The sequence below is a fragment of the Ruegeria sp. HKCCE3926 genome (assembly GCF_017872515.1).
Taxonomy (GTDB): Bacteria; Pseudomonadota; Alphaproteobacteria; order Rhodobacterales; family Rhodobacteraceae; genus Ruegeria.
This window is the reverse complement of sequence record NZ_JAEDOU010000004.1, coordinates 281708-338424: the sequence shown is the minus strand read 5'-3', so window position 1 is coordinate 338424 and position 56717 is coordinate 281708. Positions and strand designations below refer to the sequence as shown.

At 55.9% G+C, this 56717-nt stretch carries 55 protein-coding genes and 1 tRNA gene; 35 read left to right on the top strand and 21 right to left on the bottom strand.

All coding sequences use genetic code 11. The features are described 5' to 3' along the window. The first annotated feature begins 285 nt into the window (after nucleotides 1–285). Nucleotides 286–747 carry a hypothetical protein gene (locus I9184_RS13495; protein WP_171638582.1) on the top strand — a complete coding sequence of 154 codons (462 nt, stop codon included), beginning with the start codon at nucleotides 286–288 and terminating at the stop codon, nucleotides 745–747. A gap of 328 nt (nucleotides 748–1075) precedes the next feature. Further along, nucleotides 1076–1909, top strand: a complete 834-nt coding sequence (locus tag I9184_RS13490) for a dienelactone hydrolase family protein (protein ID WP_209834788.1) — start codon at nucleotides 1076–1078, stop codon at nucleotides 1907–1909. A 637-nt stretch (nucleotides 1910–2546) separates the two neighbouring features. Here I9184_RS13490 and I9184_RS13485 read toward each other — a convergent pair. After that, a complete protein-coding gene (locus I9184_RS13485) occupies nucleotides 2547–2774 on the bottom strand; it encodes a hypothetical protein (RefSeq protein WP_171638586.1) in 228 nt (75 codons plus the stop codon). Nucleotides 2775–2987: 213 nt separating this feature from the next. Here I9184_RS13485 and I9184_RS13480 point away from each other — a divergent pair, with 213 nt between their 5' ends. The 4 genes from I9184_RS13480 (at nucleotide 2988) to I9184_RS13465 (ending at nucleotide 9373) form a co-directional block, all read left to right on the top strand. Beyond that, nucleotides 2988–3470, top strand: a complete 483-nt coding sequence (locus tag I9184_RS13480; RefSeq protein ID WP_348539534.1) for a GFA family protein — start codon at nucleotides 2988–2990, stop codon at nucleotides 3468–3470. After that, entirely contained in the window at nucleotides 3467–5161 is a 1695-nt protein-coding gene (locus I9184_RS13475) for an adenylate/guanylate cyclase domain-containing protein (protein ID WP_209834784.1), read from the top strand. The genes I9184_RS13480 and I9184_RS13475 overlap by 4 nt, the downstream gene beginning before the upstream one ends. A gap of 338 nt (nucleotides 5162–5499) precedes the next feature. Continuing rightward, nucleotides 5500–7296, top strand: coding sequence for an adenylate/guanylate cyclase domain-containing protein (locus I9184_RS13470; RefSeq protein ID WP_209834782.1), 1797 nt, complete (start codon nucleotides 5500–5502; stop codon nucleotides 7294–7296). A 367-nt stretch (nucleotides 7297–7663) separates the two neighbouring features. Further along, a complete protein-coding gene (locus tag I9184_RS13465) occupies nucleotides 7664–9373 on the top strand; it encodes an adenylate/guanylate cyclase domain-containing protein (protein WP_209834780.1) in 1710 nt (569 codons plus the stop codon). Between the two features lie 278 nt (nucleotides 9374–9651). Here the strand turns inward: I9184_RS13465 and I9184_RS13460 are convergent, their stop codons facing one another. Genes I9184_RS13460 through I9184_RS13450 form a run of 3 tightly spaced genes read right to left on the bottom strand, consistent with a single transcriptional unit; the run spans nucleotide 9652 to nucleotide 11185 of the window. Beyond that, nucleotides 9652–10296: a LysE family translocator gene (locus tag I9184_RS13460; protein WP_171638568.1), complete on the bottom strand. Its 645-nt coding sequence runs from the start codon at nucleotides 10294–10296 to the stop codon at nucleotides 9652–9654. After that, entirely contained in the window at nucleotides 10293–10796 is a 504-nt protein-coding gene (locus I9184_RS13455) for an anthrone oxygenase family protein (protein ID WP_209834777.1), read from the bottom strand. The genes I9184_RS13460 and I9184_RS13455 overlap by 4 nt, the downstream gene beginning before the upstream one ends. After that, the gene (locus I9184_RS13450) at nucleotides 10796–11185 is read right to left on the bottom strand and encodes a hypothetical protein (protein ID WP_209834776.1); all 390 of its coding nucleotides are present in this window, start codon (nucleotides 11183–11185) and stop codon (nucleotides 10796–10798) included. Before I9184_RS13450 ends, I9184_RS13455 begins: the two co-directional genes overlap by 1 nt. An 86-nt stretch (nucleotides 11186–11271) precedes the next feature. On the opposite strand from I9184_RS13450, the gene I9184_RS13445 reads away from it, so the two are divergent. The 3 genes from I9184_RS13445 to I9184_RS13435 are packed head-to-tail and all read left to right on the top strand — an operon-like array spanning nucleotide 11272 to nucleotide 12671. After that, entirely contained in the window at nucleotides 11272–11868 is a 597-nt protein-coding gene (locus I9184_RS13445) for a TetR/AcrR family transcriptional regulator (protein WP_171638572.1), read from the top strand. A gap of 28 nt (nucleotides 11869–11896) precedes the next feature. Then, entirely contained in the window at nucleotides 11897–12199 is a 303-nt protein-coding gene (locus tag I9184_RS13440; protein ID WP_209834774.1) for a chorismate mutase, read from the top strand. A 43-nt stretch (nucleotides 12200–12242) separates the two neighbouring features. Next, nucleotides 12243–12671 carry a hypothetical protein gene (locus tag I9184_RS13435; RefSeq protein ID WP_171638576.1) on the top strand — a complete coding sequence of 143 codons (429 nt, stop codon included), beginning with the start codon at nucleotides 12243–12245 and terminating at the stop codon, nucleotides 12669–12671. Nucleotides 12672–12869: 198 nt separating this feature from the next. On the opposite strand, the gene I9184_RS13430 is transcribed toward I9184_RS13435, so the two are convergent. Further along, on the bottom strand, nucleotides 12870–12986 hold the full coding sequence (locus I9184_RS13430; RefSeq protein ID WP_348539535.1) for a LuxR C-terminal-related transcriptional regulator: 117 nt from the start codon (nucleotides 12984–12986) through the stop codon (nucleotides 12870–12872). A gap of 1008 nt (nucleotides 12987–13994) precedes the next feature. Here I9184_RS13430 and I9184_RS13425 point away from each other — a divergent pair. Together I9184_RS13425 and I9184_RS13420 are read left to right on the top strand one after the other, a co-directional pair. Next, nucleotides 13995–14372, top strand: a complete 378-nt coding sequence (locus I9184_RS13425; protein ID WP_209834772.1) for a nuclear transport factor 2 family protein — start codon at nucleotides 13995–13997, stop codon at nucleotides 14370–14372. A gap of 88 nt (nucleotides 14373–14460) precedes the next feature. Further along, nucleotides 14461–15306, top strand: a complete 846-nt coding sequence (locus tag I9184_RS13420; protein WP_171724800.1) for a universal stress protein — start codon at nucleotides 14461–14463, stop codon at nucleotides 15304–15306. Between the two features lie 99 nt (nucleotides 15307–15405). On the opposite strand, the gene I9184_RS13415 is transcribed toward I9184_RS13420, so the two are convergent. Beyond that, nucleotides 15406–15951 carry a flavodoxin domain-containing protein gene (locus I9184_RS13415; RefSeq protein ID WP_209834770.1) on the bottom strand — a complete coding sequence of 182 codons (546 nt, stop codon included), beginning with the start codon at nucleotides 15949–15951 and terminating at the stop codon, nucleotides 15406–15408. A gap of 336 nt (nucleotides 15952–16287) precedes the next feature. Continuing rightward, nucleotides 16288–17592: a ferredoxin reductase family protein gene (locus tag I9184_RS13410; RefSeq protein WP_209834768.1), complete on the bottom strand. Its 1305-nt coding sequence runs from the start codon at nucleotides 17590–17592 to the stop codon at nucleotides 16288–16290. A gap of 364 nt (nucleotides 17593–17956) precedes the next feature. Between I9184_RS13410 and I9184_RS13405 the strand changes: the two genes are divergently transcribed. Together I9184_RS13405 and I9184_RS13400 are read left to right on the top strand one after the other, a co-directional pair. Beyond that, nucleotides 17957–18376, top strand: a complete 420-nt coding sequence (locus tag I9184_RS13405; RefSeq protein ID WP_170697089.1) for an Hsp20/alpha crystallin family protein — start codon at nucleotides 17957–17959, stop codon at nucleotides 18374–18376. A 220-nt stretch (nucleotides 18377–18596) separates the two neighbouring features. Further along, nucleotides 18597–20189 carry a trypsin-like peptidase domain-containing protein gene (locus I9184_RS13400; protein ID WP_171724803.1) on the top strand — a complete coding sequence of 531 codons (1593 nt, stop codon included), beginning with the start codon at nucleotides 18597–18599 and terminating at the stop codon, nucleotides 20187–20189. Between the two features lie 233 nt (nucleotides 20190–20422). Here the strand turns inward: I9184_RS13400 and I9184_RS13395 are convergent, their stop codons facing one another. After that, complete coding sequence (locus I9184_RS13395; protein WP_348539533.1) at nucleotides 20423–21745, bottom strand: hypothetical protein; 1323 nt, start codon at nucleotides 21743–21745, stop codon at nucleotides 20423–20425. A 103-nt stretch (nucleotides 21746–21848) separates the two neighbouring features. Then, entirely contained in the window at nucleotides 21849–23069 is a 1221-nt protein-coding gene (locus I9184_RS13390; RefSeq protein WP_171724805.1) for an amino acid permease, read from the bottom strand. Between the two features lie 437 nt (nucleotides 23070–23506). Here I9184_RS13390 and I9184_RS13385 point away from each other — a divergent pair, with 437 nt between their 5' ends. After that, complete coding sequence (locus I9184_RS13385) at nucleotides 23507–25111, top strand: Na/Pi symporter (RefSeq protein ID WP_171724806.1); 1605 nt, start codon at nucleotides 23507–23509, stop codon at nucleotides 25109–25111. Nucleotides 25112–25271: 160 nt separating this feature from the next. Continuing rightward, complete coding sequence (locus tag I9184_RS13380; protein WP_171724807.1) at nucleotides 25272–25679, top strand: c-type cytochrome; 408 nt, start codon at nucleotides 25272–25274, stop codon at nucleotides 25677–25679. Here the strand turns inward: I9184_RS13380 and I9184_RS13375 are convergent, their stop codons facing one another. Further along, entirely contained in the window at nucleotides 25680–26852 is a 1173-nt protein-coding gene (locus I9184_RS13375) for a cation:proton antiporter (RefSeq protein WP_171724808.1), read from the bottom strand. 200 nt (nucleotides 26853–27052) lie between these two features. Between I9184_RS13375 and I9184_RS13370 the strand changes: the two genes are divergently transcribed. Then, nucleotides 27053–27502: a phasin family protein gene (locus I9184_RS13370; protein ID WP_171724809.1), complete on the top strand. Its 450-nt coding sequence runs from the start codon at nucleotides 27053–27055 to the stop codon at nucleotides 27500–27502. A gap of 57 nt (nucleotides 27503–27559) precedes the next feature. Then, nucleotides 27560–27967, top strand: coding sequence for a universal stress protein (locus tag I9184_RS13365; protein ID WP_171724810.1), 408 nt, complete (start codon nucleotides 27560–27562; stop codon nucleotides 27965–27967). Nucleotides 27968–28638: 671 nt separating this feature from the next. Here I9184_RS13365 and I9184_RS13360 read toward each other — a convergent pair. Beyond that, entirely contained in the window at nucleotides 28639–29142 is a 504-nt protein-coding gene (locus I9184_RS13360) for a hypothetical protein (protein ID WP_209834767.1), read from the bottom strand. A gap of 404 nt (nucleotides 29143–29546) precedes the next feature. On the opposite strand from I9184_RS13360, the gene I9184_RS13355 reads away from it, so the two are divergent. Continuing rightward, nucleotides 29547–29636, top strand: a tRNA-Ser gene (locus I9184_RS13355). A 305-nt stretch (nucleotides 29637–29941) separates the two neighbouring features. Here the strand turns inward: I9184_RS13355 and mgtE are convergent. After that, on the bottom strand, nucleotides 29942–31306 hold the full coding sequence (gene mgtE, locus I9184_RS13350; RefSeq protein ID WP_171638637.1) for a magnesium transporter: 1365 nt from the start codon (nucleotides 31304–31306) through the stop codon (nucleotides 29942–29944). 95 nt (nucleotides 31307–31401) lie between these two features. Here mgtE and I9184_RS13345 point away from each other — a divergent pair, with 95 nt between their 5' ends. Genes I9184_RS13345 through I9184_RS13330 form a run of 4 tightly spaced genes read left to right on the top strand, consistent with a single transcriptional unit; the run spans nucleotide 31402 to nucleotide 34128 of the window. After that, nucleotides 31402–31680 (top strand): hypothetical protein, encoded by a 279-nt coding sequence (locus I9184_RS13345; protein ID WP_171724339.1) that lies wholly within the window; start codon nucleotides 31402–31404, stop codon nucleotides 31678–31680. Between the two features lie 5 nt (nucleotides 31681–31685). Further along, complete coding sequence (locus I9184_RS13340) at nucleotides 31686–32186, top strand: RimK/LysX family protein (protein ID WP_171724338.1); 501 nt, start codon at nucleotides 31686–31688, stop codon at nucleotides 32184–32186. After that, entirely contained in the window at nucleotides 32183–33088 is a 906-nt protein-coding gene (gene rimK, locus I9184_RS13335) for a 30S ribosomal protein S6--L-glutamate ligase (protein WP_171638640.1), read from the top strand. Before I9184_RS13340 ends, rimK begins: the two co-directional genes overlap by 4 nt. 5 nt (nucleotides 33089–33093) lie before the next feature. After that, complete coding sequence (locus I9184_RS13330; protein ID WP_171724337.1) at nucleotides 33094–34128, top strand: succinylglutamate desuccinylase/aspartoacylase family protein; 1035 nt, start codon at nucleotides 33094–33096, stop codon at nucleotides 34126–34128. 47 nt (nucleotides 34129–34175) lie between these two features. Here I9184_RS13330 and I9184_RS13325 read toward each other — a convergent pair whose 3' ends face one another. Then, entirely contained in the window at nucleotides 34176–34541 is a 366-nt protein-coding gene (locus I9184_RS13325; RefSeq protein WP_171638642.1) for a hypothetical protein, read from the bottom strand. Between the two features lie 18 nt (nucleotides 34542–34559). Beyond that, complete coding sequence (locus I9184_RS13320; RefSeq protein ID WP_209834765.1) at nucleotides 34560–34808, bottom strand: hypothetical protein; 249 nt, start codon at nucleotides 34806–34808, stop codon at nucleotides 34560–34562. 255 nt (nucleotides 34809–35063) lie between these two features. Here I9184_RS13320 and I9184_RS13315 point away from each other — a divergent pair, with 255 nt between their 5' ends. The 4 genes from I9184_RS13315 to I9184_RS13295 all read left to right on the top strand — a co-directional run bounded on the left by I9184_RS13315 (nucleotide 35064) and on the right by I9184_RS13295 (nucleotide 40592). Further along, nucleotides 35064–35915 (top strand): LysR family transcriptional regulator, encoded by an 852-nt coding sequence (locus tag I9184_RS13315; protein WP_209834763.1) that lies wholly within the window; start codon nucleotides 35064–35066, stop codon nucleotides 35913–35915. Nucleotides 35916–36054: 139 nt separating this feature from the next. After that, nucleotides 36055–36369, top strand: coding sequence for a Rid family hydrolase (locus I9184_RS21130; protein WP_209834761.1), 315 nt, complete (start codon nucleotides 36055–36057; stop codon nucleotides 36367–36369). 847 nt (nucleotides 36370–37216) lie between these two features. Further along, a complete protein-coding gene (locus tag I9184_RS13300) occupies nucleotides 37217–39196 on the top strand; it encodes a hypothetical protein (RefSeq protein WP_209834758.1) in 1980 nt (659 codons plus the stop codon). Between the two features lie 148 nt (nucleotides 39197–39344). Then, entirely contained in the window at nucleotides 39345–40592 is a 1248-nt protein-coding gene (locus I9184_RS13295; RefSeq protein ID WP_209834756.1) for a hypothetical protein, read from the top strand. A gap of 7 nt (nucleotides 40593–40599) precedes the next feature. Here I9184_RS13295 and I9184_RS13290 read toward each other — a convergent pair whose 3' ends face one another. Next, nucleotides 40600–41541 carry a YcaO-like family protein gene (locus I9184_RS13290; RefSeq protein ID WP_209834754.1) on the bottom strand — a complete coding sequence of 314 codons (942 nt, stop codon included), beginning with the start codon at nucleotides 41539–41541 and terminating at the stop codon, nucleotides 40600–40602. Between the two features lie 68 nt (nucleotides 41542–41609). On the opposite strand from I9184_RS13290, the gene I9184_RS13285 reads away from it, so the two are divergent. Next, on the top strand, nucleotides 41610–41921 hold the full coding sequence (locus I9184_RS13285) for a hypothetical protein (RefSeq protein ID WP_152456717.1): 312 nt from the start codon (nucleotides 41610–41612) through the stop codon (nucleotides 41919–41921). Nucleotides 41922–41954: 33 nt separating this feature from the next. After that, a complete protein-coding gene (locus I9184_RS13280; protein ID WP_209834752.1) occupies nucleotides 41955–43574 on the top strand; it encodes a hypothetical protein in 1620 nt (539 codons plus the stop codon). 7 nt (nucleotides 43575–43581) lie between these two features. On the opposite strand, the gene I9184_RS13275 is transcribed toward I9184_RS13280, so the two are convergent. The 5 genes from I9184_RS13275 to I9184_RS13255 are packed head-to-tail and all read right to left on the bottom strand — an operon-like array spanning nucleotide 43582 to nucleotide 47554. Next, nucleotides 43582–43965 carry a carboxymuconolactone decarboxylase family protein gene (locus I9184_RS13275; protein ID WP_152456719.1) on the bottom strand — a complete coding sequence of 128 codons (384 nt, stop codon included), beginning with the start codon at nucleotides 43963–43965 and terminating at the stop codon, nucleotides 43582–43584. A 17-nt stretch (nucleotides 43966–43982) separates the two neighbouring features. Beyond that, a complete protein-coding gene (locus I9184_RS13270) occupies nucleotides 43983–44723 on the bottom strand; it encodes a sulfotransferase family protein (RefSeq protein ID WP_209834750.1) in 741 nt (246 codons plus the stop codon). Nucleotides 44724–44725: 2 nt separating this feature from the next. Beyond that, complete coding sequence (locus I9184_RS13265) at nucleotides 44726–45562, bottom strand: hypothetical protein (RefSeq protein ID WP_171635125.1); 837 nt, start codon at nucleotides 45560–45562, stop codon at nucleotides 44726–44728. Nucleotides 45563–45581: 19 nt separating this feature from the next. Then, nucleotides 45582–46670 carry an aromatic ring-hydroxylating dioxygenase subunit alpha gene (locus I9184_RS13260; RefSeq protein WP_209834749.1) on the bottom strand — a complete coding sequence of 363 codons (1089 nt, stop codon included), beginning with the start codon at nucleotides 46668–46670 and terminating at the stop codon, nucleotides 45582–45584. Next, the gene (locus I9184_RS13255; RefSeq protein ID WP_209834748.1) at nucleotides 46667–47554 is read right to left on the bottom strand and encodes a MurR/RpiR family transcriptional regulator; all 888 of its coding nucleotides are present in this window, start codon (nucleotides 47552–47554) and stop codon (nucleotides 46667–46669) included. The genes I9184_RS13260 and I9184_RS13255 overlap by 4 nt, the downstream gene beginning before the upstream one ends. Before the next feature lie 68 nt (nucleotides 47555–47622). On the opposite strand from I9184_RS13255, the gene I9184_RS13250 reads away from it, so the two are divergent. From I9184_RS13250 to I9184_RS13220, 7 genes are read left to right on the top strand one after another with little or no spacing between them, the layout of a single operon-like run. Continuing rightward, on the top strand, nucleotides 47623–50076 hold the full coding sequence (locus tag I9184_RS13250) for an FAD-dependent oxidoreductase (RefSeq protein WP_209834747.1): 2454 nt from the start codon (nucleotides 47623–47625) through the stop codon (nucleotides 50074–50076). Next, nucleotides 50076–51158, top strand: a complete 1083-nt coding sequence (locus I9184_RS13245) for an alcohol dehydrogenase family protein (RefSeq protein WP_245218118.1) — start codon at nucleotides 50076–50078, stop codon at nucleotides 51156–51158. Before I9184_RS13250 ends, I9184_RS13245 begins: the two co-directional genes overlap by 1 nt. Next, complete coding sequence (locus I9184_RS13240) at nucleotides 51155–51733, top strand: dimethylsulfonioproprionate lyase family protein (RefSeq protein ID WP_209834746.1); 579 nt, start codon at nucleotides 51155–51157, stop codon at nucleotides 51731–51733. The genes I9184_RS13245 and I9184_RS13240 overlap by 4 nt, the downstream gene beginning before the upstream one ends. Then, on the top strand, nucleotides 51730–52032 hold the full coding sequence (locus tag I9184_RS13235) for a hypothetical protein (RefSeq protein ID WP_245218117.1): 303 nt from the start codon (nucleotides 51730–51732) through the stop codon (nucleotides 52030–52032). The genes I9184_RS13240 and I9184_RS13235 overlap by 4 nt, the downstream gene beginning before the upstream one ends. Next, nucleotides 52029–53135, top strand: a complete 1107-nt coding sequence (locus I9184_RS13230) for an enolase C-terminal domain-like protein (protein ID WP_209834745.1) — start codon at nucleotides 52029–52031, stop codon at nucleotides 53133–53135. The genes I9184_RS13235 and I9184_RS13230 overlap by 4 nt, the downstream gene beginning before the upstream one ends. Next, complete coding sequence (locus I9184_RS13225) at nucleotides 53132–54235, top strand: enolase C-terminal domain-like protein (protein WP_209834744.1); 1104 nt, start codon at nucleotides 53132–53134, stop codon at nucleotides 54233–54235. Before I9184_RS13230 ends, I9184_RS13225 begins: the two co-directional genes overlap by 4 nt. A 1-nt stretch (nucleotide 54236) precedes the next feature. Next, a complete protein-coding gene (locus I9184_RS13220; protein WP_209834743.1) occupies nucleotides 54237–55508 on the top strand; it encodes an aminotransferase class III-fold pyridoxal phosphate-dependent enzyme in 1272 nt (423 codons plus the stop codon). Between the two features lie 238 nt (nucleotides 55509–55746). Here I9184_RS13220 and hemC read toward each other — a convergent pair whose 3' ends face one another. Then, a complete protein-coding gene (gene hemC, locus I9184_RS13215) occupies nucleotides 55747–56712 on the bottom strand; it encodes a hydroxymethylbilane synthase (protein WP_171724322.1) in 966 nt (321 codons plus the stop codon). Between the last annotated feature and the right edge of the window lie 5 nt (nucleotides 56713–56717).

Below are 56717 nucleotides of genomic sequence, written 5' to 3'. Positions count from 1 at the left end.
TGACCTCATCTTCCCGGGCAACTCGCAACCGCAGCGAACGCCCCCTTCGGCGGGCTGAACCGCGGATACATCAAGCCATTGCCAATGGCCGATTTGGGCCACCTCGTCGGGCAGATTTACCCGTCAGCTTAACTTTCTGTGTCCGATCTAACGACCGTGAAGGCCCAATCTCGAGATTGTATTAGCGCTTTCCCCACACACTATAAGTGGACGGTCATCAGCATTTTTGCTGATTGTAAATGCTTTGAAGGCCCTTAAGATGAGTGACATTTTTTAGAGAGCCAAATGAGAATCTTATGGATCATCCAGCTTTTGGCGATACTCGGTGTTCCCGCCAGTGCTGACGAGCAACGTATCGAGATCAACAATGTCTACCCTCTGAACCAAGAGAACTTTGATCTTGGTGATCACATTTTTCACCTGACGGACAACACGGGTGGTTTCGAAGTAATTGAAGGTCCAATGGATGACGGGCCCGCCAGATGTTTGGGTTCGGGATTTGGGTTCGAAGACGGCACCAACTCGATCAATGGTATATGCGTATTCGGTGAAGGTGATGATACTTTTATCATGCGATGGAAGGCCGGGGAAAAAGGCGAGGCAAACACTTGGGAAATCGTCTCCGGGACAGGGCGCTACGAAGGAATGACTGGCAGCGGTATCGCGACAACAGACATCGCCTCAGCATACCAAGCGCTGCCCCTGAGGCGAACTCACATTGTCGGAACAGTGGAAATCCCTGACTAAGACGGCTGCGCTTCAGTATCTGCACAGTTTCGATTGGTCTCGAACTTTGTCGGTCTTAAGTGGCTATCGCGGCTTGGTCTAAATCCTTTCGGGATCACTTGCATTATTGCGGCGTACGTCCGCTTGGTCCCCGCGAAATGTGAGTTCGTGTTTCGCCCTCCGGCAACTCAAACCATCATCCTGAAGGATCAAAAGCCGTTGAAGCACTAACAATCAACTTGAACCAGTCAGGTGAGGCTGCTCCGCAAAGTTGAATTCTGCACCAACGCCGTCTCGAAAGAAACCTTTTTGTAATATGGTACGGTCAGACATTAGGTGAGGACCAGATATGCTCGAAAAAGTAACAACTGCATTGTCCATGTTTCTGATTTCGGGACAGGCCATTGCGCTTGATTGCGGCGAAGTAACCAAACCCTGCAGAATAGACACTGGTGAGTACCATATCACCCTTCCAGATGAATGGCGGGGCGGGCCAGTCGTGATACATTTGCATGGCTATGGCGGGTCCGGAGCAAAGGTGCTCAAAAACAAGCAGTTCGTCGAAGCATTCACCGCGCGGGGCTATGCGTTTGTGGCGCCGACCGCACTGCCATGGCAGGAAAGCAAACCCGCTGACTGGTCGGTTCGGGATGGGTGGATCACCTATCCCCGCTCTGATGTCAGGTTTCTCCGTGACGTGCTGGCGGATGTCGCGACCCGCGCAAAAGTGAATCCGAACCAGGTGTTGCTTACAGGGTTCTCACGAGGTGGTTCCATGGTGTGGGAAGTTGCGTGCCTCGCACCAGATCTGGCGCGTGGCTATGCCCCTGCTTCCGGTGGCTTCTGGCTCCCAATGACGCAAGAGTGCCTCGGGCCAGTTCACATGCTTCACACACACGGTTTCACTGACAAAGTTGTGCCGCTTGAGGGCAGATCAATACACAATGAAGAATTCGATGTCACCATTACCCAGGCCGATATCTGGGAAGGTCTTGCGTTGTGGCGCCAAACTAACGAATGCCAACACAACGCGGCGGAAAACGAAGTGAGAGCCAATCTCTGGCGCAAACGGTGGGAATGCGAACACGGTAGTCTTGAACTCTTTTTGCACGACGGCGGACACGGCTACCCAAAAGATTGGGGCACGATGGCGCTCGACTGGTTCGAAGGTTTGGAAAACTGACGAACCACGAAATCACAGCGGTCGTGTCAGCTTAGCTAAAACTAGTCCGGTTGCTCTGAGGCACACCGTGCCGGTTAAACCTTTCTAATACTTAAAGAAAATTTCCCAGATAGCAGCAATGATGACACTGATGCCAGCGGCGAATACCAATGCGATTGCGCTGAAGAACAAACGCGGCTGGCTGGAGCGGCGGATAATCAAAAAATGAACTCTTATCTGGCCTCTAAGCAAACCAACTGCTGCCATCGATATTGCAAAAAATTCGAGTGCCAGCGCACTGGACCCGCCCTATAGCCGTTTCCATTACTCACTCTCAGCCACTGACAGCAGTAACCCGGTTAGGACAAATAGCGCTGCGAAGAGCCACATCAAATACATAAAAATCATCGACCCGATGACCGCACGCCTTGGTCAATCCAGTAATTGACCAAGGCTGCATCCGCAAGCTCACCGAGAGCAGGATGGTCGCTGAAATGATACAGAAACCTCAACACGGCCTCGTTCTGTGCAGGCGTTAACTGGTTGAACTTGGACTTCCTGAACTCGTGCAGCATTTCATTCGATGTGCCTAGGTTGAGTGCCAGCAGAATGCTTTCACCGGCATATTCCGGGCTGTCTGAGTTTTGTAGATTCCAAATCAGATACGCGGGCAAGTAGTACTGAAAGCCGTGGGGGCAGCGTAACCGTGTACGATCATTTGATCGGTCAACTCATGCCATTTGACCCCGCCATAGAATGCAAGAATATCCACGTCATCCAAACATTCGGGGTGAAGAAGTTCATCATCAGCAGGTGGCTCAAGGCCATCAAACGCAGCAATGATCTGTGTTGCAAGAGCTTCCGTTGTTGTCGTTACCTTTGGCATGGTGACATATTAATCTGGCTGAAACCCCGAAATCGAGTGATTGCGATGGACACCGGACAGAGGCTTTTTCAGGACATTGTTCGAAGTTCAGCAGCGGAGACGAAGAAGCTACTTTGGGGCAGCACAATTGGGATGTATGTGTAGAAGTGTATTGAGGAAGCCGGGTGTCCCTAGTGTGTTACAAAGAGCGCCCTTGACCGATTTGGGAAGAAGATGATGAGTGGCGATTCTGAAACCTACCAAGGAATCTGCTATTGTGGCGCATGTAGTGTTTCTGCTGCCGGTAAGCCGATGGTCATGGCATATTGTCATTGCCACTCTTGCAGAAAATGGCATTCGGCGCCTGTCAATGCTTGGTGCCTCTGGTCGGCAGACAATGTCTCATTGTCAGGACCGACGGTTCAATCGGACAAGAATGATGAAAGCCATCGTGTTTCCTGCGGCAAATGCGGGGGGGCGTTGGTAAATATCAAACCCGGAAAGGACATCGTCGCGGTCTACGCAATGTCGCTGGATGAATCTGGGATGAGCTTCGAGCCGGCCTTTCACATCTTCTACGGCGAGCGTGTTTTCGACATGGCCGATGGCCTGCCAAAGTGGAAGACGGTTCCGACATCGTTCGGAGGGGATGGTGTCGCTATGCCCGAACCGGACAAAACCGGTTGGATTTCCTTGAACAGGCGAGCCCAAGGGTGAAGCGCAAACTTACCTCGATCCTGGCGGCTGACATTGTCGGCTTCTCGCGGCTTGTGGAAGCCGCCGAGGAAGCCACGCTGGCGCGTCAGAAACAACTGCGTCTGTCCGTGTTCGACCCCGGCATCGAGCAGGCTGGGGGTAAGATCATCAAGTCGACAGGCGATGGATTTCTGGCCGAATTTTCAAGCGTTGTGGAAGCGGTTCGCTTCGCGATATCTGCACAAGAAGCCGTTCGCGCAGAGGAAGAGTCCGTGCCTCAAGATCGGCAGATCAGTTACCGCATGGGCCTTCACATGGGCGATGTGGTTGTTGATGATGGTGATATCTATGGCGATGGTGTGAATCTTGCGGCTCGGTTAGAAGGCGCAGCCCCGACGGGCGGGATCTGCATCTCTGCTGCTGTCCGTGACCAGATTGTTGGCGTAATGGACGAGCTGTTCGCTGATGTCGGTGAGTTGACACTGAAAAACATCTCGCGCCCGACCCGCGCCTTTGTCTGGCCTCCCGACCAACGTGGTGCACTGAACAGTGCCACCACACCGTCCATCGGGGTTACGTCCAAAAAACCAACGATAGCCCTCGCTGCGTTCGAAGCTCTCGGCAGCAATGACGATGCAAAGATGCTGGCCGAAGCCTGCAATCATACTGTGGAGGCGGCGCTTGCCAATCTGACGGGATTGGATCTGATCGCCCCCGACGCGGACCCGGATCATATCGCCACGGCGGTGTTTCAGGCCTCCGGCAACCAGGTCCGCGCAACACTTAAGCTGCGTGAGACGAGCACGTCAGCAACCTACCTGACCCAGCGGATGAACGGTGATCTTTCCGACCCTTTCGCGGCAGAAGATCTGTTGTCTGGGGAAATCGCAACAACGATCCGATACGGAATTCTGCAGCGAATTGCTGAGCGCGCAGCGGAAACGGAGACAAACGACCCCGAGGCAATGCTGAACCTTGCGGGGCATTACATGATGGGATCGCAGCCCGAAGAATGGGAGGCAGCCGGCCATCTGTTGGACAGGATCCTGACGGTCCAGCCACGCAATTTCATGGCCGTTGGGATGAAGGCGAACACGTTGATTGGCGAATTGGTTTGGGGCTACCGTCCGATAAGCCCGGAGGATATCGAAGCCGCTGACGCCGGGCTGAGCAAGGCGGTGTCGTTGAATGATCAAAGCGACTACGTGCACCTGATCCGGGGGATTTTTCACTACGGTATCACCGGCGATTTGGATGCGGCGGTGCGGTGTGTTGAACGCGGGTTCGAAATCAGTCCGCAGTTCGCCCAGGGGCATATGGTACTGGGCTGGATCCAGAACTTGATGGGCCAACCAGAGCTGGCGCTGAAGTCCATCAAAAAGGGCTCGTTTTCTCTGGCCAAGAACCGGATTTATCACCGCGTCCCACAAGCGTTGGCCCAGACTTATCTGGTTATGGGCGACTTCGAGAAAGCTATCGCCAACGCCAACCGAGCGCTGCAAAATTCGCCGGGACTACCGGTCGCACAATTGTATCTTGCCAGCGCGGCTGGTCAGGCTGGTCTACCTGATCAAGGAGAAAGGGCGCGGGATGCCCTAATTGCGTCAAATCCGGACTTCCGAGTTAGCGGCGTGCGCAGGTTCCATTTTCAGGATCCAACACGTTGGGACGCTATCCTGGATGGGCTTCGCTCGTTGGGGCTGCCCGAATAGAAGCTCGCCCGAGTTTGTGCCACAAGCATTTTAAACTGGATGCGAAGATCGTCTTCCAACTCCACGAGATGCGCGAATGATCATAAACCTAGTTTTGGATTAGCGGGCAGCGAAAGCGCTCAATTCGGAATATCGGCAATTGCTCCGATCAGATTCAGCACTTCATGCGTCTCTCGATTAACCTCATAAACGTAGTCTCCGGTTAGAACGCAAACTCAACTGGCGCGTAGTTCATGCTTGCTTGAAAGCGCCATGGTTGGCACTTTCTCTGGGGAAGCCATTTGTATCTGCGGATCCGTTGACCAAAATGTTTTGGCATGTCGCTCATAGGCGCGGGAATGGAAAAAACACTGGAGATCGAGCACATACTGACATTCGACAGACCAGTTGATGAGGTCTGGACCTTGTTGTCCGACTCACAGCGTATGCACGCCATCAGCAGCGCCGGGTTCTCTCCATATGAAGCTGAAGATGTGGTTACGGCAGATGGATCAATCGAACGCGCAGCGTACAAGAAAATTGGTCTGATTAAGCTTAGATGGCGAGAGAGAATGGGGGAATGGGCTGTCCAAAAGTATTTCAGCCAAACCCGCCTGTTTGAAACTGGTCCCTTTAATGAGCTGACGGTCCATGTCCATTTCGATGAAAACGATGGGAAAACCACCGTCAAAGGTATTTTTCTTGCGCGATGGAGTAGTTTGCTCGGGACCGCTCTTATTCGCCTCGGTGTCCTTCACTGGATGACGCAGCAGCCGGTTAAAGCCATGCGCCAGACCATGGCCGAGTACGAGAACCTGCGTCTGCCGGTCCCGCGGGGCGAGTTGCATAAAGTATCCGGACGGGCCAAGCAACGTTTGGCGGAGGCGATGGAGGAGATCGACCAAGGCCCGTTTGGTCACGGATTGACCGGTGCGCTAAGCAACTTCCTGTTGAAAGCTGATCCGCATTCTTTGCGCCGCATTCGTCCATTGAAACTGGCAAGTGCCTGGGGCGTGCCAGAACAACAAATGATCGAAACTTGCATTGCTGCCCATAAGGCAGGCGTCCTCAGCATGCGGTGGGTCATCCTTTGCCCGCGTTGCCGCGATGGAAAAGCCGATGCAGAAAACCTCGCCGATGTTCCGGACGCGGCGCACTGTTCGTCGTGCAATGTCGATTTTGACCGGGATTTCGTGAACAATGTCGAATTGGTGTTTAGCCCGTCTGCATGGCTCCGGACATTGCCACGCGGAAGCTTTTGCATGATGGCCCCTGCCAATGTGCCACACATCAAGTGGCAGGAAGCAGTTGCGTCGAACCAGGCCCTTGAAAAAGAACTGGCTGTGCCAGCGGGGCAATACCGCATTCGGACGGTTGAGGCAGGTGGTGAAATTGTTGCGGATTACGATGGTACGTCCTGGGTTGGTGTGACGCTGACGGGCGATACTGTTCAAAGTGATCCGACACGGTCTGGTCGCACAATTTCAGTTCGCAATGATGGGTCAGAGCTACGGACAATCGTGGTGGAAAACGCCAAGTTCAGCAAGAACAGGCTGACGATCGGCAGGCTTGCCACTTTGCCAGCTTTCCGCGATTTCTGTCCCGATCAATTACTCGGGGCTAAACAGACGGCGGGGATTGGTCAGGTTGCTATCCTGTTTTCTGATCTTGAGAAGTCTACTGCGCTTTATGAATCCATTGGCGATGCGTCAGCATATGCGCTTGTGGTTTCGCATTTCGAGGTCATGGAAAAGTGCGTGCGAAAACACGGTGGCATCGTGGTGAAAACTATCGGTGATGCAGTTATGGCCGCGTTCTCTGACGGTGAAGCAGCGCTTCAGGCTGCAATTGACGTCCAGCGCGAGATCTCCGAGTTCAATGCACTGAATAACCACCCTGATCTGAAACTCAAGATTGGCATCCACGAGGGGACTTGTGTCGCCATGCGCTCAGACCAGGGACTGGATTTCTTTGGAAGCACAGTAAATCTGGCCGCGCGTCTTCAATCGAAAGCGGAAGGTGGAGAGGTAGTTTTGTCACAGGAATTGGCACAAACAGAATTGCTGGATTCGGTCCGGCAGCGCGAGTTGATATGGGACGAAGCAAGCTTGTCTGGGTTTGACACACCAGTGAAGTTTGTACGGGTGTCGTGTTGAGATATGGCATATCGGTCTGCTAATGCTCCGATTTGCTAGGAGATCTGGTCTTCTGGATATTCAAAGGTCCCTATCCAATCTTGGTAATTTCCGTGACGGTTGCGTCGCCCTAACCGACATTTTCCGCAACGCTTCTCAGAAGTTCGCTTTCGGAAAGTCGCGTCGTAGAAAAATCGGCCCCAAATACAGCAGCTAAGGGCCATTCGTGTCGGGATGAGCGACCTGTCGGGCGAACATGCTGCGAACGATAAAATGGCGACAAGGAGCCCAAAGCGGTTGCGCTTTCCTGATAGGACCTCCTTGCTCTGATTATCTGGCTGACAGTGCTCTCTTTGCAGGCTAGCTTCCAACAAGCGGGGAGAGAACTATGGAAAAGAGGCTTGCTGCGGTGCTAGCGGCTGATGTTGCCGGATACTCGGCGTTGATGGATCAGGATAGGGACGGAACACTCAAAGCGCTCAAGGCTTTCCGAGAGGATCATCTAATACCCGCTTTGGCAGCCCATGATGGGCGACTGATCAAAAGCATGGGCGACGGATGGATTGTTGAGTTTCGCTCTGCATCAGCCGCAACAGAATGCGCGATTGCTGTTCAGATCGCTGACCGACCACAGGAAATCCAAATCCGCATCGGCATACATACCGGCGAAGTCGTTTCGGAAGGTGATGACATATTCGGTGACGGTATCAACATAGCAGCCCGTCTCGAGGCAATAGCGGAACCGGGGCAGATATTGCTTTCTGATACAGCACATAACAGCCTGGACAGGAACGCCGCCGCCTCGTTCTCTGGCGGCCAGCAGACTGAGTTGAAGAACATTGCACGCCCAGTTGGTGTGTGGCATTGGCCTATCGGTTCGGCGGTTACAAGTCCAACTGTCAATTCTGAGAAACCCGGTATTGCTGTGCTGCCGTTTGACAATATGTCGGGCGACCCGGAGCAAGAGTTTTTCGCTGACGGAATAACCGAGGACATCATAACAGAGTTGTCTCGGTTTCGTTGGTTGATGGTCGTGGCGCGAAACTCATCTTTTACGTTTAAAGGTAAGAGCACCGACATTCGCGAAGTCGGGCAGGCGCTCGGCGTGAGATATGTGCTGGAGGGGTCGGTGAGGCGCGCAGGCCAGCGTCTTCGGATAACAGGACAGTTAATTGATGCCGAGAATGGCAGTCATCTTTGGGCCGATCGTTTCGATGGGTTGCTGGACGATGTTTTTGACCTTCAAGATCAGGTCACACAGGAAGTTGTCGCGGCGATCGAACCGTCCGTTCGCCATGCCGAGACGGTCCGCGCTCGGGAAAAACCGACAGAAAACCTCGATGCGTATGAACTTTATCTCCAGGCCCAGTCACATTTTCACCTGTTGACGGACGAAGACAACCGTGAGGCCATTCGCCTTACACGTTTGGCGTTGGAGCGCGATCCTGATTATTCGTCGGCAGCTGGATTGCTTGCGTGGTTGCATATCCAAAGGATGGTGCAGGGGCTGAAACCGATTGACGAAGGGCCAAAGGCTGCCGTCGCCGCAGCGGAACGTGTATTGTTAAGTGATCGCGCGGATGGAATTGCGTTGGCTTACGCCGCACACTCGATCTCGATGCTTGCACAAGACCTGCCGCGCGCGCGCGCAGTTTTCAAACAAGCACTAGCTGAAAATCCGAACGCTGCGATCGTTCACATGCTTGCTGGCATCAATCTGAATTTTCTCGACAGACCCGAAGAAGCTCTGGAACACGCGACACACTCGATCAATCTCAGTCCGAAAGATCCATTACGACACGCAGCATATGTCGGGCAAGCCTCCTCATTTTTCCAACTTGGCCGCTATGGTGAAGCCGTACAAGCCAACCGAAACGCCTTGGCCATTAGGGCGAAATTCGTGATTACGCATCTCATGCTCATCGCATCCTTGGCTCAAAACGGAGACCTGGAGTCAGCAAGGGCTGCGGTAGCTGAACTGAAGGAACTTCGTCCGGATCTCGACATCAAGGAGCAAACGAGACTCCCCATATTCAGCGTTCCCGCATGCTCGGGGCAGTGGCGGGATGGATGGCTGAAAGCAGGCCTCCCAATCTGAGAAAGCAAAACCTGGCATGCGATCTAATCCGGCGGCTTCGTCCGCTTTGCAGTCGTCGGCCCCGCGAAAATGCTGCGAGATCGGTCAATGACCGCTTCGGAGAAGCTGCATTGCGGCGTCGCCTGATCTGACGAATGGCTGGTAAGGGCCGTCCGTGGCCGGGCTGTTGTGCCCCACTGAGGTCAATGCTGCACCGCCTCCCAGGTCGGCAGCGAGCCTCAAGAAACTGGGTGCTTCACATCGCCCGAACGTCAGCAAAGCGTGGATCGAAAAGCGAACTACACATCGCTGCGTCGGACAAATGCCAAGGCGCAGCCAAGGGTGATGAGCAATCCGCCACAGGTCCTGTCGATCCAGAGCGCTCCTCGGTCACTTAAAAGGTGCATTGCCTTTGCGCCCAGCCCTGCATAGGTGGCCATAACCGCGACATCGACTGCGATAAAGACAACAGCCAGTGTTGCATACTGTTGAAACATCGCCTCATTCGGTGTGAGGAACTGCGGAAGGAAAGCTGTGAAGAACAGGTAGCCTTTGGGATTTGTGACAGCGACAAGAAAGCTCTTTCTAAAGACTGCAACTCTGTTGTGAAGCGTTCCCGATCTGTTGTCTTCGGATGGGTTCGCGACCGGTTCCAACTGGCCGGTAGATCGCATCATTTGTACGCCCAACCAGACGAGGTAGCCGACACCGATCCATTTGACGACATTGAACCAAAAAACTGATGCGGCCAGAAGCGCACCGAGCCCCAGACCGGCAGCTGTGATCAGAACGGCATCAGAGATTGCGGCTCCTGCGATGCCGTACCCTGCGGTAGCGATGCCGAACCGTGATCCATTGGACAGGGCGAGGAGAACGGTTGGTCCTGGCGTCAAAACAACAACCAGCGCCAGAAAGGCGAATGTCAAAAGAGAAATTTCCATCATGCGGATTCCAAATTCAGAAAGTAGATGGCAAGGCCGGTCAGGATCAGGCAAACCCCACTCACAATAGTCCTAAGCACGTTCCAGACCTGCCAGGAGGCTGAGTAATCTAGCCAAATTTCACGGGCTGATCCGATGTCAATTGGTACGGCAACCTCCGCCAGGGCTTCGTTCATGGGGACATTCACCGCTGCTGTGATGAGGAAGGCACCGACGATGTAAAAAATGGCGGCCAGACCAAATAACATGGCTGACCTCTTCCTGAGCTGCCAAGCGGCGATGTAGGCCGTTACTCCCAGAATGATCGGGGTCAAAAAGAAAGCCGGGAAGAACACTCCGTTCCGGACCGAGGCGTTCATTGCCTGCATTGCGGCGATGGCTGTTCGCGGGTCTGTCGCGTCCAAGCCCCACACTGTCGAACAGACCCAGGCGTAGAAAAACCCGAAGATGGCACCGATGCTTAGGAGTGAAAGCATCGACATCGGCAAAAGCAACCGAGCCATTAAACCCGCTCCGCCCCGAGTTCCCGGTGTTGGCGCGCCGCTGACGCGACCAAGGCAAAGATGACCAGCGCAGCGAATTGACCGAGCAGTACCGCCGGGTAGATCAGGCCAAATTGAGCATCGAAGTATTTCTGCGGCCCGAAGGAAACCAGGGCCATGAGCGCTGCGAGAACGCTCATGATGCGTCCTGCCCGACTTTCCAGCGGCTGCACGATGATAGCCCCCAAAGCGACAGACATCGCGGCCCCAAGAAACGGAGCAATGCCGAACAAAGGCGTGGCGATGGGCGGGTGGGGCCTGATCCCGGCATATAAGGCGGACAGCATGATTCCCTGCAGAAGGATGAGTGTCGCCAGCGCGGCGATGACATGACGATTAGGTTGTTCCATTTGCTTCTCCAAAGCGTAACGGTGATTACGGTTGCATATTTCCGTAATTATCGTTACGGTTTCTGTCAACATGCTGGAGACTAATTTTGCGTGAAGAGAAGCGATCCCTGCGTCAGCAACAGATCGAGGCGGCTGCATACGAAGTGTTGGAGGCCAAAGGGTACGGAGGAACGTCCATGCAGGGCATTGCCAAGCATGCGCGCGCCTCGAATGAGACGTTGTACAACTGGTACGGGGACAAACAGGGGTTGTTCCGCGCACTTGTCACAAAGAACGCTGAAGAAGTTAAAGCGCATCTGGAATCCGAACTGCAAACCGACAACGACGCACTTTCAATTCTGGGAACGTTGGGTCCGAAGCTTTTGGATTTGCTAACAGGTGATCGCGCTGTTGCCCTTAATCGAGCCGCAGCAGCCGATAGTAGCGGTGAACTCGGCGCGACGCTTTCAAAGGCGGGGCGGGAGGCAGTGTTTCCACTGCTCGAACGGGTGTTGCTGCGTGCCCGGGACGAGGGCGTGCTCAACTTCGAAAATACCAGAGAGGCTGTGGCGCTCTATCTCGACCTGTTGATTGGCGATCAGCAGATCAGGCGCGTCATAGGTCGCCTTCCTCAGCCATCGGAGACCTTTTGCCAAGAGAGGTCCGCGAGGGCTGTAAAGCTCCTCCGCGACCTTCTCGGCTAGACCCAAAACTACCAAAGGAAATCAAAACATGACGACCCTTCTCGCGCCCAATGCCTGCCAGACCATGGCCGATCTCCGCGTCCAAATCGACGCGATCGATACGGACCTGATAGGCCTGCTGGTCAAGCGGAGCCACTATATCGACCGGGCAGTGGATCTGAAGAAGATTGAAGGATTGCCCGCACGCACAACGGATCGGGTTGCTGCGGTGCTGGACAAGGTCAGCACAACCGCGTCGGAACAGGGGCTGGACCCAGACCTCGCGCACAAGCTTTGGGCTGAGCCGATCGAATGGTCGATTCAGCGGGAAATCAAGGAGCTTGGGCAATAATGCCTTTCGGAGACGCCAGCGGCGCAGATGATGGGGCGGACCTATGAAACTCATCCGCGATATCAGGGCCGCTGGGATTTTTCATAAGGCAGTGAAGTCAATGCAAGCAGGTGACTATCAGGGCGTTCTTGACCGCCTGGACGGGTTCCAAGCGCAACCATATTTCTTGGCCAAGGCGGAACTTTTTCGTGCAATGGCGCGGCATCGGCAGGACAGGTTTGCGGAAGCGGTTCACCACTACGACAACTTCCTGACCAACCATCTCGCTGACATGCCGCCAAAGGACCGTGTCTATGTGGAAGAGTACGGGAAATTCTTCAGAAGCCGTGCTCAAGCAAGACTTGATCCGTCAACGCCGTTGTATTTATCACTTGAAGAATTGAGAAAACTTGCAGAAAACGCGCCTTTTCTCACCCGCGCCGAGTTTACTTTTGGTAACTTGGCAGAAGCCGACCTTACCGGACAAATCTGACCTTCAACTTCTTGGCCAAATGGCGTCTCGGTCCGCATTGTGTGAGATCGACGAAGCCCTGAGTTCGTGCTTGCAGCGAATGTCCGGAATGCGGGCTGCGACCGCAGCATCTCGACCAGTCGGCAAATGGCAGGAATGGGCCGTATTCAACAGATTCCGGCAATCGGAATAATTTTGTAGCCTGTCAACTTCCCACGACTAAGTTTGCTTTGATGCCAGGTATCGCGTGGCAGCGGAAAACAACTCGGCCTGTGAACTTACGCCGAGCTTGGAATACGCATTGTGGCGGTGCACTTTGACAGTACCTTCGGTGATCCATCAAGGCAGTACCGTTTGCTCAGAAAGCGCTGGTTGAAACGAGGCGACCCCCTCAAAGGTTGCACACAAACAAAAGAACAGGAAGAGAACAATTTGGTTAGGTTCTGTGTCGAGCCGCTGACCCGAACCGCCTGCGCTATTGGTGGGCTGCGGCGTTTCGGGTCAGCTAAAGTTTGTACAACTTGCGGCCGCGCGAAACACAAAGATCCCCAAAAAAAAGCAGATCAATACACTTAGTCAGCAAGAGCGCAAAATCGGACGTTCCGGGCCGGGATGGGTCTCCCCGTCTCCGTTGCGCCCGGTTTATACTTGCTGCTTTCCCTGGCAAACGATCAAGAAAAGCGGTGACCACGGTACGTTCACGACCGGCCTCCAATTGTGAACTATGGTTCGGGGACTACCCCATCCCGCACCGACGCGGCTCCTTCTGGCCCGGTGCAGAAACGCGACTACGGAACCCACCGGTCGACGGACGTCTTCAGACACTCGTCGAACCGGGGACCGCCGAGACCGTACGCGGTCAAAGCGGGGCAGGTGAGAAGCCTGCGGGGAAGCGGCTGGCCTCCGACAAAAGGCATCGCGCGGATACGAACCTGAAAGCGAAGGGCCTTCTCCCGCAAGACCGGGGGGAAGGAGCGGGGGCCGGATATTGTCTGGCAAGCAAGGGCGAAGATGTGTTTTTGGTAAAAACGGCCGTGGCAATCGCCTCAGCACTTCCTCTTGTATACCATTACATCTCCATGGCAGCTTTAGGTTGCAACCAGCCGCCAATGCACGGTCGCGCTGACTAAAAACCAAATAGCAACTGCGACACTAGCGTGCTGACGCTGTCCGCCTTTCCTGCAGATTGATGCGAATGTGGCGCTGTATTAAGTGTGTTACTTCTGGCTGAGCAGAGTTGAGTACGAATCGGCCTCATTGCATTTCCCCTTGTGCTCATTGATCCTTGTCAAGATTTGAGCGGGCAAGAAGTGGTACAGTCAACGGTAATTCAGGGGGGGGCTCATGGAAGAGTTGATTGAAATCGGAAGATCATTCGTCCAGGCCATGCGTGAGCGCAGGGGCCTTGGAAGTGTTGATGAGATCTATGCCGAAAACGCGCAGTCGATAGAGGCGGTTGTGCCTCCGGTTCGACAATTCCGCGTTACAAAGGGTCGAGAAGCCATCAAGGGAAAAAGAGAGGATTGGTTGGCGTCGCATGAAATCCAAGAACTAGAAGCGGATGGGTCCTACGTCCACCCACCCAACCGCTTTGGAGTACGCTTCAGAGCTGAAGTGCTTCAGAAGGCTACGGGTGAGCGTATGACCCTGCGCGAGATCGCAGTGTATTCGGTGGCGGACGGCAAGATTGTGCTGGAAGAGTTCTTCATGCTGCCGAAGTAAGAAGAGCGATCAACAACATTGTCTCTTCGTTGGTTTAATCCGTGCGCACGGCTCTCGGGCAAATTGAAATTCCGGACGGAGGTCGGGAATGCAACACAGAACAGTGGCATATTACGTAGGAATTGATACTGACGACGCGTCGATTTTGGAATGCGCTGAAACTTCCCGTAACCAGAACAGTCACTTGAATTGCGTGTTGATCGCGGACTTACCCAACCTGCCTTACCTAAAGTATGGATCAAACAGGTTCGTTGAGGCGGGTCTTCCTTCAAACTGGTTGGATGTTCTTAACAGAAAAAATGCCGCCTTGAAGTCCCGCGCCACAGAAGTTGAAGCGCTCCTGGTCGGGCAGGGCGTATCTGCAAATGTAATTGCCTTTATGGGATCTGGAGCAGAGTTGAAGCATCTTGTGGCTGGCCAAGCCAATCGCTCTGATATCGCCTTTCTAGACGCTGAGTTGCGAAAAGATCCCGATTTGTTTCATAAGATCGCCTACGGAGTATTGTTCCATTCGCCGGTAGCCCTGATGATAAACGGAGATCCGTTTGCCCAACGCGACTGCATTTTTTTGGCATGGAATGATAGCCTGCCTGCGTCTAGGGTTGCGCATTTAGCTTTACCCATTCTTCTGGCGGCCAACGAAGTTGTGATTGGGTGTTTTGATTTGCCGTCGCCTGATGACGTAGAAGGTCAAGTGCCCGGAACTGATCTAGCTGGATGGCTTAGCCATCACGGTTGCACCGTGACCGTGTCGCAGTTCCCGTGCGGCGGGAATTCAATTGAACACTGCATTCAGGAACGCGCACGAGAACTGGGGGCCGACCTCGTTGTTATGGGCGCTTACGGGCATTCCCATTTGCGTCAGTCGGTATTTGGGGGAACGACGCAAGCAATGTTGGAGCAGACAAGTTTACCAGTGCTATTCGGACACTGATGAAGAAAACTGGCGATTGTGGCTTGCTGGGATAGGTGGCTCTATGCGTTCATCGGGTAATGCGGGAACAGCCAGTTGTTATTGGGTACTCGCTTGAGGTTAAAGTCGATTTGCCCGACCGGTTCCGCCAAGAAAATCTATCGCAATTGACGTCAGTTCATCCCAGTCAGTAAACTCCCGTACCCCATCTTGTGGATCGATTTTTCGACCAAGCAAGACAACGTGCTTAAGGATCTCCCTCTCAAAATACCCGTAGTTTTCCGGCTTCACGGCGCCTGCGACCAACGCCGTCGCACTTGGTTCAAAACCTGTTCGCATAAGCATTTCGTTGAGATAGTCGCGCGCTTCTTCTCGACCTGACGCGAAAGCAGCTTTTAGACCGATGGAAAGCACGAGAGACTTTCGTTTCCTTAGGGTATCTCTATTTGAGACGACAAAAGCCTCGAATGACTCGGGGTGCCTACGCTCGTGGACAGGGGCCAGAAGAACAACCTTGACCACATCGTCAATCGATACATGGCCGGGCATTTCATCGGTATTGATCAGTTTTGTGTTGAAACCGGCATTCTTCGCGACACCGCTGATGAAGCGCGCAATCTTTTCTGTCTGGCCTTCGATTGTAGCAAAGACGATGAGTACGGTCATTCCGATCCTCCCATAAATCGGTCTGAATAGATTGCTGATTATGAATAAGTCGCGCGCGTTGCCCTTGATCTCCATCAAAGGCGCTAATTGGGAGCGTATCGGAAGAGTTGTGGTACGATTTTGCTGTCCACCCGCAGCATTATTTAAGGAAGTTAGTGACGACCTACACCTCGAAGCAAATCGACCTTTTTGGCTGACAATTTTTGAAACTGGCCTTGGCTCAATGGCTTGTGTTGCTACCTTAAAGAAAAGGCCAAGACAGCGACGAGGATTATTAAACTGATGCACCACACCGTGACCTTCACTTGTTGGCGTGCGGGCAGGTTTCTGAGCAGTCTAATCATAGTCAAACCTTTCAGACAAAATCCGGTGTGACGCGGTGCCCCGCTCAATCAGATGATCTTCGACGGTGTCCATCATAGCAGGGGGGCCGCAAAGAACGAAAAGCCAGCTTTCATATTGCTCAGACGACAAATTGCGGTCCAACAGAGGACCGTCGATTAAGCCTGTCTCTCCGGACCAATCCTTTGGCGGTTCGGATAGAACAAATACTGTGTCTTCTTTGGATAACTCCTGGCGAAAAGCAATCTGCTCCTCCACCCGGTTACCATAGACAAGCTTGAGATCGTGCTGTGTTCCACTCAGTCGAACTTGACGCATAATGCTCAACATGGGCGCGATCCCGACACCACCTGCGATCAGAACAATGCCTTTCTCAGTGCGGTGGCTGATCGAAAGATTCCCGTGCGGGGCATCCAGATAGGCAGTGGTTTGCGGAGCGATCTGTCCAAGACCACATGTGAAATCCCCAAGCTCCTTTATCACGAATGAAACATCGGGGCCTTCGGCTGGTGCCGAACTAATCGAGAATGGGTTCTCCTGCAGCGAAAAAGCACTGTGGCCGACATTTAGCCAGGCAAACTGCCCTGCTTCGAAGGTTAGTCCGCTATGACCATCTGGCTTGATGCGCAACTCCCATTGCCTCGGTGTTAGTCTAGACACAGACGTGACGCGCCACGGCCTTTTCCTCTTACGCAATGGGCGAACGAGATAGACATACAGCAAAGTTCCAACTGCAACACTGGTCAGGGCAAGCCAGATATACGTCAAAAGTGGATGCCCACCGTAGCGCCCAGCAAAGACCGTGTGATGCAACAGCAGGAAGGCAATCACCAAGGCTCCCAGCCCGTGAAAGAGGCGCCATGTCTCGTACTTGAAATCAAGGGATTTACGCGCAATTGCCGAGGCGACCAGAATGAACAGTAAAAAATATGCGCCGATGCCCGATACCAGCGTAGAAAAGTCGGTCGAAATCGTAAGTTGGTTTGTTTCATCCCACGGTCGGCGTCCGCCAGACGGCGTACCCTGATACAGAAGCGGGTGTATCAGCGCAAAGCCGAGTGCTGTACGCGCCATCAACTGATGCACCCGCATGGTTACATCCATACCCAGACCGGAAGAGATGAACCTGAACCGCCCAGACAGCAGGAACTCGACTAAGATTATTGAAAAAGCAAGCATTCCAAGCCCGGACGCGAGCTCTTGATGAAATGATCGCGGTGGCCATCCCAGAGACCAAGAAAAACCCAAGGGTGCCAAGATCAGCAAAACGTAAATCAGCGCCAGATAAGGCCATTTCATACGGTTTTGCTCCACTGTGCTAAAGGTAGGCAACTCGGGCTCATTTAGAATAAACGCTAAGCTGACCTAGGGTTCCGATCAAGACTACTGAGATTGGTGTTAACTCCAGCACGATCTGGCAAGTCTGTTGGACGACGGTTCCCGTTTCTGTTCGTTCAACCGGTGCGAGCGATCTGGCGATGGATGAGGTTGTATGCTTGCGCAAGATCAAGGTCCTTGACCGCCTTTTCTGTCACAATGTTGCGCGCGTGAAATCAGACCAAAGGAGGAGGCTCAAAAAATGCTAGAAGACAAAAAATCCCCGCAACTTTTCACTGGAACGCATCCCCTCTCCGACAACTTTCGGCGTGAAATGGAAACCCTGATGTCGCGTTTTTTCGGGGGAGGATCACCTTTCCTACCAATGGAAACGGCTGCGCAACGCACGGGTTTTCCGTCTCTTGACATGACAGGTGCGATTTCACCGGCAATCGATGTCCAAGAAACGGATTCTGCGATTGTCCTGACGGCTGAATTGCCAGGGCTCGAAGAGGATGATGTGGAAATTGAAATCAAGGATCGCAGGCTAATCCTGCGCGGTCAGAAGAAGATTGCGCATGATGAAACGGGCGATCTACGTGTCAGCGAAAGAAGCTATGGCAGTTTTTCCAGAGCCATGTCGCTGCCAGACACTGTTGAAATCGACAAGATTTCCGCAACATTCGACAAAGGCGTTCTGCATATCGAAATGCCGAAGACTGAGCCTCAGGATCCCAGCCGTAAGATCAAGGTATCGTCGAAATAGACGGTCTGTTGGCTCGATACGGGGCTTGAAAATGCCAAAGCAGAGGGCCGATCATGGATCGGCCTTCTTTGAGCTGCGGCCTGATAGATGTTTTTTGGTTGAATCCGGGCGGACATCGCAAGTGTTTGTATAAATGCGTTTTATGTACATTCGCACCAAGCCATGGGTTTGTTGTTGCAGCGTGGTAGAATGCCCTCACGCGTATGGATAGGGGGTCACAATGCGAAATCCAGAAGCGAGTAGCATTACATCCTCCGGGACTGGTGGTGAAGGTGAGGTGCGGGCATTTCTGGAGAGCCTGACAGGTCCATCGCGCGGAAACGTGAACTGGCTTGTCGATAAAACCCTAACTGTTTCAGTTGACGATGAAAGGGTGCTAAGCCTTCGTCCTAGGGATGACCTGCCTCCCCATAATAACGATGTTGCCACCCTACAATGGGCTGACGAAGGTTACACGGTAACCGCGTCAGCAGGGCGCAATGTGTGGGTAAACGGGCAAAATGCTTCATCGGTGTCTCTTAGGCACGGCGACATGATCGAGTTCGGCGAAAAGGGCCCTATGTCTCGATACAGGTTGTGCGATCACTCATTTCCCGCGCACCATACGGTCGAAGATATCTTTAGTGACGCATATGCCTACGCCCGAGCGAGCCGCCGACCTTTCGCTAAAAAGATGTCTGGTGCCCTGCGTGATAGTGGGCGGCGGCTTGCGTCTCAGACCACGATATTGTTCAGGATCACAGTTCTTGCGACGCTTTTTGTGATCGCGGGGTTTGGGTACCTGCTTTACCAAAACGACCGGCGCTTGGCGGATAGTATCGAACAGGAGTCCCGCAAGATCGAAGCGGTCGCGGTTATGCTCGCTCAGACGCGAAAAGATGCACTTACGCCTGATGACTTGGCTTCGTTGCGTGACGCTTTTGAGAACCAGGTTTTGTCGACTGAGCAGCGTCTTGGAACCTTGGAGCAACGGGCGGGGGCACCCACGCGGGTGATAGCTGCCTCCACTCGATCTGTAGCTTTCCTTCAGGGAGCTTATGGATTGCGCCACGTGGAAAGCGGGAAGATATTACGGCACGTTTTGGGACCTAACGGAGAAAACCTGAAGACCCCGTTTGGCCAGCCTTGGATCGAACCGGACGGGACCGGCGAACCTGCAGAATTTCAGTTCACCGGAACAGGGTTTTTGATTGCTGGGGTGCCATTGATGGCCACCAACCGCCATGTCGCTTTGCCCTGGACCTCGGTGAACCGAGAGAAAGCGCTGAGCGACGCTGGTCTTGAGCCAGAGATGTTGAGGCTGCTGGCCTATTTGCCTGATCAGACGGAACCAATAGAGGCGCGTTTGGTCCGGTTTAGTGAAGCCGCAGACTTGGCGATTTTGGCAGTTGAGCCAAGCCGCGTTCAGGACCTCGGAATTCCGTTGGCGGATGCCACGTCGCGCGTCGGTGAAGAGCTTTATCTGTTGGGATATCCAACGGGTTTGAAAGCTTTGATCGCGCAGGCTGGGCCGGGCTTTCTAGAGGAACTGGAGGCAGAAGGAACGTTGAACTTTTGGTCTATTGCGTCCCGGCTTTCTACTCAAAGCAAGATTCACCCGTTGGCAAGCCGGGGGATAATTGCGAGGACAAGTGGGAACGCCATCGTCTATGACGCTGAGACCACGACCGGTGGAAGCGGGGGGCCAGCATTGAACCGGCGGGGTGAGGTCGTTGCCATCAATGCTGCGATCCTGCCCGAGTTTGGTGGCTCAAACATCGGCGTCCCGGTTTCACATCTCAGAGCACTGCTGGCAGAGCTCGAAAACCTGTGATCATTCGCTCGTTCGGAAGCGCGATTTTTGAACAAAGAACACAGTGGCCAGTGGAACGATCACTGAGATCAGGGCCGCGGAGATCAGCAAGTACCCAAGTTGACTGTAGTCCGCGGTTGAAGTGACCTCACTGGTCTCAGGGTTGGTGATAGCGCGTGTGACGACGTATGTCTGGTTGAGGTACTTGGTGCTAAGGCTGCTGGCCGACAATGCCATGTTTGTGAATGATGCCATCACCGCAAAAAAGTCGCTTTCAACTGAACGGGTGCATTGCGGGCGATCCAAGCCAACATCGGGACCATAGCGATCTGTCCAAGCGGCGATTCAACGGCTGTATCAAGAATGGCAATGAACCTTGCGTCGACAACTCCGCCGGTACGCGCGGCTGTCCATTCATGCACGCCGTAATAGAGGGCAAGGTTGGGCGGGGCTAGAACGCCCGCAGCGATTGTCAGCAATACGACCACATGCGCAATCGAGCGATTGGCCATAAACGGTCGGAGAACAATTAACCCCAGCAGCGCCAGCAGCGAAGTCAACAAAGCCAAGATTGCTAAGAATTGCTCATCGAACTCTAGTTCATCGATTTCAAACCAGGTCAGGCCTGCTCCCGGCAGAGGAACGGCACGGAAAACAAAAATGATTGTCGCTGTCCCAATTAAGGCTTTGGCTTGGGCTGGTTCCAACTCCTTCAGCAGACGCGACATGAGGTAAAGGATCACCGTCAGGGAAACCGCAAAAACGGTCTCTTGTGCGAATGCGAAATCTGCGGTTCCCAGCACGATGCTGAGCACAACGAATGCAAGGCCGCCGAGCAATATGGACCATTTGACTTCGGTGGCTTCATCCGGCGTATGTGGCGGGTGGCCGCGCTTAATAAGCTGACGCTGGATAAAGCTGTGAAGAACGACTCCACTAACGGACAACACCGGGATGGTCAGAGCTATCAGATATACTTGGCCATAAAGCGCAAGGCGTTCGGATTCTTGCAGTTCTTCGGTTCCAGAGAAAATCCAGATGTTTACAGCCGCAACCGCCGCAAACCCGGAAATGATCGAAACTCTGCCCAAGGTCTGCATCGTTGTGTGCTGTGCACGAGTTTCTTCCGGCGAAAATGGTGCGCCGTTCTGGTCAACCTTTGGCACCGCCTCAACCGTCATGGCGTCGGCAACGACGTCCTGAATTGCATAGCCCGAAGGCGCCAAGAGCAAGGCAACAACATACCAGTCTTCCAGCGGCATGAAACTGGACATCTGCGCAGGTGCGGTCACGAGCCCGTACATGGTGAGCAAAGACAACGTGATCAAGGACGCGCCGAACAAGATCAGCAGGGACTTCCAGCGCCAAAACAGGTCCACGACATGACCAAGCGGCATTTTGAGTATCCACGGGATACCAGCCCAAAATGCTAGCCCTGCAACGAAAGAGGCGGATAAATCGAGGTAGTCTTTTAGGAAAAAAGCACCAACGACCGAGGTCAGGCCGGACACGCCGGCCGCAAAATAGACCATCAATGGCGGCAGATAGGACCATTGCAGCTGCTGAACCAGATCCACAAACGTTCTATGCCACCAGGCCGAAAGTTTTGATCCTATGGAAGTTTGGTCAGTCGTCATATGCCATGGCAGCTCGTTGAGGCTTTTGGGTCGTTTTGTCTAGTTAGAGAAATCCAGATCCGAAAAGCAATGCACTGGTGATCACGCCAAGGATCGGTACCACAAGAGGAACGCGGAAGTGCTTGGCGGCCTCGTCCGGCTGCATCTTCAGCAGGATCAGCGAAATGTTGACAAGCACAAAGACGCCCAAAACGATCTGGGATGTGCGCTCTGCCAGAGTACCAATCGGTATAGTTTGAGTAAGCAGTACGATGATCGCCACGACCAGCAAAGTAGCAACTAATGGTGTCTGCGTTGCTTTAGGGACTATCGCCAGAACCTTCGGCAAATGGTCACGGTCAGCTAGTCCGTAGATCACCCGCGAGGCCATAATCATCTGGATCAGTACTCCATTGACTGTCGCCACAATGGCGACCGCGGAAAAGCCCTGTTTAATCACCTCAGGGGCGTTTGAAAACACAAGCGCGAGGGGTGCTGCGGACGTCGAAAGGACATCGATCGGAACAACAAGTAGAACCGTCATTGAGGTTCCTAGATACAACACGGTCGCTAGAATGAGCGTTAGCAAAATCGCTTTTGGGATGGTGCGCACAGGGTCTTTAACCTCTTCCGCGACATTGGCCATGTCCTCGAAGCCAACAAATGCAAAGAAGGCAAGAAGTGATGCAGCGAAAATGCCTTTCCACGCGTCGAGTTCAAGCGGGGGAAGCATCGAACTGATCCCGTATCCCTGCGGATCTTGGATCGACATGCCCCAGCCAATCACAAAAAGAAGACCTGCGATCTCGATGATCGTGATGACAGCCGCAACAAAGACCGATTCAGTGATCCCCCAAAGCGCGATTAGACCCATGATCAAAACAACACTGATAGTCAAAATAGGGATCGCAAAACCGGTCAAAGCGTGAAGGTATGATGCTGCGCCAATTGCAACGGCAGAAGCGGAGATAACGCCCGAGGCTGCCACCGCAAGACCAACGAAAACCGCCACCCAGTTTTTCCGAAATCCCGCCTCAACGTAGGCTGCTTCACCTGCGCTGACAGGAAATCGAGTTGCGAGTTCCGCATACGAAAGCGCGGTGAGTGATACGACGAGCGCAGCTACAACGAACGACAGCGCCGCAAACGGTCCGGCAATGTCTGCTGTTGCACCGACTAAAACGTAAATGCCCGCTCCGACCGTTACCCCAAGGCCATAAAGCGTGAGCAACGGGGTAGTAAGGGCCCGTCTGAGTTTCTGTTCGTTTGGATCAACAGAGTTCATAAGTGATTTCCGCCAACTGCCCATTCCGAACGTCGTCAGTGGCGTCCTTCTCTTTTTGTCTCGATTGGCGCAGCGGCTTAATCCTATGGTCAAAGCCGCACCGAATGCCTTGTGTCTCAACGTCTGGGCGCATTGGGCGCCAATCAACTAACTGGGGGCTCGCCATCACTCCTGCCGAGCCCCCGTGGGTGGAACTTCCACTCCTTCAAAATTCCATTCACCTTTGTGTTTACTTGGGGACAGGACGGTGAACGTAGAATATGTTGAAACATTCGAATTTCACTATGTAATTCATGTTGGTGCTTTGATCTATGTCAATCAACTCGCGGCGTCGGGTCTGCGAGTCTGAATGCAAACCAACTGTCGTTTGTCGTCGGACTTAAATGCAAAGCAAACATGTTAGGCGGTGTGAGATTTAGGGTGGAAAGCAATTCGTGATGTTCTGGAACCTGTTACCAGCCTTGGGCGGCATCGGCCTGTTCCTTGTCGGAATGCTGTTGATGACGGACGGATTGAAGGCTTTGGCAGGGGCGCGACTGCGAGATATTTTGGGCCGGTTCACGTCGACACCGTTTACCGGGGCCGTAACAGGCGCGGTCACGACAGCTGCAATCCAGTCTTCCAGTGCGACCACCGTTGCGGCCGTCGGATTTGTCGCGTCTGGTCTGCTCACGTTTCCCCAAGCGCTTGGGATCATCTTTGGGGCCAATATCGGAACGACCATGACAGGTTGGCTCGTCGCGCTCTTGGGGTTCAGGCTAGACTTGGGGCAAGTGATGTTGCCAGTTGTTTTTATTGGGGCTTTGCTGGCGCTTTCGGGAAGAAAAGCGGTTTCCGGCCTTGGGCTGGCGTTGGCCGGGTTCAGTTTGATTTTCATTGGGATCGAGCAACTCAAGTCCGGGCTTGACGCGTTTCGCGGCGTAGTTACTCCTGCCGATTTTCCGCCAGATACATTGCTAGGCAGGCTGAAGCTTGTATTGATCGGCGTCCTTATCACGATGGTGACGCAGTCTTCGAGTGCTGGTGTTGCAACGGCGTTGGCTGCGTTAAGCGCCGGTGCTGTGAACTTCCCTCAAGCGGCGGCTCTCGTCATTGGAATGGACGTGGGGACAACCGTCACCGCTGTTCTGGCCACCTTTGGCGGGGGCACGATGGCGCGCCGCACCGGTTTTGCTCATGTAATCTACAACGTGATGACAGGGGCAATGGCATTTTTCCTGCTGGGGCCGTTTACTGCGGTCTTTGTAAGCGGGACGGGGGCTGAAAACTCTCTGACTGCGCTTGTCGCGTTCCATAGTTTCTTCAACGCCATAGGCGTGGCGCTGATCCTGCCGTTCGCGAAACCCTTCGCCAGATTTGTCGAGGCGCTCGTACCCGACAGAGGGGCTGAGTTAACGAGATCTTTGGATCCTCTCGTCCTCGGGATGCCGGAAATAGCTGTGGACGCAGCAAAAGTTGCAGTCGAACACATTGTAAGGGCCGAAGTGGCGCACCTTCGGTCATGTATCGGGGCATCTCAGCCAAGCGGACCCGATTATGGACGGGACAGCATTGAGACTGCTGTATCTGAAGCGCGCTCGTACCTAGACAAGATAGAACTGCCCAGCAGGTCCGACGCAGAGATATCCAGCATCAAGGGTATGTACCATGTGCTCGATCATCTTGATCGGCTGCTTTACCGGTGTAGCCAAGATGATCGGATAGGCGAGTTGCCGAAAGACCCGCGCTTGAAACGGCTTGCTTCAGTGGCGATTGCAGCGACTGATGGCTATTTGGAAATCAACAATCCAGCGCAGTGTGAAATCACGCTGAATCGCGTTCGCCGTTTTCTGCGACGACAGAGGAAACTTCGCAGAGACTTGCTAATCTCCGACGCTGCGACTGACAGTCTGCCGGACGACGTGGTCTGGGCTCGCTTGGATGCCCTCAGATGGTTACATCGCGTGTCCTATCACCTCTGGCGAATTCGTTGGCATTTGAACGCATTGGAAGGAGTGCCGTCTAAGCGCAAGGGTGGTGAGGTCAATGACGAAGTGGCGTAGTTGGATGCCTGCCTGGATTAGATTAGGCGCGTGCTCAATCGCTATTCGACTGAAACGCCAATGTTCCCGCTGGTGCGGACAACATGAGCAAGGTCAAAGACGTTCCTTAGCTATACTGTTTAATGGGATCTTCATTTGTGGCAGCGATTTGGAGGAGAATATGCAGGTTTATCGAGGGATTTTACTGGCACTGTTAGTCACGGGGCCTGCACTAGCGCAGGAAGTCAGCGTCAGTGAGGGAAGTGATTTGTACCGGACGTATTGCTGGCAATGTCACGGCTTCGAAGCGACCGGAGACGGGCCAATGGCCGAAATGCTGGCTATTCGAACACCCGACCTTACCAAATTGGCGGGCGAAAACGACGGTGTGTTTCCGATAGTTCGCATAGCTGAACAGATTGATGGTCGTTCACAATTGCTCGCCCATGGGGGCGAAATGCCAATCTTTGGCACGGTGTTTGAGACAGACCAACAAATCGCGGTGGCTCTGCCTAATGGGCAACCTATGATGGTAGGCCTGCCGTTGGCGAATTTGCTCGCCTTTCTTGAATCGATCCAGTCTGAATAGTTACTGACCAATCTGCTCATCGGTGTCAGCCGTTCGTCTGATTGACATGAGAGTCAATGGCGGCCCCAACACCTCGAAGGCCACAGTACTGGCTAGAGTAAAGGCCATGATCGACGAGGCCCAATGTGGAAATTGCTCTCCGGCGACGAGGGCCATTCCTACCGCGACACCGGCCTGTGGTAACAAAGCTGGGCCGTACCAGCGGGTCTGACGGCTAGGCAGGCCGCCAAGTCTCGCTCCGCAATAACCCCCGACGAGGCGGGCGACGGCGCGCAAGAATAGGAAAAGAGCACCAGCCCAGCCCATCAAGCCGAAGGCTTCAATATCCAGCGTGGCGCCAGCTAGTAGGAAGAACAAAATCATGAACGGCCACTGAATGTGCTCGATCTCATGAAAAGTTCGGTCGTGATGGCGGGCAAGATTCCCAATAACTGCGCCCGCAACCATGCCTGCTACCAAGAATGAAACCTCCAGCCAAAGCGCGAGGCCCGCTGTAAGAAAGACGATACCCATTGCTTCTGCCTGCATTGGCTCTCCCGGCTTCAAGCGACCGGTGAGGTAAGCGGATGGCACGCCTAGCGCGGAACCCAACAAAATAGCCCCTCCGAAATCCCACATCGCTGTGGTCGTGATGGTGGCCCAACCGTCCGAATGACCGGCCAGAACCAATGCGACGCTGAAAACGATCAGACCCCAAGCGTCATCAATTGCGACTATGCCCTTTAATGTCTCGGTGAAGCTGTTGGACACCCCAGATTGTTTGATCACGTCTGTCATGGCGGCCGGAGCAGTAGCCGTAGAAATTGCCGCCAGCACCAACGCCAACCCGAAGGGTACGCCAATTGCGGTCAATCCAGCAGACACAATAACAAGGGTTGCAACCACGATTGAAATCGAAATCGTCAGAATGGCTCGGCCATGCCGTACCAGGTTCTCGCATGTCAAAGATCCTCCAAGAAGGAACGCGACCATCGTCAAGGCTACAATGGATATCTCGTCGAACCACATTGCAATGTCGAGTGGGATCAACCCCATTCCGGCGTTCCCGGCGATCAGACCGAGGAAAAGTAAGGTTGTAACACGAGGAAGATGCGTGGCCCGGCCAAGTTGGTCGGCCGCCAATCCGGCAAGGAAGAGGACACCAAGGGTAATCAGAAAGCCGGCAATGTGCATAGAAAACCAAGCGTTAAGTTCTTGTCTAGACTACTCTAACTCCAACACTGCCCTCTAGGAACCGATGTCGGAGAGAATGCGAGTGTCCCGTTGTAGCCTATGCCGAGGGTACTAAAAATAAGGGATATTGATCTGTATTAAGGCGAAAGCGCGCCGTAGGTGGCACAATAACTCATTCGGTAGATGAGGAGGAGTTTTCGATGTCGACAAAGAAACCCAACACAAATAACCCGACCTCACTTTTGGATGTTTTCAAGCAAATGCAGCCGCCCATGTCTGGCAATCCGGCCTTCGGTGCCCAGATCGAACAATTTTGGGACGCGCAAGAAAAATTGCTCGAAGAAACAGAGGCCTTTGCGCAGCATTGGTTCGAACGGCGTCATGAGGCGGTCCGGACGGCTCTACAAGCTGCACGCAATGTGTCTTCCGCGAACCCGTCCGATCCATCGAAAGCTCTTCAGAGCATGGCGGAATGGCAGCGCCATTCGGCTGAGCGGTTGGTTGCTGACGCGCAGGAATGGTTCGAAACCGTGTCCCGTTGTGCATCTTATGTCGCTGAAACCGAAGCTGAAGCTGTTGAGAAAACAGTTGATGATGTTGTAGCCGCTACAAAGAGCGCGGGGAAATCTTCAAAGTCTGAGCCTGTGTAGGTTTCCTGCTGCCGAGGAACCAAATTGAAGTCATCGGTGCAGTAGATAGGAGGTCAAATGTACAAGAATATCCTGATCCCGGTTGCTCTGGACCAAGAATACGACACACAAGCGTCGTTTGAGGCCGCGCGCCAATTGGCTGATGCGGACGCTGTATTTACCGTGATACACGTCCAAGAGCCAATTCCGGCTTACGTGGGGTCTCAGATTCCCAGCGAAGTACTTGCCAATACGCGGCATGAAATCCTAGAAAACCTGCATCAGACTGCTTCTGAAATTCCAGGCGCGAAGGCTCGGCTCATCTCTGGGCACGCGGGTAGGGCTATTGTCGACTTCGCAAATGAGAGCGACGCGGATTGCATCGTCTTGGCTTCGCACAAGCCTGGTTTTGAGGACATATTTTTAGGTTCCACTGCGAACAGAGTCGTGCACCACGCCAGGTGCTCGGTTCATGTAATTCGTTGATCCAAAGTTAGCGGTGTGACTTCCTTTTCGAGTGGCCCTATACTTAGTGAGCCAAATCAGATCGAGAGAATTGACAGCTGAGCCAAAGAACCCTTGGACTGTAGCTATACTTTTTGCAATTTTTGCAGCTTACCTGCGGTTTCGAATTTATTAGAACGCTGGATTACTTTATTGCGAAGAACAGTTTCTGGTTGGTCGCTGGGAGACTTTCGACACTTGGGTTGCCTCGGAGCCTCAGATTGTGCTCTTAGATGTAGTCTACTTGGCTTTTCTTCGAAGCACGGTTGTTCGATGAAGGCCAAATCCCGCTCCCGCAACCAATATTACCTACATAAAACAGTATGTTACGCACCGCCTCAAGGCGGTGTTGCAATTTGTGCCAACCCCGCTGGAAGCACTGTGGAAGCAAGCGGGCGTAATTAAGGTTGTGCTTTCGGGGTACGCTGTAACCGTCGCGTCATAGGGACCATCGGAGCTGTGCCAGAGCTCCTTCACCGGACGGTCACGTTCTTATTGATGGATTGCGCCAAACATAATCGAGACCTCGATCACATAACGAGGCGTTCTGAGGAGCCCGCTCCGACCGGTTTTGAGATCAAAAAGCAGTTCATAGCAGAGGCGGAAGAGGTCAGGTCAGCCGGTCTAGTATGCCAGCTGACTTTGAGAACAAATCAATCAACTTCCGGCAGCCAGAACCCACCACGTTCCCAACGGTAGACGCGGTCAACCAATTTCGACGGGCAACAATTTGGATCACCGTCAGCGAAGTCTTTTCCGACGATATGCATTCGGTTAGACGCGAGCGCTTCTATTGATATCAATCCGCGCGCAGGTATACCTACAAATTCAATTTCCGCCGTTGCCCACATGTCGACATGGGCCGCCGAAGGCCGGTATTCCGGAACACGTACTACGACCGGCGTGACTGCGCTTGTTCCAGCCCCACCTGCGCATCCGACATCTACAACCGGAAACGCAATATATGTAGTGACGTCAAAATCGTCAGTGCCAAGTTCCGCAAGCAAAGATTGTGCGGCTTCTGGATCCGCGCAGCCTACAGCGTCAACAAAACTACCTACTTTCTCGTTAATAATAGCCTCTCTGTCAGCATCCATTGCCATCGCATTCGACATGACCAATGCCATCGCTCCAGCGGATGCGAGAAATTTCTTCATTCTGTGCCCTTCTTGGATTTATTACCCACACCGCTCTTAATAAAGGCGAGGGTGGTCGTAAAGTGAGCCATTATTCGTTTGCATTGCCCTGCGCTGCCGCCGCTGCCCGGAGGAAATGTAATCTAATCGAAACAAGAGAGCTTCTTCGCTTTCAGAATGCGATCTCTCAATCGACGCAGCAATGCAGAATGGGGATTCGATGTGCCCTGTCGTTTCGAACCAGGCGGTTCGGTGGTTTCACGTTGGAGAACGCCCCGGAAAAATTCTCCAATTCTGGCCGATGATTCATTTAAGTTGGCGCCTTTTACCGTGATTTCAACGGGTTCAGCAATTTTGTCAGAGAGAGGCACAAATCATATTTTTCGCCTTGTATTCCCGTCGCTTGCAAGGATATACCCGTCGGCGGAGACGTGGCCGAGTGGTCGAAGGCGCTCCCCTGCTAAGGGAGTAGGCGGGAAACCGTCTCGAGGGTTCGAATCCCTTCGTCTCCGCCATCAACCTATTTTAGACAATTGACGCGGTGCGTATAACGTTCCATTTACTTTTTATTAATAGGCGTTTACCGACTCACAGCATCATCGTGAATTTTACTGGTTACACCTAGTGTTATTCAATAAGTGGCATTTAAATGTCTGCGCTAAGCGCAAAGCTGACAAAGAAGCTGGTAGAGAATCTGGGTCCGGGTCGGCATAGCGACGGCTCTGGTTTGCACCTTGTTGTTGATCCATCGCGTGCGCGGCGTTGGATAGTACGCGTACCAGTCACCCGACCGAACTGATGGTTCGGGTGCGGGAAAGCGTCAAACCAGAAGTGGCATCATTGCGGTTGCAAGGCTCAGGACGAGGAAGAACCCCGCCATGTCGGTTATAGTCGTCAGTAAAGGGCCGCTGGCGACAGCAGGGTCCTGACCGATGCGCTTCAACAGCAATGGCAGAACACCGCCAATGGACACGGCGACGACGGTGTTGAGCGCAAGCGCTCCACCAATCACCAGCCCCAAAAACGGGTTGCCTTTCCACACCCAGGCAACGAGGCCGATCAGAAGCCCCAGAACGAACCCGTTGATCACCCCGACCGACACTTCTTTGAACCAGACACGCATGGCGTCGATGGGCCGGACAAGGCCGAGGGACAACTCGCGCATGCTGACGGCGACGGCCTGATTGCCCGAGCAGCCGCTCATGTCGGACACCATCGGCAAGAACACTGCAAGCGCGATCACCGCGGCAAGGGTTTGTTCATACGCGGCGATTACGCTGGCCGCGATCACATTGAGAACAATGTTGGCCGAAAGCCATTGAAGCCGTCGCCTCGCACGAAGCGGCAGTGGCATCGACCGAAGCTCATCGCCGAAGACACCCTGGCGTTTCAGGCTGGCCGATTCCGCACGTTCCAAAAGGGCTTCATCAACGGCAGACCGCGAGACAACGCCCACCAGGTGCCCGTCTGCTTCCACGACCGGTAATCCAAGAAACGGGTGTTCATCGAACAAGTCTTCCAGTTTCTCCAGCGGCATGTTGGCTGGGACGGTAATTGGGGGCACCATGATATCGGTCAAACGCGCGCTTCGGCGTGTGGACACGAGGCTGCGCAATGAGACCACGCCAATTGGGGCACCATTCGAATCCAGCACATAGGGATGCTGACCCCGATAGCGTTCAAGGTCGTATTCTTCGTTGGCGAACCGCCGTAGAACCTTCCCAACTGTATCGGTTTCGGAGAACGTGAAGGCTTCGGCAACCATGAGGCCGCCCGCGACATCGTCCTCGTATTCCACCAGCCGACGAACATCTGCGGCGTCCTCAGGATCCATCCGGGTAAGGATTGCTTCCGCATCTGCGTCTTCAAGCTCTCCGATGACATCGGCCTGAACATCAGAATCCAGCTCTTCGATGACTTCTGCGGCCTGCTCCGACTCCATGCGCTCGACAAGATCGACCGCCATCGCGTTCGGCGCCTCTTCGACAAGTTCGGCAGCCAGTTCCGATGGCAGCAAAGACAGCACGGCACTCCGCTGCTCTACTGGCAGATTGAGCAGTTCACGCAGGGCATCGCTCAACGGAAGCGGATCAAGCAGCCGTGCGAGTTCAGCGCCGTCACGCTCTGCCAGGGCTTGTTGCAACTGCGTTTCCAGTTCCCTTGGGATAGTATCTGTGTCGCTCATATTCGATTCTTTGATGTGAATTCTGGAGAATGTAGGACTTTTAGCAGATTTTTTTTACCTATAGACAAATATTAATTGCCAATATAGAAAAAGTCATGCTTGAAAATGACTGGATATCCATGACCGCCGTACGCCTCGCCGAGCTTTACGATCAGGACTTTGGCGGCAAGCCGAATGGACGTTATCGAATACCGGACAAGCTCGTGCGCCGGATTGCAGGGCGCAGGCGATTGTACGAAACAGACATTCGTGCACTTTCGGTTGCACTTTTTGAACTTGGGTACGTGTTAATCGACATGGATACGTTCTATGTCGTGATGGGCGCCAATTCGTTTGTGAACTACAGACGTGCCAACGATGACTGCATAGAGTAGATGCTATGGTGAAGCGTGTCTCATACCCAGAAATCATAGGTTGGCGTGAACGCATCAGCCTGCCCGACTTCGGAATAGAGAATATCCCGGCCAAGATAGACACTGGCGCAAGAACCGCTGCGCTCCATGCAGTGGACCAGACCGTATTTGAGATTGACGGCGAGCGATGGGTCGAGTTCATGATACCGGTCCAAAACCGCCGTTCACCAAACCGGGTTCGAACCAGGGTTGTCGACGAACGCGAGATCAAGAACACAGGTGGTGTCCCCGAACGTCGACTGATCGTGAGAACGCAGCTTTTGCTTGGGCGGCATCGCTGGCAGATCGACGTTTCGCTGGCCAACCGTGCGAAGATGGAATTTGATCTGATCCTCGGCCGCACCGCCATTCGCAGGCGGGGAATTCTTGTCGATCCGGGTCACTCCTATCTGCTGGGTTCCGGAAAAGCTCCAACTGGGATCAAAAGAAAAGCCACACGCAACGACCCGGAAGGACAACGCCAATGAAATTTGTCATGCTGGCCCGCAATCCAGAACTTTACTCCCATCGTCGTCTGAAAGAAGCCGCCGAGCAGCGCGGCCACGAGCTTGATATCGTGAACACGCTGCGCTGCTACATGAACATCGCTTCACGCCGACCCGAGGTCTACTATGACGGTAAGAAGCTTGGGCGTTATGACGCGGTAATCCCCCGGATCGGAGCATCGGTCACATTCTATGGGCTGGCTGTGCTGCGACAGTTCGAGATCATGGGGGTCTTTCCGCTCAACGAGTCAGTGGCGATTGGCAGATCTCGCGACAAGTTGCGTTCCATGCAACTCATGGCGCGGGACGGCATAGGCCTGCCTGTCACCACGTTCGCTCATGATCCTAAGCAAACCGACGAAGTTCTCAAACTCGCGGGGGACGCTCCTCTGGTGGTCAAGCTTCTGGAGGGTACGCAGGGCATCGGAGTGGTTCTTGCCGACTCAAACCGCTCGGCAAAATCCGTGGTCGAGGCATTTCGCGGCGCGAAAGTTAACATCATGGTACAGGAGTTCATCAAGGAAGCGGGCGGTACAGATATTCGTGCGCTTGTGGTTGGTGGCCGCGTTATCGCGGCGATGCAGCGGAAGGGAGCCGAAGGAGAGTTCCGATCCAACCTGCACCGGGGCGGAAGCGCCCAACCCATCAAGATCTCACCCGAGGAACGCTCTACCGCTGTGCGTGCAGCCAAGACGATGGGGCTGAATGTCTGCGGCGTAGATATGCTGCGCGCCAATCATGGGGCGGTTGTCATGGAGGTGAATTCCTCACCCGGACTTGAAGGGGTGGAAAAGGCAACTGGCATTGATGTTGCAGGCAAGATCATCGAGTTTCTTGAAAAGAACGCCACTAAGGGAAATACCAAGACCAGAGGGCGCGGATAACAGCCATGCGCGAGCCATTTGAAATCGGCGGTTTCACCGTCCCGGCCGGCACGCGGATTACGCTGGACCTGCCGGTGAGCGTGATGTCCGATCATACGCCGGTCAGCATGTCAGTGCATGTGGTTCATGGCCGCCGCCCAGGGCCGGTCCTGTTTGTCAGCGCGGCAATTCATGGCGATGAGGTGATTGGCGTCGAAATCGCACGGCGATTGCTACGGGCCCCTCAACTCGACAAGATCGCGGGCACGTTGCTGGTTGTGCCAATCGTGAACGCGTTCGGCTTCATGACACAATCGAGATACCTTCCGGACAGGCGCGACCTGAACCGGTCGTTTCCCGGCAGCGAGGGCGGATCATTGGCGGGCCGCCTCGCACATATCTTTATGACCGAAATTGTTGCGCGTTCCGACCTCGGTATCGATCTTCATTCTGCCGCGATCCACCGCACCAACCTGCCTCAAATTCGAGTTTCTCCGGCCTCGGATGCGACGATTAGATACGCCGATGCGTTCGGTGCACCGGTCGTCATGATTTCCAAGCTGCGCGACGGGTCCCTGCGAAAAGCGGCACAAGAGCGAGGTGTCGATGTGCTGCTGTTCGAAGGGGGAGAAGGGCTGCGTTTCGACGAACTTTCGGCCCGGGCGGGTCTTGCAGGTATTCTTCGGGTTATGAACGCGATGGGCATGGTCGCCAGGCGTGGCATCGCTACCGTGCGTGAGGCGCCGGTTCACGCACGGACGAGTTCCTGGGTGCGCGCTCCGGTCGGCGGTTTGCTTAGAACGTTCAAGGCAGCGGGCGAATATGTGGAGGTCGGCGACTTGCTTGGCCGGATCTCGGACCCGTTTGGCGAAGTAAGAAAGGACGTTCTTGGAGAAACGGACGGCATCATTGTGGGCCGTACCAATTTGCCATTTGTGCACGAGGGCGACGCGTTGTTTCATATCGCCAAAACGACGAGCGCAGATGTTGAAATGCGGATCGACATGATCGCCAATCAGCTCGACGGTGATCCAATGTTCGATGAGGACGAGATCATTTAGGTGGCCTGAATGTGGGGGCGCGGGGCAGTTTCCCACCCCGCGCCGGTTTACGAGATTGCACGCAATCCGCGGCTTGCCATTACCTCCCATGCGGCGAGCGCGATCAGCGCCGATCCCGTTAGCCATGCATTGGCCGTTGCCACAATATGGCCGGTGAAATTCAGCGCTGTTGGTGCGACGATCAGCGAAATCCCCAGTGCCGATACCGGAGTCACCCGTGCGAGAAGGTGGCTCCGACCGTCAGCGCCGGACATGACCAGAACACCAATGCCAATTGCCATGAAGGCGAGAGCTTCAAGTTCAGCCATGCCCTGCAAAAGAGTTTCCTCACGAAACAGGACAAAGGGGGACAAAACCAACCAGATACCCATCGCGGCAAGCAGCCATTTTTGAGGCAGGATTGGCTTCCTCATAACCGTGACAACCTTTGCTTACTGATCCCCTGTGGGACCAAGGAGAAGCTCTGCATCAACGGCGGCAACCAATTCGTCGTCATTGATGAAACCATCGGCATTTGCGTCGATCTCCAGGAAGAGATCATCCGAGACTTCAGGATACTTGGTCTGAAGCTCTGCCAGCGACGCCAGGCCATCCCCGTCCATGTCAAGATCAGCGGGCATGGCGAATGCCGGAACAGCAAACAGTGAAGAGAGCAGAGCAACAACAGAAACTCGACTCATTTTGTTATCTCCATGAGAAAATGGGCTTCTTGCCCATTGTGGGGTTGGTGCAGCGCTCCGGTGTCGGTGGCGTTTCTACAGGTTTCAGATTGCAACGGTTCCTCAGATCGAGATCTCCACTACAAACGAGAATTTTGATTGGCGTTCCGATCTGGCGGGGCACCTTCGCGCTACTTAGAGAATATGGCACACACGTATCTTATTGAATAACGAATTTTTTGCGCAGATAATATCGGATATTCGAATAGGTGACCGATGGATATTGAACTTGCTCGAACTTTCCTCGCCGTGGTGGAAACTGGAACCTTTCTCGACGCAGCCAACAAGGTTCACGTCACACAATCGACAGTGAGCATGAGAATCAGAACTCTCGAGCAACAGCTTGGTCAGCCGGTGTTCCAACGTGGTAAGTCGGGTGCAACCTTGACCATTGCCGGGCGACATTTCCTCAAACACGCTCAGGTTCTGGTGCGCACCTGGACACAGGCAAAGCTGGACGCTGGTCTTCCCGCCTCCATGGCCGCAGCGCTGGAAATCGGCGCGGCGCCGAGCCTTTGGGACGGGTATCTCATAAACGCCTTACCAGAGTTGATGGCAGCGTTGCCGAACGTTGCCGTCAGAGCCTCGGCGGCCTCCTCCGAAGCGATGGCTCGAGAGATCGAGGAGGGCAGCCTCGACCTCGCCGTCATGTACCGTCCGCGGAACGCCTCGGGCTTGTCCGCACTTCAACTTTTTGAGGATGAGTTTGTACTTGTCAGCAGCGGCCCTGACGCCGAACCCGCCGCACTGGGCAGCGCTTACATCCTGATAGATTGGGGCCCGGAGTTCCGCGCCGACCATTTGCTGAACTTTCCAGAGCTTGACGCACCGCGCCTTCAGCTGGGCATCGGAACCTTGGGCCTGCAGTATCTGAAATCTGTTCCCGCAGCTGGCTACTTCCCCAGGCGCGTGATCGAAACGGAACTTCAGGACGGGTGGCTCACGCTGATCGAGGCAGCACCAAGGTTTGCTTACGCGGCCTATGCGGTGTTTGATGAGAGCGAGGTGGATGGGTTCCCGGGTCAGGCCGCGCGACGGCTTCGCAGCTTCGCGGACTCCATGGGTTGAATTGCCAACTGGTCAGAAACGACGTTTCACGAACTCGATTCCGGGAGAGATTTACTCAACAAACCAGTCCAGACTGAGATCACACATTGCAGGAGAGTTAGCAAGGAAGGGGCGGCAACTCGTCTCTAATGGAAACCCTGTGGAGGAAATCGTCGGCTTCAGCCGGGCGGTTCGGGTTGGATCGTTCATCGCTGTCGGGGGCACCGCGCCAGTAGATGTGAACGGCAAGACGCTAGGCATCGGTGACGTCTATGCCCAGCCCAAGCAGTGTTTCGAGATCATCAAGGCCGCTCTCGAACATGTCGGGTCCGGCCTGCAGGACATCGAGCTAACCCGTGTTATCCTGACGGACATCAACAACTGGAAGGACGCGATCGAGGCCCGCAAACTGTACTGCCGCGACGCTCGACGCGATCTCGCTGCCAGCGCCCGCGCCCCGGGCATGCACTGCTAGGAGTGGATCGAAGCGTCGGCGCAATCCATGCCCCTCGACGACGGCGAGTTCGATCTGGCTTTCTGCCATCACGGCCTGCAGTTCTTTCCGGACAAGACAGCGGCCCTCAGCGAAATCCGCAGAGCGCTGAAGCCCGGTGCATTGTTGGTTGTGACGTGCTGGAAAGCCATCCCACCCCTTTTCGCGCCAAACCAGTTAGATCATGCTCATGCTGCGAAGGGAAAAGCAGATGAGAAACACCATCACAGGGTCGGTCGAAGAGAAAGATCCAGATTTGCGACCGAATGTCCGCTTCTGTAACGCTTGAGTGGTGACCCTGCGGTCGCATCGAACTTCCGCTTCCCGCCAAAAACGACAATTGTTGCGCTCGTTACCTAAGTCGTCTTTGGGGCTTGGAGCGGTCGTTTGCTGAACTCTGCTTGAGTGTCTGCTTTAGTGTTTTACCGACATCCTGTGATATGACACTGTGCGCGATGCCTGGCTCGAAATCGAACTTAGTGTGGTATGTATGGCGGTATTATTTCTTTTTACCTAAATTTAACAGTATCTTGCAGGCTAAGTTATACTGACTTCGTCCCCGCCATCCAACTTTCTTTATCTTTCTGTCCGGTGGAATGCGGCTCGAAGCTGGCTGGGCCCGTGATATCCTGTCTTGCATTGGATTCCGAAATTTCTCGAAAGATCGGAATGCGGCGGCGGGGCCTGGTGTCCAGCGCGATCGAAGCCTTTTCTACCCTGGACATTCTCAAAGTGTGGCAGAACAGGGCAAAAAGCCTGTCGGAATGACCGGTCACGATCCGGTAACGGCTTCGTGCGAATCGTTGTCCCCGTCGATCGGGAGAGCAACATGCCGCAACATATCATTCCATCTGAACCCTGGCAGGACCTGGAAAAGCCCAATCGTGGATTGAACCGGGATCAGTGTCTTTCGAACGCGCCGATTGGTGCCAGAGACAGGGCAGCCGCCGAACATAACGGCGAAGCAGACCTGTTTGCCGGGACTTGGCCCACGAGCTTTTCGAAGGGCTTGCGGCATGACGAAAATGGTATTGTCGACGCGCAGGTTTATACCGAGTTTCTGGAAGAAGTGGCTGACCCAACCGGCACCGACAATCATGGAAACAGGCTGACGCTGTTTGACACGCCAGCCTATTCCGGGCCCTTCCGCACCGCGCCATCAGAGGGTGGTGAATTTAGATGGCGTGCGTGGGAAGGGCCGATCCTGGGTCATCGGTTGGGGTTCAATGGATTGGACGCCGGCGGTTTGGGTATCGCTCCGGCGCCCAGGCTTGGGTCAGATGAACTGGCGGCAGAGATGGCCGAACTCTATGCGATGGCCTGTCTGCGGGATGTGCCCTTCGAAACCATTCGGGATGGTGCCGAGGGAACCGACAAGGTGCTTGGCGCCCTGGGCCGGTTGGAGTGGTTCCGCAAAGACGGTTGCCCAAAGGATGCCAGCGGTGCCGAGATCGGGAAAGTACCGGCGGCGCGCCAGGTTCGAGATGGCGAAGGTCTGTCTTCGCGAACTTTGTTCCGCGGCTCGAGCCAAGGCTGTTCGGAAGGGCCTTACATGTCGCAGTTCCTTTTGCAGGGGTACGGCCCGCTGACGTCAGACGCGGCGCATGTGCAAGGGCGGTGGTTGGAAAAAACAACAACACCAGGGACAATGCCGTTTGGTTCATTTCGGCTTGACCAAAGGGTTGTACCTCAGGCTGTTGGCGTGGACTATTTGCGGGACTGGGCCGAGTGGCTGGACGTTCAAAACGGGGCGGACGCAACCGGCGAACAAGCCTTTGAGGCCTGTGGCCCGAAGTTTATTGAAACACCTCGCGACCTTGCTACCTATGTGCATTTCGACTCGATCTATCAGGCTTTTTTCAATGCCTGCCTGTTGATGTTGGGCAGAGGGTTTCAAGCAGATGACGGTCTGCCCGATGTCTGGAATTCCCGTGCGGAGGATAGTGGGGCCCATTGGGGCGGATCACACGCGCTGTCAATGCTGGCAGAAACCGCGACCAGGGCAATGCGGGCCGTGCGACGCCAGACCTTTCAGGTGCACAACCGCGCCCGCCCTGAAAAGCTGGGCAGCGTTGCAACCTTGGTGGCGAATGGTCATGGCGCGGTGCTTGGGGCAGCGGAACCGTTTGCCGCAGCCCATCTTGAGAAATTGGAAAGCGCCGCCTGCGAAGATTTCAGTCTTGTGGAAGCCATTGCCGCCGCGCCGGCCACCAAGCGGTTCGCCCACAACGCGGTTTCTCATAAAGGGCTGCCACAAATCGATCGCAACCTGCTTTTGCCTGTTGCTTATCCCGAGGGCTCGCCAATGCAGCCGTCCTACGGGGCGGCGCATGGCGCAGTTGCCGGGGCGTGCGCGACGCTGCTCAAGGCGTTCTTCAGAACACATGCGCTGGACGGGTCCAGGGTAACTTTGGCAGAGGCGGGTATGCCGCGCGTCTTTGTTCCGGCTCCGGGTGGCAGGACACTGGTTGAGTCCGTGCAGCCAGAGGACAACGCAGCGAAGCTTACGCTGAATGGCGAGCTGAACAAGTTGGCTGCGAATATCGCGATCGGGCGCAATTTTGCAGGGGTACATTTCTACAGCGACTATTTCGACAGTATCCGAATGGGTGAACGCGTTGCGGTGGGCATTCTGGCCGAACAGATGGCGAATTTCCGGGGGGCCGTGAAAATGTCGCTTGAAACATTTGATGGAGATCGCCTCAACATCGTTGGCGGTCGTTCTTGCGGTAGCGAAATCCACATTGTGAACAGTACGCCCGAATTGTGGTGGACCCGTCATTTGCCTGAACAGGCGGGGTGGGCATGATGAAGCTATCAGGCCCCATGACAGGTCGATTTCCATGATGCTTCCTTGTTCGTCACCGGTGGCGATCGCCCTTTCGGAATTGAAACCCTGCGGGCATCGACCTCTGACTTTCCATTCTAGTGTCTCTGAAGCCCAACGGTGTTCTTTGATGTCTGTATTCCAATCGCCGGGACTTGCTGATCAAGGCGTGAACGAAGCCACCCGGTCAGCGTGGAATTCAAGCATTCAGAAAATATTCGACGTGCAAGGTGTCAGCCCGTTTTTGGTCATGGATCCGCGTGACATAGAGGCGGGCCAGCCTTCGAATGGGTTCAGATGGCGCGCCGATCCCCGGGAACCGCGGGACTGTCTGGGCGATGAGCTGGCGGCGCGCGTGTGTGACCAAGGCTGGCCCGGCAGGGTTGAGCTGCACAATGAATATCTTGAATACACGTTGGTAATGCGACCCGATGCCGGTGGCAGACTGCGCCCGAAGCGTTTTGTGGCCACTACCGAGTTTGTGGAGTGGTGGCAGTTCATGGCGGTGTTCGATCTAGATCACTTCCTGTCGGTGGTCGCATCGGTGACCGGGCGCTTCTACTCCTGCACGGACCTGCTTGAAGTCTCACGGTCGGTATGGACATCGATGGATGTGTCCGAGCGTGCGGCCCGCTTTCACAAAAGGCTGGTGGGCAATGATGACGCGCATCCGCCGGAACATCCGTTGAATATCCAGCATGCCCTGTTTCTGGCCAAGGGCACGAACCGTTTGACCGATCTGATCCAGACCATGTATTTTTCTTCCTTCCCGTATCTCGTGAAGGACGGCGAGAGCAGGCGGCGCGCCCGGCTTGAAGAAGTTCTTGATTTCGCGAACCGGCAGGATCTGTACTGCGGGCATGCAGGGATCCGCCTGGTGAGCGATACGCTTGAACTGGCCGCGGGGAACTGTGGCAAGTCACCTGCGGGCCGGGCGATGGCATTCTCAGATCCGCTTGGGCTGTATATTCAGGCATTCCATACATCAGAACTGTTTGTGGGTGCGGGCGGGGTGCCTCGGGGCTGGGTCCGGTTCAGGCGCGGTGCGCCGGGAATGCACATGCGACTTGAATTCGGACCTGCCGACGACGATCCCCGGTTTCTGGATGATATCACGCTGGGAACAGGCGCTTCGGCGCGCCCTGTCTCGGGCTATGCTCTGGCCAGCCTGATCGAGGTCGGACCGATGATCACAGTTGCCGCCAGGCCGCGCGTGATCACCCGTGTCGAATTTGTTGAAATTCCGCATGTTGATCCGGGGCGGGTTGTCCGCAGCCTGCCCGAGACCGAACGTTGCAGGCAGCTTTTGGAATTCGCGGACCGTTGCAAGGCAAAGACCAACGGCGACACGACACGCTTTCGCAGAGACGGATCCTGACAGGTGCTCAAACTGCTACGGCTTTGACCACCGGAAGGGGAATTTCAGGTGCCGTCATGTCAAAAACCGCAACCGGACGACCGAGGGCGCGGCTTGCCGCTGTCAATACCGTCGTCAGCGACGGGTTCGGGCTGTCCCACGCCTGCACGTCGTACAACCGCGTCGGAGCAACAGGCCGGTCATTCTGCGCGCCACGATAAAGCCGGAGCAGACGGGCCTGTTCGGCATCCATGCCGTGATCCGTTACACCGTTGTGTTCAAGCATCACCATGTTGCGCCAGGACACCACCGCCTCGGATGCTGCGTGCCAGACGCCCTGCGCCAGATTTGCGGAAAGCGCCGATCCGTAGGTCGGCCTGCCGCCATCCGCATCTTCGCAGACCGCGCGCAGCAGAAGGCCGATGCCCGGAACTTCGAGGATGTGAAGGCTCAGTTGCCGCAGCTGGACGTGCAGCCACTGCGTCAAATCACGGGGCAGGACCGTGTCCGGCGCCAGGTGGTCAAACCCCTGCGATCCAAGAGCGTGTTCCAAACACTCCAGCGCCGCCCACAGCGCAGCGGCTTCATGTGTCGAGCCAGCCGCGGCACCTTTCGAAGTGACCTTTCCGTCACTGCCCGGAACACCCAGTGCAAGCGCGTCGTTTGGCATCACATGGGATGCGCCATCCGACGCAATCAGGCTTTTGCGGGTTTGTGGTGCTTCGGCACTGTATTGCAAGGCATAGCGCTCAATCGCTTCGAACCCGGCCAGCCGCGCCGCCTCTTCCGGTGTGCGGCCGGTGCCGAAAGACACGCGATGGCCCATCCCGCCCTTGGGCGGCAGAGTTCCGTCGCGCAGCTCGATCAAGCGAAAAGCCGCGTGGATCGGCGCAGCTTTGGGGAATTCGGCAAACGAGGGTTTGGAAATTAGCCGAGCAGTTTCAGCGCGTTCAATCAACGTGTCGGTCATTTTCATTTCCGGATAAGCATATAACGGGGTATACAAGCGGGCATTGTTGTTTGAGAAGGAGATTTTACATGGCTCGTTTGGCAATCAACCCGAATTACTCGTTGAAAGACTTGGGGTGCGAAGTTCTGAATGCCGCGCGCGGCCGTGCGCTGGGGTCGCAAGATGATCAGGACGCGGCGGAACGCAAAATTCAAGAAATCCTCGCGGACAGTGGTAACCCTGAGGTCAGGTTTGTCTATGATACCAAGGATCTGGTTCATATCGTTGTTCCGGACCTGAGTGACAAAAAGCCGGATCCGAACCCCGATCACGAGTCATGGTGCTGCAAACTGGCCTATGAAGCGATGGGTGGTATCGTCATATTTGGATGCAGCGGTTAACGACAACCCCCGAACGTTTCTTGAGGGCTGTAAGTGACTGAGGCAATAACCAAGGTTTTTTTGACCGGACCGTTTCAGATTATCCGTGACGACGGTCAGGATGTGACGCCTCGGGGCACCAAAGCGAAAGCTCTTCTTGCTTTGGTGCTTCTGTCAAAAAACGCGATACGCAGCAGGGCTTGGTTGCAGGACAAGCTCTGGAGCGAGAGTTCGCCCGCACAAGGCGCGGCGTCGCTGCGCAAAGAGCTGAGTGTTCTCAGCAAGCACTTTTCCAAGCACAAACTTGATTTTCTTGAAGTCACACGTGAAACGGTGTCGATCAATCTGACAGCTGTCGAGGTTGATCTGTTTGACGAGCAGCTTAGTTCCGATCGGGCTGAATTGCTTGAAGGGTTGGACGTTGCCGACCCCGAGTTCGAGGCGTGGCTGACGGTTGAACGGCAGGCCTATTGGGACATCGATACAGACTCAGACGGACCGGTTCTGGTTGGCCGCGGTTTGCCGGTGCATTGGGGGCGCTTGCGTCCAGCGGTTGTGGTTGAGCCTTTTGAGGTTGTCGGGGAAACGCCGGATATCAGCATTGCTGCCTCCTCCATACGAGACGAACTCATGTTTCTTCTGGGCACAATGTCCGACGTGATCGAACTGCGTGACGCGCGCAGGCAGGAAGGCGCGGTTGAAGGTTATGTTCTCAGCGGCAGCGTGGTTGGCGCGGAAGGTCTGCGGGTGGCCGCTCAATTGACGTCAACCGCGGATCAGGTGTGCCTTTGGACACAGCGGTTCCGCTTTCGTGCGAAGGAAACATTCGACGCGGTCGAAGAAATCGCCATGAAGGTTGTCGAGGCGCTCCAACTGCGATTGCGTGACGGGTATTGGTCAGAAATCTGGTCTGGTCGTGCCACTTCGACCGAGGCCTGGTCTGCGTTCCAGAAAGCGCGCATATTGGAAAGTCAGGCAACGGAAGACGGGTTGCAGGATGCCATCCGTCAATACCGCGCCTGTCTCGAGTTTGACCCCGGATACCTGCCGGCCCGTGTGGCGATCGGTTTCTGTCATTTGGACATGATCCGCCTGGGCATGGATGCAAACCCGGCCGAGACGCTGGCAATGGTCGAGGCCGAATGCAAACAGTTGCGCACTCTGAACCCGACTGACCCGTATTGCTCGGCCCTCCATGCTTTTACCCACAGTGTTGCCGGCAACACGTCAGAGGCTTGCAGCTTGATGCTTGCCGTCGTGGAACGTTTCAGCGGAAGCCCGGAACTGTTGGGATATTACGGCATCCTGTTGGTGTATGATGACCGGGCCGAAGAAGGCGTTTTGGTCTGCAAGAAAGCGTTGGCGTTGACGCCGCATCCGCCCATTTGGATCGAAGCAAATCTGGCAATCGCAATGATGATAACCGGGGACAAGGCCGCGTGGCAGCATGCCCATAACGTGTTGCGGGTTGACCCCGGACGCGTTCGCCCCAGGGTCGTGCTGTGCATGCTGTCCGCCGCCGCCGGGAACCATTCCCTGGCGCGTCGACATGCCCGGCGGATTCTGGAATTGCAGCCGGGCTTTACGGCCGAACGCTGGGCCTGGCCCGGCTGTTTCAAGAACCGGCAACACTACGAGAAAGGCGTGCGGCTGTTGTCGGCGGCTGGTCTGTGACGGGTCGTCAGGTTTCTTCCAGCACCTTGCGGGCCACGCGAAAACACTCCAGCGCCTGAGGAACACCGCAATATATCCCGACCACGTGGATGATGGCGCGGATTTCTTCCTTTGAAACCCCGTTGTTGATAGCGCCCCGGCAGTGGATTTCCCATTCATGCATCTTGCCCAGCGCACCGATCATCGACAGGTTCATCATCGACCGGGTCTTGGCGTCGATCACGTCGTCGCCCCAGCCAAACCCCCAGCACCAGGCCGTCATGGCTTCTTGAAACGGGCGGGTGAAGTCGTCGGCGGCAGCAAGGTTTTTTTCCACATACTCTGCGCCCAGCGTGTTCTTCCTTTGCTCCAGTCCTTTCAGAAACAGGTCTTCGTCGAAAATGTCGGCCATTGCGGGTCTCCGGTGTGTCAGTGTGTCAGGCGGTGTTTGTAAAGGTGATCGTAATGCGGTTTCATCCTGCGGTGCACCTGTTTCACACGGTCTGGCGCGTCCGCGATGTCGATATGCGTGCGTGTCTGCGGCGCAAGCCCGGTCGATTTCGCCAGGTTGCCATGGAACGACCCGCCGTCCCACCAGCTGAGGGCGGACGGATCACCGCCCGGTTCCCATGTCAGCGCCTCCTGAATGAATGGGATTCCCACCGCGTCACAGAAGGCCTGGGTCATGCCATGTGGGTCTTCCAGCAGGTCATCGCTGTCAATGACTGGCGGCGGAGTTCCGTTCAACGCCGTCAACAGATCGAACAGCGCGCGCTGTTCGGGAAAGCCAACCTCGCCTTCGGCAAAGTCCGGCCATTGTTTGTACATCGAAGTAATGGTCTTGGCCGGGTCCCGGATCAGGAAGGCGTGGGTGAAATGCGACAGAAACTCGGCATCCCACATGTGGTTGATGTAATGCGGAAAATCCTTGAGAAAGACCGACCCCCGTTTCGCCCGCTGCTGAATGTCCAGCCACACGCTGTCCAGTGTCAGGCCCGGTGTTGTCACATCACCCGGTTGGAACCGATGCCAAAGCGGGTCTTCACCCTGATACCACGCCTCGCCAAAAGGCTCGTGCAGGCAGTCGAGATCACCGCGTTGCCGCATCATCCACTCGAACGCGGTTGACGTGGATCTGGGCACGGCCCAGAGCGCGAGGATTTTGTGCATGGTTATGGCCTCTCGAACAACTCAAGACGTTTCAGCAATTGCCCGTGCGGTTTGTCGGGTGCGATACCGAGGGATTTGAAGATGCGCCAGTAAAGCGCGATGTCGTGGCCGATCACCGGTTTGCCCAGCGTGTCTTCAAGCGTATCGGCCAGATGCAGCGGGCGCTGGGGCAAGCCACCGGGACCTGTGCGGAAATTGCACATGCCATTGATCAGGATCGCTTCGGCCCGAGGTGCCTTGTCGGCCACATATTCAAAGCTTTTCAGTGCCAGATCGCCGTCAAAGACCCAGCGAAAGGAATTGACGTCTTCCTGACTGTCGAACCAGCCCTGATCGTGGAAATTCCCGGCCCAGACCACATCAAACCCGGCTTCTTTCAAGAAGCCGACCGTGCCCTGCCACCATTCCGGCCAATGATAGGCGGCGTTCAGGGCAACCTTTTCGACATTCAGGTCACGCAATGCCTCGACCATGGCATATCCCGCCATGTGAAAGCGGGTGCCATATTTGTCTGACAGGCCTTCGCAGTGTTGCCGAACGCCTTCCACGCCCAGCCCGCAGGCATGGACCCAATTCGAACCGACCTGACCGCAGACATCCACACCGTTGCGAGACATACAGTGCACGAAGTCTTCGAGCATGCCAAAGTTCTGTCTCCGCTGATCCAACCCGTGCACGTAGTCTGGCACATGCAGCATCCACCCGTGAACGCCCACCGTTTCGGGGCACATGCGCAGGAAATCCGAGGGCGCGGCGTCAAAATCGAACGGCGGGCAGGTGAACCCGACCTGATGGGGGAACAGTTTGTGTTCCGGGCGCCAGACTTCAGGCATCAGCATCAGCGTGCTACCTCGGCCACTAATCCACAGCCTCGCGCATCCATTGCTGAAGCCGCGCGATGGAATGTTCCGACATCACCCCGCAGCCCGGATCCAGAACAAGCGGTCCGGGGCGATAGCCCCGCGACTTGAGCCCGCGATGAACGGATTCCACAAGGCGGATGTCTTCCTCGACCGTCGTTTCGCGGTCTTGGACCGCCAGTTGCCGGATAACCGCACTGTCCGAGCCTCCCTCGGTGTACCAGCCGCGCCAGACGGTGCAGTGATCGGCATCAACCGCGCGCCAGTGATAGGTGTTCAGCACGTTGCCGGGATAACACTGAAACGAGAACATCGGCCACAGGAACCACGATTGGTAAGCGCCCGCGTGCGGTACCGACAGGTCGATGGGATAGGTCATCTTGTCGAGGCTCTGGCATTCCGTTGTGTGACGCAGGACGTAGCCGCCGCCCGCGTCCGGCTGAATGTCATAGGTTTCGGGCTTGACCACACCTTCGGCAAAGGTCGGGTGGTTGGTCGGGCAATGGTAGCATTCCGAGTAGTTCTCGACACTGACCTTCCAGTTGCAGTTTTCGGGGATCTCGACCCATTCCAGCGGTTCCAGATCGTCGATATGCGGGACGAATGCGCGGATTTCCTCGCGCACACCGGGGTACCATTCATCCATTGGCGCGGCGTTGTCGTCGAGGTTGACGAAAATGAAACCGTTGAACACTTCGGTGCGCACCGAGGTCAGGCAAATAGCGCTGCGGTCGAACCCGGGGACGGATTTGATGTTGGGTCCGGCGCGCAAGTGACCGGACAGCTCATAAGTCCAGGCGTGGTAGGGGCAGACGACGACACGCGTGTTGCCCGCGCCGGTGACCATTTCATGCGCGCGATGCTGGCAGACGTTATAGAAGGTGCGGATTTCGCCGTCGCGGCCGCGAATGCAGAACAGGTTCTGGCCGGCGATCTCAAACGCAAAGTAATCCCCCGTTTCCCGGACCTGCGCGATATGGCCCGCAAACTGCCACGTTCGGGCCAGAAGCCCCTGCATTTCCTGCTCAAAAATCGCAGGGTCGGTATAGTATCGCGCGTCCAGTGAGTGGGTCAGGGGTGCGTTCATTCGGGCTCCTCCGCGTAGAGGCCAAGTTGGTGTCTGCGTTGGTGAAACCGTTCCACCCGCTCGACGATCTCATCGCTGGACACTGCGATCACGAAGGACAGCAGCGTTTCCAGCAAGGCAATCGTCGAAACGGATGACGGAAAGAACTGCGGCGTGTCGGCGGCGACGACAAAGCCGTGGTGGGCGTTCAGGATCACCGGGCTGGCCGGGCTGTCGGAAATACCGATGACGGTCAGACCCTGTTGCCGAGCCAGCTTGATCGCCTCGATGACTTCGGTGCGATAGGGGTGGCAGGTGATCGCGATCAGTACGTCCTGCTCATCGGCCCAGGCCAGATCATCGACCGGGTTCGAGCCGGGGCGGGGAATGGCGTGAAACTGCTTCATCCCGGTCGACGCAAGATAGGTGAAATTGCGCGCGTTCGCGTTGTTGACGCCAACGCCCAGCGTGAAGATCTGGCGGCAGTTCCAGATAACCTCGGCGGCGGCCTTCAGGGTCGCAGCGTCGATTCCGGCAAAGGTTTCTTCGATATTGCGGATCGCCGCGCCCACCATATCGGCATAAAGCCCACCCAGTTCCCCTGACTTGCCAATGTCCTGCAACCAACGCGCGCGGTCTGGAAACGACACGTTGCCCCGTCGAATCGATTCGCGGAAGGGGGCCCGGAAATCTTCGTACCCTTCGAAGCCCACCTGCCGGGCCATGCGCACGAAAGTATTGGGTTTCACCTTGGCCGCCTCGGCAATCTCGCGCACGGTTGAAACCCCAACATCCGTTGGGTTTTCCAGAACGTAACGCGCGGCTTTCTGCGCCTCGGGGGTAAGGGCGTCCCACTCCTGGCTCAGGCGGTCCAGAACGGTTGATGATACATTTGTGTCATTCATGATTGACGATGGTACATTTGTGGAATTAGCCTGTCGAGCAGAAACGCGACTCGGGAAGAGGAAAAATCATGTCCGGGAACGAACTGCCGTCACACGCCCGTGTGGTCATTGTCGGAGGCGGCGTGATGGGGGTCGGTCTGGCCTATCATCTGGCGCATGAAGGCTGGGGCGCTGATACCGTCCTGCTGGAGAAGGCCGAGCTGACCAGCGGCAGCACTTGGCATGCAGCGGGGCAGATCACGCATTCGACGTCCAGCTTTGGACTGGGCAAATGCGTGGATTACAATATTGGCCTGTACTCTGGTCAGTTGGAGGCCGAAACCGGCCAGCCCGTCACATGGCATGGCTGCGGTTCGTTCCGTCTGGCCTATACCGAGGATGAGATGGACTGGCTGCGCCACACCCTGTCGGTTGGTCGGTCGCTGGGTTTCAATATCGAGCTTGTTGGTCCCGAAAAGGTGGCCGAACTGCACCCGTTCTACAACCTCGAAGGTGTTTTAGGCGCGTTGCACACACCGGATGACGGACATGTCGATCCAACCAACGTGACCATGGCGATGGCGACCGGTGCGCGTCAGAAAGGCCTACGTATCTTCCGCAACTGCCGCGCGACCAACATCACGCAGGCCGAGAATGGCGAGTGGGCGGTTGAGACCGAGCAGGGCACCATCACCTGCGAGCATGTGGTGAACGCAGGCGGCACTTATGCCCGTCAGATGGGCGAATGGTCGGGGCTGCAATTGCCGATGACCTCGATGACGCACCATTACTTCGTGACCGAGCCGGTGCCTGAATTCCAGAACCTGGACACCGAACTGCCGGTGATCCGTGATGACCGCAAGGTCTCGGGCTATATCCGGATGGAGCAGCAGCGCGGTCTGATCGGGATTTACGAAAAAGAGAACCCGAACTCGGTCTGGCATGATCACTGCCCGTGGGAATACGAAAACTGGTTGTTCGACGCGGATTACGACCGGGTGATGCCGTGGCTTGAGGAAAGCCTGAACCGGATGCCGATCTTTGCCGAACTCGGTATTCAGCGCGACGTGCACGGGGCGATCTCGCACCCGCCGGATGGCAATCCGCTGATCGGACCAGCGCCGGGGGTTCGGAACTATTGGTGCTGTTGCGGGACCCAGATCGGCATCGGCTGGGGGCCGGGTCTGACCCGCGAACTGGCGCGGTGGATGGTGCATGGTGCCGCCGATATCTCGATGCGCGAATTCGATCCGCGCCGGTTCGGCAGCTATGCGACCAAGGATTGGCAGGTGATCAAGGCCGAAGAAGACTACTGCCTGCGCCATGAAATCCCCTTTCCACATTTCAACCGTCTGGCCGGGCGACCGATCAAGCCGTCGCCGCTGCATGAGCTGCTGAAATCCAAGGGCGCGGTGCATGAAGAAGTGTATGGTTTCGAACGCCCCCGCTGGTTTGCCCGCGATGGGGTGGAACAGCGCGACCATTATTCCTTCCGCCGCACACCTGCCGACGACATGGTCGCGGCCGAGGTCAAAGCCGTTCGTGAAAGCGTCGGCATCATGGACGTCACCGCTTTCACCAAGGTCGAGGTTTCGGGGCCGGGGGCTTATACCTTGCTTGACCGGCTGACCGCAAACCGGATGCCGCAGAAGGTCGGCTCGATCACGCTGACCCATATGCTGAACCGTCGCGGCCGTATCGAATTGGAGACCACGATTGTCCGCATGGCCGACGACCGCTTCTATCTGGTTTGTGCGGCCTTCTTCGAACAGCGCCTGCTGGATCATCTGGCGCAGCAGCGCGCGGATGAGGATGTGCAGGTAACTGCCCTGTCTGCCGACTGGTCGGCCCTGTCGCTGAACGGTCCTCGATCGCGGGATGTGCTGGCGCGCTGTACCGATGCCGATCTGACCAATGCCGGGTTCCGCTGGCTTTCCGCGCAGGAAATCACCATCGCCGGTCACAAGGTCTGGGCCTTCCGCATGTCCTATGCCGGGGAACTGGGCTGGGAACTGCACATGCCCAACGCTGCCTGCCTCGACGTCTACAACGCGCTTTGGGCGGCAGGTGAGGCGTATGGCATCACCGACTACGGCAGCTTTGCCATGAACGTGATGCGAATGGAGAAGGGCTTCAAAGGCGCGGGCGAGTTGACCAACGAGGTCACTCTGGCCGAGGCCGACGTGCTGCGTTTTGCGCGCACCGACAAGGATTATCTGGGCAAGGACAAGACGCTCAACACCGATCTGCCCTGGATCTGTGCCTATCTTTCAATTGAACCGGATGGAGAGATTGATGGGCATGGCGGAGAGGCGGTGCTGCTGGACGGGCGCGTCGTCGGGTCCACGGCGTCGGTCGCGTATGGCCACACCGTCGGTAAGATTCTGGCCTTTGCATACCTCAAGCCCGAAGCGGCCAAGGCCGGGACACAGCTGGAGGTCGTGATCCATGGCCAACCCCGTACCGCCCGTGTTCTGGACAAACCTGCCTACGACCCCGACAGTTTGCTGCCCCGCAGTGACGCCATACTGGAGACCGCTTGATGAGCCTGCCCGATACGATGAGAGCCATGGTCACAATGGGCCATGGTGGTCTGGAACAGATGGTGATGCAGGAAGACTGGCCGCGTCCAGAACCCGCGGCTGGTGAAGTTCTGATCAGGGTCGCAGCCTGCGGCCTGAACAATACCGACGTCAATACGCGGTCCGGCTGGTATTCCAAGACCGTAACGGATGCGACCACCGGTGGCGCATTCGAGGAAGTCGGTGAAGAAGACCCGACATGGGGCGGCAACCCGATCACCTTCCCGCGCATTCAGGGCGCAGATGTCTGCGGCCGTATCGTGGCCGTTGGCGAGGGCGTGGACAGCGCTCGTATAGGCGAGCGTGTCATCACGGATGGCTGGCTGCGAGATCCGGCTGATCCCGGCAACATGAACAAGACAGGGTACTTCGGTTCGGAACGCGATGGCGGGTTCGCCGAATATACCACGACTCTGGCGGTCAATGCGGTGCCGATCACTTCGGATCTGTCGGATGCCGAACTGGCCACATTCTCCTGTTCCTATTCTACCGCCGAAGGAATGCTGTCCCGTGCCAACGTGACGGAAAAAGACACCGTTCTTGTACCCGGTGCCTCTGGCGGGGTGGGTGGTGCTTTGGTTCAATTGGCCAAACGCCGTGGCGCGCGTGTGATTGCGATGGCATCCGAATCCAAACACGCCGACGTGGCCGATCTTGGCCCAGATGTGATATTGCCCCGCACACCTGAAGATCTGCGGTCGGTGCTGGGCGACGAGAAGATCACCGTGGTCGCCGATGTGGTAGGTGGCCCTTACTGGCCGAACCTGATCGACGTACTGGAGCGCGGCGGGCGCTACACCTGTTCGGGGGCCATTGCAGGTCCGATGGTCGAACTTGACCTGCGGACGTTCTATCTGCGCGATCTGACCTTCACCGGTTCGACCGTGATCGGACCGGAGGTCATGAAGAACCTCGTGACATATATTGAAGCCGGTGAAATCAAGCCGGCTCTGGCCGCAACCTATCCTTTGGAGGAGTTGCGGGACGCGCAAGCGGCGTTCATCGCCAAACAGCATACCGGCAACATCGTGGTGGTACCATGACGTTGGATGATGTTCTCGAGGCGGCCCGCCAATTGCATCAGGCGCATCGTGACCTTGCCGCGTTTGCATCATGGCCGGACGATCTGACACCGACGGGTTTGCAGCCTGCTCACATTCCGGCGACCGATCTGGTGGGCGATTTTGGCCTTGATGGCGTGGCGCCAACCCGTGATCTGGTCGCGGCGATCAAGGCCAGCGCGCATCTGGCGCAATGGAAACACACATACACCGAAGAGGAAGTCGGTGCGGATTTCCTGAATCGGTACGGGTATTACGAACTGCTCGGACCGACCGGGCATTTCCACTCGACCCAATTGCGCGGCTACGTTGGATATTGGGGCGCTGGTCTGGACTATGACTGGCACAGCCATCAGGCGGAAGAGCTGTATCTGACCCTTGCGGGTGGAGCAGTTTTTCGCAGCAACGAGGATGAAACCTTCGTCGGCCCGCACCAGACACGACAGCACAAAAGCTGGCAAAGCCACGCCATGACAACGATGGACCAACCGATCCTGACCTTTGTCCTGTGGCGAGGCGAAGGGATGGGCGACCTGCCCAGAATGGACGCCGCATGAAAATCACCCGCATCCGAATTTACCAGACCGGGCTTCCCTATGTCGGCGGCACCTATGCCTGGGGTGCGGGAAACGCGATTGAAACGGCCATCGCATCGGTTGTCGCCCATTTTGCGGCGTCGACCCCGCCTGAATACCTGCAGAACACCACGGATCTGATGAACTACAACACGCGATCTACGGGCGTCGGAGGTCCTGTCGTTAAAGACGGAAAGCTTTATACAACCAATACGCCGGGATTGGGTGTAACCCCCGATTTTGAAAGCCTCGGCGCACCCGTGGCGGAGTATGCTCTATGAAGATTGAAACGATTACCGTTTTTCAGGTCGATTTGCCGCTCGAGCATCCCTATTGGCTTTCCGGGGGGCGCCTGAAGTTCGAAACGCTTGATGCGACGCTGGTCAGGCTCGAAACCGATACCGGTCTGGTTGGCTGGGGCGAGGGCACGCCCTGGGGGCACACCTATGTACCCGCGCACGGGCCGGGCATCCGGGCCGGGATCGAAACGATGGCCCCCTTCATCCTGGGGCTTGATCCGCGGCGCGTGCTGGACGTGGAACGGGCCATGGATCTAGCCTTGCCCGGACATCTCTATGCTAAAAGCCCCATAGACATGGCCTGCTGGGATATTACCGGTCAGGCGGCGGGCTTGCCGATTGCCGATCTGATGGGCGGCGGATCGCGTACACCGCGCCCGATTGCGTCCTCGGTCGGGGCAAAAACCGTCGAGGAAACACGCGAGGTCATGGAGCGATATCGCGAGCGCGGCTATATCGCGCATTCGGTGAAGATCGGCGGTGACGTCGAGCGGGACATTGCGCGTGTGCGGGATGTGGAAAGCATCCGGCAGCCCGGAGAGATTGTTCTGTATGATGTCAACCGTGGCTGGACGCGCCAGCAGGCCTTGCGGGTGATGAGCACCTGCGAGGACCTGAACGTGATGTTCGAGCAACCCTGCGAAACACTGGATGATATCGCGGCGATCTCAAGGCTTCATGCATCCCCAGTATCTGTGGACGAGTCCCTTATGACCTTGCAGGATGCCGTCCGGATTGCCCACGATGGTCTGGCCCAGATATTCGGGATCAAGCTGAATCGCGTGGGTGGCCTGACCAAGGCCGCGCGGATGCGCGATATCGCGCTGGCCCATGGGATAGACATGTTCGTGATGGCCACCGGTGGAACGGTTCTGGCCGATACCGAAGCGCTGCATCTGGCCGCCACGATCCCGGATGACCATTGCCACGCGGTTTGGGCCTGTCAGGACATGATCACGGTTGATGTTGCAGGTGGTCGAGGGCCCCGTAACGTCGATGGCCATCTGCATCTGCCCGAAGCGCCGGGGCTGGGCGTGCATCCGGACGAAGCTGCATTGGGTGATCCAGTAGGAGAATATGCTTGAGAATTGACAAGATAACACTCTGGTCCGTCGATCTGACCAGCCATGAAACCTATCACATGGCCGGCGGCAAGACCTGCGCGACCGTGACGTCTCATATCCTGCGTCTTGAGACGGATACAGGTCTGACAGGTTGGGGCGAGGTCTGTCCGATCCCGCATTATCTGCCCGCCTATGCAAATGGAGTACCGGGGGCCATCGCTGAAATGGGTCCCGAGATTCTCGGGATTTCGCCAATTGGGGTTGACGCACCGATGCGAAAGCTGGACGGATTTCTGCAAGGCCACAGCTACGCGAAATCGATCGTCGACATTGCGTTGTGGGATCTGTTCGGCCGCGCGGCGGGGGTGCCGGTTTACGCGTTGCTGGGCGGGCGGACGCGGGCAAATATGCCACTTTATCATTCGATCACATGTATCGCGCCGGACGAAATGGCGCGCATCGCCAAGGCAGCCTTTCAGACGGGCATTCGGCAATTCCAGGTCAAGCTGGGTGTCGAGGGTGATTGGCAAGCCGATACCGAGCGGCTGATCAAAGTGCGCGAAGCCGTGGGAACCGGACCGCTTGTGTATGGCGACTGGAACTGCGGCGCATCGCGCCTTCAGGCAACGCGAACCGGGCGCGCGGTGGCGCATCTGGATGTGATGCTGGAACAGCCCTGCAAGACGCTGGAAGACTGCGCCGCTGTTCGTCAGTCGACGGGTCTGCCAATGAAGATCGACGAAAACGCCTTTGATCTTGCATCGCTGATGCGGGCGCATGAGTTGGGTTGCATGGACGCGGTGGCGCTGAAACTGTCGAAATTCGGCGGTCTTTCGGCAATGCGCCGTGCACGCGATCTGACCGTGCAGCTGGGTGCCGAGATTTGTGCAGAATGCACCTGGGGATCGGATATCGTAACGGCGGCCTCGCTGCATTTTGCGGCTTCGACCCCGCATGGATCGCTGATGAACACTTGCGACTTGTCCTCTTACGTTGCTCCGCGCCTGTGCCCCGACGCACCAAACCGTGAAAACGGCCGGATTGCACCGCCCGAAGGCCCGGGTTTAGGTGTGACACCTGACCTCGAAATTCTTGGCGCCCCGATTTTGGAGATTGATTGAGATGCTGAAGATCCAGACACAGTCCGAGTGGATAGCACGCGCAAAAGAGGTTCTGCCAGCTGGCGGTTTCGGCAACTTCGATCCGGGCATCATCATTGCCCGAGGCGAGGGCAGCCATGTCTCGGACGAGGACGGGAACGAATATATCGACTATCTGATCGGGTCCGGCCCGATGCTACTGGGCCATGGCCACCCCGAGGTGATGGAAGCGGTGCTGGAGCAACTGCCCAAAGGCATGACCTTCTTCGCCAACAACAGCAAGGGCATCGAACTGGCCGAGGCCATCATCGAAGCCGTCCCCTGTTGCGAGCAGGTGCGTTTCGTGGCCTCTGGGGGCGAAGCAGACATGTACGCCATGCGGCTGGCGCGCGCCTATACCGGGCGCGACAAGATCCTCAAGTTCGAAGGGGGGTATCACGGCATGAGCGCCGAGGCGCAGATGAGCCTGGCCCCCAGCCGCCGGGTCAATTTCCCGCAGGCCGTTCCCGACAGTGCCGGTATCCCCCAAAGCGTGGCCGAGCAGATGCTGATCGCGCCATTCAATGATCTTGACGCGGTGGCGGCGCTGCTGGACGAACATGATGATGTCGCTGCGATCATGGTCGAACCCTTGCAGCGGATCATCCCGCCCGAGCCGGGGTTTTTGCAGGGCTTGCGGACCTTGTGCGACAAATCTGGTGTGCTGCTGATATTTGATGAGATCGTCACCGGGTTCCGTCTGGCTTATGGCGGCGCACAAGAGCGATATGGCGTGACCCCGGATATCTGTACGCTTGGCAAGATCACCGGTGGTGGTTTCCCTCTGGCGGCATTGGGTGCCAGCACCGAGATCATGAAGCATTTCGACAAATCGAAAGTCGGAGAACAGGGCTGGCTGATGCAGTTGGGCACTTTGTCCGGCAATCCCGTCGCCTCAGCGGCGGGGCTGAAGACGATGGAGGTTTTGCGGCGCGACGGCACCTATGAACACCTGCGAGCGATTGGGAAGCAGCTGCAACAGATGCAATCGGACGCTTTGAATGAGGCCGGCATCGTCCATCGCATCTGCGGTGACGAGACTTTGTTCGACGTTTATTTCACCAAGGCCGAATGTCGGGACTATCGCAGCGCAAACCATGATGATCCGCAGCGCAATGCCACGTACAATGCAACCTTGCGGGCGCATGGGGTCTTCAAGGCTCCGGGCAAACTGTACCCGTCTCTGGCGGTTACCGAAGCGGATCTGGAACAGACCAGAGAGGCCGTACGTCACGCCGTTGAAGCGATTTCCTGAACGCGGGTCTGGCACAACGCAATCCGGCACAACGTAAACGGGTCGCCGTTGAACTCAACAGCGACCCGCTACCTTTGGAAGCCGGGGGTTAGCCTCGCCCCCTCGAATACTGATTAAAACACCGGCAATCTGAAAACTTTTCGATACTTTCGAGACTGACCCGACTTCCTCTTCGGTATGTCAGATTAATGCCTGATCGCGCCGCCTTCTACAGTGATCAAGTTCACACTAGGAAAACTTATTGTGAATTTTTCCAATCGAATAGATCAGGTCCCGCCTGTTCAAGCAGTTCAGCCGCCATCGCGCGGGCCATCTCAGGCCCATCCTCGACGGGGCCGGTCATATCCCTGCTGGCGGTTTCCGTTCCGTCCGGGCGCAGCACTTCGCCTCGCAGCCTGAGTTTGTCGCCGTCCAGTTCGGCAAGACCGGCGATCGGGGTTTCGCAGGACCCGTCCAGCGCGGCCAGCAATGTGCGTTCTGCCGCCAGGCGCCATCCCGTTTCGGTGTGATGAATCGCGTCCAGCATTTCGGCTGCGCGCATGTCGTCGCAGCGCCGTTCGATGCCGATGGTGCCCTGCGCGATCGCTGGCAGCATGTCGTCAGGGGAAATGGCGCTGGCCGGAACCTCTTCCATTCCCAAACGGCGAATGCCTGCCATTGCCAGAAACGTGCAATCGGCAACCCCGTCTTCAAGCTTTTTCAGCCGTGTCTGCACGTTTCCACGAAACTCGACCACTTTCAGATCCGGCCTCCGGTTCAGCAGCTGCGCCCGCCGCCGCAAAGACGAGGTGCCCACAACGGCGCCTTCGGGCAGATCGTGGATCGAGCCCAATCGCGGAGATATGAAGGCGTCGCGCACATCCTCGCGCGGCAGGAACGTATCCAGGACCAGCCCTTCGGGTTGTTCAACGGGCATGTCCTTTGTTGAATGCACGGCGATGTCGATCTCGGCGCGCAGCATCGCCTCTTCGATTTCCTTGGTGAACAGGCCCTTGTTGCCGATTTCCTTCAGCGGTCGATCCGCGTCGATCATGGCGCGATTGTCACCGGTCGTCTTGATCACTACGATTTCGAACGCATCCTGTGGCAGATCAAAGGCATCGCTCAGGCGTTGGCGCGTTTCATAGGCCTGAGCCAGAGCCAGCGGCGAGCCACGAGTGCCGATTCTGAGGGGCGATGCGGGGGTGGGCAGGGTCAAAGTCATGTGCA

Bases quoted from the DNA above. Each gene is read 5' to 3' on its own strand.
- I9184_RS13495 (WP_171638582.1), top strand. From the start codon at position 286: ATGAGAATCTTATGGATCATCCAGCTTTTGGCGATACTCGGTGTTCCC.
- I9184_RS13490 (WP_209834788.1), top strand. From the start codon at position 1,076: ATGCTCGAAAAAGTAACAACTGCATTGTCCATGTTTCTGATTTCGGGA.
- I9184_RS13485 (WP_171638586.1), bottom strand. From the start codon at position 2,774: ATGCCAAAGGTAACGACAACAACGGAAGCTCTTGCAACACAGATCATT.
- I9184_RS13480 (WP_348539534.1), top strand. From the start codon at position 2,988: ATGATGAGTGGCGATTCTGAAACCTACCAAGGAATCTGCTATTGTGGC.
- I9184_RS13470 (WP_209834782.1), top strand. From the start codon at position 5,500: ATGGAAAAAACACTGGAGATCGAGCACATACTGACATTCGACAGACCA.
- I9184_RS13465 (WP_209834780.1), top strand. From the start codon at position 7,664: ATGGAAAAGAGGCTTGCTGCGGTGCTAGCGGCTGATGTTGCCGGATAC.
- I9184_RS13460 (WP_171638568.1), bottom strand. From the start codon at position 10,296: ATGATGGAAATTTCTCTTTTGACATTCGCCTTTCTGGCGCTGGTTGTT.
- I9184_RS13455 (WP_209834777.1), bottom strand. From the start codon at position 10,796: ATGGCTCGGTTGCTTTTGCCGATGTCGATGCTTTCACTCCTAAGCATC.
- I9184_RS13450 (WP_209834776.1), bottom strand. From the start codon at position 11,185: ATGGAACAACCTAATCGTCATGTCATCGCCGCGCTGGCGACACTCATC.
- I9184_RS13440 (WP_209834774.1), top strand. From the start codon at position 11,897: ATGACGACCCTTCTCGCGCCCAATGCCTGCCAGACCATGGCCGATCTC.
- I9184_RS13435 (WP_171638576.1), top strand. From the start codon at position 12,243: ATGAAACTCATCCGCGATATCAGGGCCGCTGGGATTTTTCATAAGGCA.
- I9184_RS13425 (WP_209834772.1), top strand. From the start codon at position 13,995: ATGGAAGAGTTGATTGAAATCGGAAGATCATTCGTCCAGGCCATGCGT.
- I9184_RS13420 (WP_171724800.1), top strand. From the start codon at position 14,461: ATGCAACACAGAACAGTGGCATATTACGTAGGAATTGATACTGACGAC.
- I9184_RS13415 (WP_209834770.1), bottom strand. From the start codon at position 15,951: ATGACCGTACTCATCGTCTTTGCTACAATCGAAGGCCAGACAGAAAAG.
- I9184_RS13410 (WP_209834768.1), bottom strand. From the start codon at position 17,592: ATGAAATGGCCTTATCTGGCGCTGATTTACGTTTTGCTGATCTTGGCA.
- I9184_RS13405 (WP_170697089.1), top strand. From the start codon at position 17,957: ATGTCGCGTTTTTTCGGGGGAGGATCACCTTTCCTACCAATGGAAACG.
- I9184_RS13400 (WP_171724803.1), top strand. From the start codon at position 18,597: ATGCGAAATCCAGAAGCGAGTAGCATTACATCCTCCGGGACTGGTGGT.
- I9184_RS13390 (WP_171724805.1), bottom strand. From the start codon at position 23,069: ATGAACTCTGTTGATCCAAACGAACAGAAACTCAGACGGGCCCTTACT.
- I9184_RS13385 (WP_171724806.1), top strand. From the start codon at position 23,507: ATGTTCTGGAACCTGTTACCAGCCTTGGGCGGCATCGGCCTGTTCCTT.
- I9184_RS13380 (WP_171724807.1), top strand. From the start codon at position 25,272: ATGCAGGTTTATCGAGGGATTTTACTGGCACTGTTAGTCACGGGGCCT.
- I9184_RS13375 (WP_171724808.1), bottom strand. From the start codon at position 26,852: ATGCACATTGCCGGCTTTCTGATTACCCTTGGTGTCCTCTTCCTTGCC.
- I9184_RS13370 (WP_171724809.1), top strand. From the start codon at position 27,053: ATGTCGACAAAGAAACCCAACACAAATAACCCGACCTCACTTTTGGAT.
- I9184_RS13365 (WP_171724810.1), top strand. From the start codon at position 27,560: ATGTACAAGAATATCCTGATCCCGGTTGCTCTGGACCAAGAATACGAC.
- I9184_RS13360 (WP_209834767.1), bottom strand. From the start codon at position 29,142: ATGAAGAAATTTCTCGCATCCGCTGGAGCGATGGCATTGGTCATGTCG.
- mgtE (WP_171638637.1), bottom strand. From the start codon at position 31,306: ATGAGCGACACAGATACTATCCCAAGGGAACTGGAAACGCAGTTGCAA.
- I9184_RS13345 (WP_171724339.1), top strand. From the start codon at position 31,402: ATGCTTGAAAATGACTGGATATCCATGACCGCCGTACGCCTCGCCGAG.
- I9184_RS13340 (WP_171724338.1), top strand. From the start codon at position 31,686: ATGGTGAAGCGTGTCTCATACCCAGAAATCATAGGTTGGCGTGAACGC.
- rimK (WP_171638640.1), top strand. From the start codon at position 32,183: ATGAAATTTGTCATGCTGGCCCGCAATCCAGAACTTTACTCCCATCGT.
- I9184_RS13330 (WP_171724337.1), top strand. From the start codon at position 33,094: ATGCGCGAGCCATTTGAAATCGGCGGTTTCACCGTCCCGGCCGGCACG.
- I9184_RS13325 (WP_171638642.1), bottom strand. From the start codon at position 34,541: ATGAGGAAGCCAATCCTGCCTCAAAAATGGCTGCTTGCCGCGATGGGT.
- I9184_RS13320 (WP_209834765.1), bottom strand. From the start codon at position 34,808: ATGAGTCGAGTTTCTGTTGTTGCTCTGCTCTCTTCACTGTTTGCTGTT.
- I9184_RS13315 (WP_209834763.1), top strand. From the start codon at position 35,064: ATGGATATTGAACTTGCTCGAACTTTCCTCGCCGTGGTGGAAACTGGA.
- I9184_RS13300 (WP_209834758.1), top strand. From the start codon at position 37,217: ATGCCGCAACATATCATTCCATCTGAACCCTGGCAGGACCTGGAAAAG.
- I9184_RS13295 (WP_209834756.1), top strand. From the start codon at position 39,345: ATGTCTGTATTCCAATCGCCGGGACTTGCTGATCAAGGCGTGAACGAA.
- I9184_RS13290 (WP_209834754.1), bottom strand. From the start codon at position 41,541: ATGACCGACACGTTGATTGAACGCGCTGAAACTGCTCGGCTAATTTCC.
- I9184_RS13285 (WP_152456717.1), top strand. From the start codon at position 41,610: ATGGCTCGTTTGGCAATCAACCCGAATTACTCGTTGAAAGACTTGGGG.
- I9184_RS13275 (WP_152456719.1), bottom strand. From the start codon at position 43,965: ATGGCCGACATTTTCGACGAAGACCTGTTTCTGAAAGGACTGGAGCAA.
- I9184_RS13270 (WP_209834750.1), bottom strand. From the start codon at position 44,723: ATGCACAAAATCCTCGCGCTCTGGGCCGTGCCCAGATCCACGTCAACC.
- I9184_RS13265 (WP_171635125.1), bottom strand. From the start codon at position 45,562: ATGCTGATGCCTGAAGTCTGGCGCCCGGAACACAAACTGTTCCCCCAT.
- I9184_RS13260 (WP_209834749.1), bottom strand. From the start codon at position 46,670: ATGAACGCACCCCTGACCCACTCACTGGACGCGCGATACTATACCGAC.
- I9184_RS13255 (WP_209834748.1), bottom strand. From the start codon at position 47,554: ATGAATGACACAAATGTATCATCAACCGTTCTGGACCGCCTGAGCCAG.
- I9184_RS13250 (WP_209834747.1), top strand. From the start codon at position 47,623: ATGTCCGGGAACGAACTGCCGTCACACGCCCGTGTGGTCATTGTCGGA.
- I9184_RS13245 (WP_245218118.1), top strand. From the start codon at position 50,076: ATGAGCCTGCCCGATACGATGAGAGCCATGGTCACAATGGGCCATGGT.
- I9184_RS13240 (WP_209834746.1), top strand. From the start codon at position 51,155: ATGACGTTGGATGATGTTCTCGAGGCGGCCCGCCAATTGCATCAGGCG.
- I9184_RS13235 (WP_245218117.1), top strand. From the start codon at position 51,730: ATGAAAATCACCCGCATCCGAATTTACCAGACCGGGCTTCCCTATGTC.
- I9184_RS13230 (WP_209834745.1), top strand. From the start codon at position 52,029: ATGAAGATTGAAACGATTACCGTTTTTCAGGTCGATTTGCCGCTCGAG.
- I9184_RS13220 (WP_209834743.1), top strand. From the start codon at position 54,237: ATGCTGAAGATCCAGACACAGTCCGAGTGGATAGCACGCGCAAAAGAG.
- hemC (WP_171724322.1), bottom strand. From the start codon at position 56,712: ATGACTTTGACCCTGCCCACCCCCGCATCGCCCCTCAGAATCGGCACT.